Genomic DNA, 57,671 nt, shown 5'->3' on the forward strand with positions numbered 1-57,671 from the left:
CAGCGTTCCTTATTATTTCAATATTGCCCCTAACTATGATGCTACCCTGACCACACAAGTTTTTAGTAACCGTAATCCAATGTTAACAGGAGAGTTTCGTTATTTAACTGAGCATTATGGTCAAGGTGAACTAACAGCCTCTTACTTACCACATGATAAACAATATCATCATAAAGACCGCCAAGGGATATTTTTTCAGCATAACTGGGCATCTAGTGATATTGCTCATCTGACAGCTAATGCTGTATATAACTATGTTTCTGACTCAAAGTATCTTGATGACTTTGACGACTTAGGTACAACGAACAGTGACATTAACTTACCTCGTCGTGCAGAAGTTAATTATTACAATGATTACCTATCAGGACAGCTAAGAGTTGAAACTTTTCAAACCCTTGATGCTGTAGACTCTGATGGTAATCCTGTATTAGATAAAGATAAACCTTATTCGCGCTTACCTCAGTTAGCTATAGATTATCGTTTACCTTGGTTTAATAATCTAAATATTACTGGCACTCATAACTCTGCTTACTTTAAAAAATCTATTAATGATGGCTCTGAAAATGAAAAAAGTGGTGTCCGTGTCTATAATCAGCTTAGTGCCAGCTACCCACTACAACGTTCTTGGGGCTATATAACACCAAGTGTCAGCCTACAGCATCTATACACTGCCTATGATGAAACCAGCCGGCTAGATAACAACATTGCTAAAGATGATATTAGCCAGTCTGTATTTGTACCAAAATATAGTATCGATGCTGGCTTAACATTTTTCCAATCTGGCTCACCATTTCAGTGGTTTGATGACTCTTTAGGTGGCTACCAGCTACTTAGCCCACGCCTTAAATATGTCTACGCTCCCTACCGTGACCAAAACAACGTACCAAACTTTAATACTCGTATTGCCTCCATCAACTACTCACAGCTCTTTGCGGACAGCTGGTTTTTAGGTTACGATCGCCTAGCTGATAACCACTCTATTACACCAGGTATTAACTATCGTTACATCGACGCAATGGGCGTGACACGTTATGATGCTAGCATTGGACAGCAGATTTATCTAGATGATGCACGGGTTACCTTATCGGCTAATGCCCCTACATTTACGGGCTCAAACTCAGGAATTGTATGGAATAGTAGCGCCCAGCCCTACCAAAACTTCTGGTTTGACTTTAATGGCGCACTCAAACCTAACAATGACCTTAACTTTATCACCACCCAGATACGCTACCAACCAACACCACGCAGTCTATTTAATCTGGGCTATATTCAACGCCATAGCAACACCCTAACTAACCAATCTGCCTTATCTGCTATTACTGCCTCTACCGTCTTTCCAATCAATGATAAATGGCGATTACTGGCACAAGGGCAGTATGATAGTCGTAATCATAAAATGATTGACTCCTTTATTGGTGTCGACTATGAAGACTGCTGTTATGGATTTTCTATTTATGGGCGTAGCTATTATAATGACTTGAATGTTGATAAAGACCCAACACGTGCTATTATGGCTGAGTTTCGTATCAATGGATTCGGCAGTAACAGTGACAGTCGGATGACTCGCATACTGTCTAATAAGATACTGGGATTTGAGCCAGTTGATAAGTTTTGGAAAGAGTAAAGACTCTTTTAATAACTCCTAACTGTTTATAAAATGTTGCCTTAACAACAGATATTAATATTATATATCTTGAGCAACCAGCGATTATAGATTTAGATTTCTAACCACTTACATTGTACATAGGACGCAGATACTCATCATGATGACATTAACGAGCAAACTGACCCGTATCCCAAACCTTGCAACACATACAAAATATGCCTTATCACTGGCTATTAGTATCGGTATGCTAGGCTCATTCTCAGCGCATGCCGAAACCCAAGTAGACAACAACTCATCACTTCAAAATACGCAACCATCCGTTACTATAAACAATAGTAATGATGGTATTATTGCACTGGTCAACGACACCCCTATTTTAAAAAGCCAACTAACCTCAGCAGTACAACAAGCCCAACAGAATATCAGAGCATCTGGAGCTACACCACCTCCTCTAGCACAGCTACAAAATGAAGTCCTAAATGGACTTATCCTACGTGAGCTACAACTAGATATTATTCGACGTGCTGGTATACGTCCATCTGCTAATGCAGTCAATCAACGCTTACAAGCATTAGCACAATCACAAGGATTCAATAGCCTAGCAGAATTACAACAACGTCTCGATGCTCAACAACCTGGCCGTTACGCTCAAATACGTCAACAAATTATCGAAGAAGAATCACTGCGCGCGTTACAACAACGCCAAGTGATGAGTCGAGTTCATATCACTGACCAAGATATTGACGCTTATCTTGCCTCCCCAGAAGGCAAAAAGCTGGAACAAAGTGAATATCGTACCATTCATATCCGTATTCCTTATATTGATGATTACAGCCGAATTTCTGATCAACAGAAAGCCCAAGCACTACAAGTTGCTCAGCAAGTACGTACAGCGCTACAAAACACAGATGATGCACAGCAAGCCATTGAAGCTGTCAGTAATGACCCAAATATAAACTATCCTGTTCCACTACAAGGTGGCGATATGGGTTATCATCCAGCCGCAGGCTTACCTACTGAGCTGGCATCAACCATTGCAAACCTACCTATTGGCTCAGTCACTGAACCACAAATGACACCTCAAGGTATTGATATCATTAAACTAACAGATAAGCGTAATAGTGATGAGTTGGTTATTCCTCAGTGGCATGTCCGCCATATCCTTATCAAAACAGATGAACGCCAAAACGATGCTCTAGCACAGCAAAAAATCAATGATATCTATAACCAACTAAATCAAGGTAGTGACTTTGCCTCACTGGCTTCGACCTACTCAGATGATACTGGTTCTGCTGGACGTGGTGGAGATCTGGACTGGATATCTGCTGGAGATACTGTGCCAGCATTTGAAGAAGTCATGCAAAAAACACCTGTAGGAGAGATTTCAGCACCCTTCAAGTCACAGTTTGGCTGGCATATTCTACAAGTCACTGACTCGCGTAAAAAAGATGTTAGCGAGCAATATCGCCGCAACCTTGCTCGTGAAGCACTATTCCAACGCTTAGCCCCACAAGCACAAGAAGACTGGTTACAAGAACTAAAAGCAAATGCTTATATCAAAATTATTGGACAGTAAGTATCCACTTCTATTCAGTCTGTTCCTAATACATAATACCTAGATGCTCACTAAAAACAAACAGCCCAAGCTTATAGCTTGGGCTGTTTGTCTAAAAAGATACTGTTTTCATAGTGCTGACAATATGGTTATATAATCAAAGTAAATTTAGCCAATTTTTACATGAAAGCACAAAGTAGCTATATCCTGTATAAATACTAGCCTAACGGAGCAAAGGCTCAACCGAACCTAATAACTCAATACAGTCTTTGGATCTACAGGGCGACCATTACGACGTACCTGAAACTCTAATGCAACTTGATCGACACTACCTGAGTTACCCATCGTTGCGATACGTTGACCAGCCTGTACTTGCTCTCCTTCTTTAACCAATATTCGGTCATTGTGTGCATAGGCTGTCACATACTCACTATCATGCCTAATCATGACTAAGTTACCATACTCAAGTAAGCCATCACCTGTATATAGTACTGTTCCTGACTGACTAGCAACAACTGGATCGCCAATCTGCCCTGCAAACCACATACCCATAACACCTGTGTTACTATCATATTGATGAATCACAGCATTCGAAGTTGGATAACGGTAACCAGAGCTAGTAGTAGCTGATGTATTTGGTACTTGACGATTATGTGACTGCCCAGCTGTATGTCTGTTATTCACGACTGGACGTTGTCCCGAATTATCTTGCCACAGTTTAAGCCACTGACCAACATAAATCGTATATTGGCTATCTAAATGATTTAATTCTTTAATCTGTCCAATACTTAGCCCATAACGACCAGCAATTTGACTGACAGTATCACCTGCCCGTACATGATAATAATTTGGAACACCTCGCTCATTATTAACAATTGTTGGTGTTGGTTTCACATTTTGTGGTATTGGTGTCGCACATCCCGAAAATATGGCAACGGTTGCTAACACCAATGAATACACTCCTGCTTTATACCACGGTAGCATACTTGGACGCTTTAATTTGAATCGGTTGGTATACATAAACATATTACCTTAAATCTACATTATAAATTTACTAAAAATAATTTTAGAATCATAGAGCATCAAAAGTACCCATTAGACATATATTCATTTAAATATTACCACTGAATATTACACTGCAAATAATGTCTCATACTATTACCCTATTTCTTTGCATTCTCTCTCATAGTCACTTTACCGTGATGAACAAGGAAGTCAATATAATCCTGTTGATAATAACTGAAAAGATAACTTCCTGTTACACACAAACAAGTTTTATGCAAAATACCAGTAACGCACTAACTATAAGAAGCAATGACACCTTGATATATCGCACTACTGTTCTTCTTTTATGTTACGCACGCTTAATTTTAGGACACAATAACTCTACAAGTCTCCATAAAATTCATGTGACATTACTATACGTAATCATTATTATAGGTTCATCATTTATGGAAAAGTATGATGCGTAACCATGATTTTACAAAATAAATCTTTCCTGTCTCTTGGCCAATACCTTAGTATAGGCTTAACAGTCAGTATGATAACCATACTCTCACAGGCTGTACAAGCAGCAACACCAACTTTCGTTTCAGCAGACTTACTAGAAGTTAATTCTGCTACTCATAAAATTGCTGTATTACAAGTATTATCTGAAATTTGTCCACCAATGCTAAATACTCGTCAAAAACACGTGTTTTATCAAAGATATAATATAGAGTTACAAAAATTAATACCTAATATAGAAAACCCTCAAGCAGCATTACAGTATCTATCAACACAACAAGATTATAAAAATATACTTAGAAGTATTCGAATTTGGACCAAAGGTTATCCTTATCCAGCAGAAGAAAATAAAATATTATGTCAAGAGCTTGCCAGTGAAACTTTCTAAGTATCAAATCTTGGCCCTATTTAGAGCCATACTTTATTAGTTTTTTAATTATACTTCAATGATTGATGGTTATCATTAAATTTTCTTTTTGCTAGATAACAGTAGATTGAAATATTGGCATAAATATGCAATTAGCTATTTCCCAATATTAGGCATTTTGATAAGATGGCTCTTTTATAGATAATTTCCCTATCGTCAATATATTATTCATCTCAATGACAATAGTCATTGTCATATAAGTGGTTATGGAACAAACAATGAAACAAAATCTGGTATTAAAACTCGCAACTGCCACCAGTCTGGTACTGACTTCTTTGGCGACTCAAGCTGCCATAGAGCCACCACAAATGGATAATGCTGCTTATGTCTTAATGGACTATGACACTGGTGAGATATTGGCTCAAAAGAATGCAAATGTTCCACTACCACCTGCCTCATTAACAAAAATGATGACCAGCCATATTATTGAAAAAAAGCTCATTTCAGGTGAATTACAAGAAGAAGACCCTGTCTTAATGAGTGAAAGCGCATGGTGCCGTGGTAGCAGTAGCCAGTCTTGTATGTATGTTCCCGTCAACACAACCGCATCAGTTATTGATATGCTGAGAGGTATTATTATTCAATCAGGCAATGATGCCTCCAAAGCGATGGCAGAACATATCGCTGGTAGTGAGTCTGCTTTTGCCGACATGATGAATGAAGAAGCTGCAAACTTAGGAATGGAAAATACACACTTTGTTAACGCAACGGGTATGCCAGATGAAGGCCATGAAGCATCCGCTCTAGACTTAGCCAAGCTTGCCCGAGCCATTATTAAAGATGATGACAAGTACTATAATATATATTCTGAAAAAGAGTTTACCTATAACAATATCACTCAAGGCAACCGTAACGCTCTTTTGTTAACAGATCCAACAGTTGACGGCTTAAAGACTGGGCATACCAATGCTGCTGGCTACTGCCTTGTGGCTTCCAGCAAGCGCAATAACATGCGACTAATCTCTGTAATCATGGGTACAAAAAGCATGCAAGCACGTGCTGACCAGTCCCGCGAGCTACTTAACTGGGGATTTGGACATTTTGATACTGCTGTTTTAGCACCTGCAAATCAATTTGTCGCTAAAGTCCCTGTCTTATTTGGCGAGGCTGATGAAGTAACCGCCGCCACACAAGCACCTTTACAAGTATTAGTTGCCAAAAAACAGAAAAATAAAATTGAAACCATTACTCGTCTAGATGATGATATCGCAGCGCCTATCACCAAAGGTCAAAAAATTGGAGAAATGATGGCAGTTATCGAAGGCAAAACTGTCGCTACTGTACCTATCGTCGCCACTGAGAATATTGAGCAATCTGGACTATTAAAGCGAGCTTGGCAACATATTGTAAAGTGGGTTACCAGCTTATTCTAACGTATCATCCAAAACTTTATAGATATTTTCTTAAATCATAATATCAAAAGGCAACCTTTTCTGTTTAGAAAGGTTGCCTTTTTACTGAGAGCTATTGTGAATAATTTAGCCCACTTTGCACAAAAGTTAAAATATAACTATAAATTTTTATGAATGATCACTTTACAGAGTAAATATTCAACATGCCCTAATAATCAATATGAACTTCCTTCCTATTCAATATTGATTATAGCCATAACAAAATGACAAATAATAAGTCATATACTCTGCAATATATGACACTCTACTTATAGCCACCCCTTTATTGCACTTGCTAACTCATCGTCTGGAAGCTGAGCTGGCTGGCAAAAATCCACCCCAGCCGCCTGTAGCTCATTCATTTTAGTATCACTAATTTTATCATAATAATACACAATGAGTAGACGATGCTCTTTTTCTAACTTGCGAATTTTTATCGCCAAAAACTTAGCATCTTTAATACTAATATTTGATGAGATCCCTAGAGCATTGACAGGTGTACTAAATATATAATCTATTAACAACTGATAATCAATAAAGTCCTCAACCAAAGCACCATATCTACCCATAAGCTTTACAAAATTAGACTGCCTATTAGTATCAATATAAGCAATTTTGACACCTTCTAATAATCGACTTTCATAACCCTGCTTCCATTCTAATAGTGGCAATATCAAACTAAATGTACTACCTTCTCCATAGACACTTTTTACAGTCAGCTCACCTTTAATCAGCTTTGCTAATTTCTCAGCAACACCCAAGCCTACACCTACACCTTCAAACTCTCTACTCATCGAAGGGTCTACTTGGAAAAATGGTAAGAAAATATCTTTTAGGTTATGCTCTTCAATGCCTACCCCTGTATCAGTCACATCAACACGCCAACAGATTTTCTCATCCATCTGTTCTAAATAGGACTCAACTGTAACACTACCTTCTTTTGTAAACTTGATGGCATTATTAATCAGTACATCTAATATACTATAAACCTTTTGTAAATCACCTTTTAGCCCTTGATCTGAGTGATGTATATGCCCCATCAGCTCAATCCCTTTATCCTTTGCTGTTTTTTCATAAGTCTGTATTAAATTACTCAGTATCTGTAAAGGACGAATTTCCGATACATCAACCTTCATCTGTCCTTTTTCAATTTTATTGAGCTGAATAATCTGCCCTAAAATAAAGTCTAAATCTGTACTTCCCTTTTTAATAATATTGATGGCATCTTTTTGCTCATTACTGGCATAGTGATTGTCTAATAGTTGCAACCCCCCAAAAATTGCATTCAAAGAGGTCTTTAACTCATGAGTAATCATGCTTTGGAAGTTACTTTGCTGGAAAGCCAGCATTTCATTTGAAGGCTGGGTATGACTTTGTTTTTCTAACTCTTGGATCCGACTTTGGCTTTGCTGGTATAATCGATGCAACCAAAACATGGCCTTATGAATGCGATCAAGCTGAATAAACTGGCTTTCATCTTTGAGCAACCGATTTGCTGTCTCTATATTTTTTCCCAGCAACTCTGATGCCTCATCTGCTAACTGCTCAAGTCTATCTAATGGCTTTGATAACCGCCACCACATCGCAGCAAACCAAATAGCATAACAACCCAGTAAGCTTAATAATACGATAGAGTGCTGGATAAACCACTGCTTTCTCAATAGGCTTAAATCTAACGTAACATTAATATAGCCTAGTAATGAGCGATTCGATAGTGCAGACTGTGGCTTGGCATCAAGGCTAAAGTCTAAAGCTTTACTAATAACAGGCTGATGAAAACTGATAACATCCTTACCCGCCACTACTTGCCAATCTGAGTCATTTTGCTCATTAAAGTTTAAAGACTGTTCAATGGAGTAAAAAGAAATACTCTGTAGTGCATCATCTTGCTCTAATAAATACGTCACTTGCTGTGCCACAACAGGTGCACCATCAGGTATTGATGCACTTTCAGCCAGCATTTGTGAAAAGCTTTTAATTTCAATTTTCTTTTGATGGTAAGTATCAACCAAACCACCAAATATATATAGGCTAACTGCTGATATAAACAAAATAGTTGTTGGTATAATCGCAGTTTGCTGAATGAAATATTGAAAGTTCTTTTGTGAGTGACGGTTCATAAAATAAAGTATGACTCATAAGATAAAATACGATGACAAACAGTCATTTAGGAACTATTGAACATTAAATCCATTAAGCTATTTTTTGTACAGAAATAAATGTTCAACAAAGCCTAATCAAGAATATAGTGTTCCTATTAATACATAAGTGAGTTTTGGTAGTCAACCACCACTCTCTTACAAATATTTAACGCCCTTTATTACCCTTCTTTTTAAACTTCTGTACACGCTTACGCTGTCTTTGCTGTTGCATTTTTGCCTTTGTTGGCGTGGACTTTTTTCCTGCATAGGGGTTAGTATTTAACTTAAACTCAACCTTTAATGGCGTCCCCTCTAGCTTAAAAACATCCCGAAATTGGTTCTCAAGATAACGACGATAGCTATTTGGTAATGAGCCTGTTTGGTTACCATGAATCACAATCACTGGCGGGTTATGTCCCCCCAAATGCGCATAACGTAGCTTAATACGTCGTCCTGCGACCATTGGTGGTGGATTTGCAGTAATCGCATCTTCTAAGATTTGAGTTAGTCGACTGGTTGAAACTTTGAACATTGAAGACTGATACGCCCGTAGTATTGATGGATAAAGATTACCCACACCCGTGCCATGCAACGCAGAAATCAGGTGAACCTTAACATAAGGTACAAAGTTAAAACGACGCTCTATATCTGATTTTAGTATCTGCTTTTGCTCTTCAGACAAACCATCCCATTTATTGATAGCAATCACAATGGCTCGACCAGCATCTAGTGCATAACCTAGCATATGTAAATCTTGATCTACAATACCTTCTTTACCATCAACAACCAATATCACCACGTTGGCATCTTTAATGGCTTGCAGTGCCTTAATAACAGAGAATTTTTCAACCTTCTCATCAATACGACCACGACGTCGCACACCTGCTGTATCAATTAATACATAGTTTTTGCCATTACGCTCATACGGAATATAAATACTGTCTCGAGTTGTCCCTGGCATATCAAAGACCACAACCCGTTCTTCACCTAACAAACGATTGACCAATGTAGATTTGCCTACATTAGGACGACCAATAACTGCCAGCTTCAATCCGTCAGGTGCAGTATCTTCTACTTGTTCTGGCATCGTCTCAGTCAAATCATCTAATAGATTATTCAGTCCTCGACCATGACTGGCAGCCATCGGATATGGCTCACCCAATCCTAATGCAAAAAACTCTGCTGGTGCCGCATCATGCACACCATCAATTTTATTTGCAACCAAATAGACTGGCTTACCCAATATATGCAACTGTTTAGCGATGTCTGCATCTGCACCAACCATACCAGCACGTGCATCAACAACAAATACAATAATATCAGCTTCATGAATCGCGGTATGAGACTGAGTAGACATATAATCATCTATCTCACCTTTGCCATCATCAGACTCACCGATACCACCTGTATCAACCACGATAAATGATTTACCCTCATAGGTGGCATCACCATATTGACGGTCACGTGTCAAACCAGATAGATCTGCCACTAATGCTTGTCGACTTCGTGTCATCTGGTTAAATATCGTTGACTTACCAACATTTGGGCGTCCAATAAGGGCAACGACAGGTTTCATTGACATGGATTACTCTCACAAAAATAAATTTAAAATGGAATATTAGATAGATATCTAAAAAGAAGGTGACTATTTATTTGCTAAGACAAATAGTAGTAAATGGAAAAGCTAAAGTTTAATATATCAAATTTACAGAAAAACTTTTTTAATATTAATAATACTTTTACAGCTAGGGTTTATTGCGCAACAAATTTTGTTACATCAATAAACCCCATTATGATAAATAAATTATCTTTTAGTGACTCAAACGCCAGATATTTACTTGTCCAGACTGGCTTTGTGTCATTAAGTTATCTGCTTGAACTTGTAGTGTAGATAAAGCGCCTTTTGTACTAGTTCGACTAACAATTTTTCCTGTTTGTGGCGACAGTAAATGTACCACACCTTCTAAATCACCAACCGCGATATAGTTACCGATAAGCACTGGATTCGTCAACTGGCGATAACGAAGCTCTGAGTTCTCCCACATTGGCTCACCTGTCACACGATTAAAGGCCTTAACATCTCCTGATAAGGTAGTCGCAATGACACTATCATTAGTTGTTGCCAATGACTTTAAGCTACTAGCATCTTGCACAAACAGAATTCTTTCACTGCGTAAATCAACACCTACTAACTGACCACTATAGCTAATTGCGAATAACTGACCATTATCAACAACTGGATTACCATCAATATCAGTCATACGTTGCACTTCACTAGCACCTGATGGTACACCCACACGTCGTGACCATAATGGCTGACCTGTTTCAATATTAAGTGCATGCAAACGACCATCGGCTGTAGCAATTAAGACTGTGCTATCATCTAATAGCACAGGAGAAGCACTGCCTCGAACACTGATACTTGGCACCTGTGTGGCAAACTGCCATACTGGATTTCCAGATTGTAAAGATAGCCCTTGCAACAGACCATCGTTACCTGACACAATGACACGATTATTATGAATCAATGCAGGCGATAAGATTGTGCCTGTGGTTGGACGTTGCCAACGTACTTGCCCAGTTTTACCATCTAATGCAATAATTTTGGCATCACGAGTGCTAACAATAGCAATATCATGGCTAGCATCTACAGCCACACCACCTGTAATCTCACTACCTACATTCACTTGCCATAAGTTCTTACCTTGGGCATCATATGCAGAAACATTACCATCACGACTGGCAACTATCACCTGATTACCATTTAACCCTACTTGCAAAGATAAAGGATCTTTAGCATTACCTTTTGCCGATGTTGTGACGGCAAATACTGGCTCCAACAAGTTAACTTGTTGCTCTAATTGGACAAGCTTCGTTGGTTTATGCTCATCTGGCTTAATGGTTTTACTACAACCAACCATTGCCACACTACTAATCGCTAAGAAAGCAACTGCCACACCTTGTATAATGGGACGAACCGTCCTATTTGATATAATAGCAACACCAGTATTCGTGATAAATCTTGTCATAGGTTTGTACTCGTATTAGTTCATAAATATCGTTTCTGCGTCATCAATTCAGCAAGCCAGTTACGCCATATTCATTTCGTATCGCTTTTAAATATTAACGCGATTACTACTGTATCTCAGATGCTTCTTCTGTCTCCGCTTCACCAGTAGATTCAGACTGTACAGTAACTGTAGATGCATCTATTTCGACTGGCTGTTCTGGTGTTACTTCTTCCGTCACCAAGCTTCCTACGGTCGATGCTTGACTCGCAATTAACTCAGGTTTGTCTGGCACCTGCTCAGGTACAACCCCTAAGCTTTCGATTTTTAAACGTAAGATAGCACGTTCTTCTTCTCGTTTAATCAACAATGACCAAGCGTTCTCATAAGCCCGTATCGCATCTTCTTGTTTACCTTGAGTCAGATAGATATCACCCAATAACTCTTGTTTTGTTGCATCAAAAGCATTAGGAACTTCATGCGATGCCTCTGATAAGGCTTCATCTACTTTACCCGCCGCCAATAATGTTGCTGCATAACGCAACTGAGTCAGTGCTTTTAATCCTGCATCATCATTAGCAACCGACAATGCTTGTTTTAGTGATGTGCTAGCGCCATCATAGTCTTCAGCATCTGCTTGCTGACGTGCTTTTAATACCAAAGCTTGCCAAGCATATACAGAGTTGGGATGTGTAGCGACCAAGGCATCTATCTGTTCAGCCAGTGCTGCTTTATCTGCTTCCAAAGCTGTTGCTTCTAAATCAGGATTTTGCTTTGCCAAATTTACTTTGTCATTAAGCTCTTGTACAGCAGCATACTCATCTGCAGCAACTGTATCAACACTCACAGTTCTATTTTGCCAATATTGCCAGCCAAAATAGCCAGCTAAAGCCAATAAGATAACTGCGATAATATAGCCACCATATTTTTTCAAATCAGCCATCGACTGCGCTTCGTATTTATCACCAGTAGGGTTTGAACCGGTATTGCTGACCATAATATTACCTAATAAACTATTATCTAAAAATAAAAAACTATTCAAGCATACCATTAATCATGATATATCATCAAAATAAACAACCATATATCATACTTCATCTTCAAGTATGCTTATTTACACTACCTTCACTTTAGGCAACTATCGAAATCATAAGTTATGTTACTATAAACTATTTAACGCTAAAGTTATCCACTGAATATAACCATGAATCAGGCTGAGTTGTCTGCTCACCCGTCTGCATATGCTTAATGCTCACCTGCTGATTGGCTATCTCATCTTGCGCCAATATCACTGTCAAATCCGCACCTGATTTATCTGCTTTTTTCATTTGTGACTTTAAGCTGGTTGCACTACTCATTTTCACACGTAAGTCTGGGCGTTCTTTTCGCAGTGATTGTGCATATTTTAAACCCGAAGTATAAACGTCTGGATGCGCTACAATAAATACATCACAAGCTGAAGTCTGTGCAAAGGGTTCTATCGCTTGTATTAATAGCAATAAGCGTTCCAGTCCCATAGCAAAGCCAATGGCAGGTGCTGACTGTGCAGGTTTCTTTGTATCACCCTGCTTTAGAGTTTTTAGCTGACCGATTAAACCATCATAGCGACCACCAGCACATACCGTTGCTTGTGCGCCCAGCTTATCAGTTACCCATTCAAAAACTGTTTTATTATAGTAATCTAAACCACGCACCAGCTTTGGATTAATTTCATAGTCGATGCCTAGTACAGTTAAATACTGCTGTACTTTGGCAAAATGCTCTTGACTATCTGCACCTAAAAAGTCAGATAGCATGGGCGCATCTGCTAAGATAGCCTGTGTTTTGCTATCTTTACTATCTAAGATGCGTAAAGGGTTAGTGCTCAATCGACGCTGACTGTCTGCATCTAGGTCTGCTTTTTTATCGGTTAAGTAATCAACCAATGCCTGACGATATGCCGACCGCTCTTCTGGCTCGCCTAGACTATTAATTTGCAAAGTTAGCTCATGATCAATACCCAAGTCTTGCCACATCATATAAGTCATGGCAATCAGCTCAGCATCTGCATCAGGTAGTTCACTACCGAAGCTTTCAACCCCTAGCTGATGAAATTGACGATAGCGTCCTTTTTGGGGCTGTTCATAGCGAAACATAGGTCCCATATACCACAACTTTGGTGCATCACCACGTAGCAAATTATGCTCAATGACAGCTCTGACTGCGCCTGCTGTCCCCTCAGGACGCAAAGTAATAGGCGTTGGTGGGTCAGACTTATCGGTAAAGCTAAACATCTCTTTTTCAACAATATCCGTCGCATCACCAATAGCTCGAGCAAAAAGTTGAGTCTCCTCAACAATCGGCAAACGGATTTGCTCAAATCCAAATCTATCTAAAACATTGGCTAATGTATGCTCTAACTGTCGCCACTCACTACTTGGACGACTAACTTCTGTCGGTACTTGCAGGATGTCATTAAAACCTTTAATCGACTTAATCATAATCTACCAATCCAAAACTTCTCATATATTATTATTTGCAGAAAAACTTCATTTGCATTATATACTTAGATACACCTAGGCTTTCACCCGCAAAATCTCATTTTCTCGTTTTGCTTCACGTTCTTTTACTTTATCACGCACCATTTTTTCGATTTCATCTGCCAGTTGCTTGGTATCAATTAAGTGACTTTTATCACCGTTTCGATATACTAAAGAGTTTGGGCTAGCACCAACAACGCCAATATCAGCCTCTTTAGCTTCTCCCGGACCATTCACTTTACAACCAATAACTGAAACATCCATCGGCTCACGAATGTCTTCCAAACGTGCTTCTAAGTCATTCATTACCCGAATCACATCAAATTCCTGACGAGAGCAACTTGGACAGGCAATAAAGTTCACACCATTAGAGCGGATTCCTAAAGATTTTAGGATATCAAAGCCAATCTTAATCTCTTCTTCAGGCTCAGCAGCCAGTGAAATACGCATGGTATCTCCGATACCTTCGAGCAATAAGCCACCTAGCGCAATGGCAGACTTAACTGTACCAGTGCGATATACACCAGCTTCTGTGACACCCAAATGTAAGGGGTTTTCAATCTGTGCAGAAATCAGACGATACGCATCTAAGGTCAAAAATATATTACTGGCTTTAACTGAGACTTTATACTGGTCAAAGTTTAAGCGCTCTAAAATGTCAATATGGCGTAGAGCCGACTCTAACATCGCTTCACCTGTCGGCTCACCATACTTGCGTTGCAAATCTTTTTCTAACGAGCCTGCATTCACACCAATACGAATCGGGATGTTATGCTCTCTAGCACATGCCACCACTTCTCGTACTTTTTTATCATTACCAATATTACCGGGGTTAATCCGTAAACAGTCTGCGCCGACTTCTGCAACAGCAAGTGCAATTTTATAGTCAAAGTGGATATCTGCAATTAAAGGAACATTAACCTGCTTTTTAATCTCAGCAAAAGCCGCAACTGTATCCATCGTTGGTGTCGATACACGCATCAAGTCTGCCCCAGCATCAACACAGCGCTGAATCTGTGCGACAGTGGCCGCCACATCACAGGTGTTGGTATTGGTCATACTCTGTACACTAATGGGTGCATCACCACCCACTGCGACATCACCCACATAGATTTTCTTTGTAGGACGACGAGTTATGGGGGAAGGCATTGACATCACTTAATCCTTAATTAGCTCATTGAAGGGCAAATAGTATCTATCAGATATGATAGAGAAGATTTATGGAGAAAGTGAGAAATTTGCTTGGTTATTTTGTGCATATTGCGTTAATGCAACCTTTTCTTGATTTAAGTTTAAAGCCACATTGCTAACTTTACTAATCTGCACCTGAAATGGTGGTACACCTGAGATTTTATAACCACCTCGAGACTGATTACCACTCATTAAAGATTTACCAGTTGCATCTGTCACGCTAATATCTGTATTACCACGTACCCAAAAATCTAAGGTAGCCTGAGTAGCATTATTTGTGCTACCACTTTGGACTTCTTCTACAGGGGCTGTGGTTGTAACACCTACTGCACTACCAGCACCAGTGGCAGCTGTACCTGCTGGCAAAGAGGTGGCTGTATTATCCAAAGAAGCACCTTGTATCTGCTCTACACCAGATATGTCATCAACCACGACAACCTCTTCACCCTCTGCAGGCACTTCTTGTCTGGCATTGCTGATCGTACGTAATAAAAATACTGCTAAAACAACCAGTGCAATTGCACCCAATATTAACAGTGGATTTATCCGTAAGTTAAGACGACGAGAATCACGCTGCAGTGTCCCTAAAGGTTTTAATGGCGTGTTAATCTCACTGCGGCTTGCCTCTTTTAAATGCGTAGGATAAGCAGCATCAAATGCTTTAGCAATATCATGCGGATCTAATCCCAAATACTTGGCATAGTTAATAGCAAAGCCACGAGCAAATGTCGCTTGAGGCAGTTTACTAAAGTCCTCTGCCTCTAGTGCCTCTAAATGACGCTTTAAGATATGTAGTGTATCTGCTGCTTCATCAAGAGTCGCTTTTTTCTGCTCACGAGCACGTCTTAACGTTGCTCCAAATGCGTGTGGAGAGCCACTCTTTTCTAGGTTTGATACAGTGTCAGTTGATTGGGGGGTAGTTACTTCCATGATGCCTCTGGGTTACGAATCCAAGTTTTAAGCAATTTTGCTTCATCACTTAGGGGGTATGCTGATAAAAGTTGCTGTGATAGCTGTTGTCGTTGTGACAGATCATTACGTGCTGCCGCTAATTTAATGCCTTGTAACAATAAACGTGGGCTACTCGCCTCACCACCTGTTAACAAAACAGTTTCGTCATAAAATTGTTGTGCTTGTGGTATACGATTTTGAGCAATAAGCAAATCGACCAACTCAATATGTGCAATTAAGCTATTACGATTGCCATCCAATGCCCGCAAAAATGCAGTTGTCGCCAGTTGTGTATTACCCACTTTTAGAGCGGTCCGCCCTAAATTTTCTAAAGCACCAATTCGTCCTTCATAGCCTAATGCAGCACCTGCCACTTCAAAGTGTTCTATTGCGTCATTATATCTTCCCATCTGCGATAGATATACACCATAGTTATTACGTGCTTGCATAAACTGTGGGTCAAGCTCAATGGCTCGCTTAAAAAATCCATCTGCCTTGGCAAGATTAATTTCACTGCCTTCTTGTTGCAATAGGATGCCCATCATATCATAAGCAGGCGCATATCGGCTATTAGCGGAAAAGGCCTTCTCTAGCTGCCGCTGTGCTGAATCGAGCTCATTTTGACGAATAAACTGCGCCGCCATTGCTGTACGAACTTGTGCAACTTTATTAGGATCAGACGTATATCCTGTTGGTTCAGTTGTCGTTGCATATCGGCTAGTCGGTGTTACCCCATCAACCGAAGTAGATTGACAACCACTTAGTACCATTATTGCCACGCTAGCAATCAGCGTTGCCCGTATAGCGTAATGAAAACTGCGAATATTATTGCGGATAATATCACGAAACGAATATGTAGTGGAGTATGAGACAGTCATAGTAAGTTCTTAAATTAGCCATAAAATAGAAGGTGAAATTTTCACTATAAATCAACGTAAAAAAGCACTTATATCAGATACTTCGATATTCTATCTTCTGTTTAAGAAAGATTAAATACTTGAATATAAGTCAATCACATTTGTTAGTCTAACTTAAACTATTCGCAATATACCAGAATTAATTTGATATCAGCAAAAATGACATCTATCCGTTCTAACTAAACCGATTATCCAAATATATCTACTTTTAACTCATACTTTGTTCTTGCTCTTGAATACGTTGCTTCCATTTTGCAGAACGTCGAGTTCTATCAGCAACCTGACCCACCAACTGCCCACAAGCAGCATCAATATCATCACCACGAGTTTGGCGAATGGTACAAACAAATCCTGCTTTACTTAAAATATTGCTAAAAGCATGGATTCTATTATTACTTGAACGTCCATACGGTGCATGAGGGAATGGGTTAAATGGAATCAAGTTAATCTTGCTCGGTAAGTCATCTAACAGACGAACTAATTGCTGAGCATGTTCGTCGCTATCATTCACCCCTTCTAACATCACATATTCAATTGTCACATGCTTTTTGTGGCGTGGATTACTATCAAAGACATAAGCACGTGCTGCTGCCATTAACTCTGCTAATGGATATTTTTTATTAATTGGGACAAGCTCATTACGTAACTCATCATTTGGTGCATGTAAAGAGATGGCAAGTGCCACATCAATATCATCAGCCAAATCATACATTTTAGGGACAACACCAGAGGTTGATAATGTGACTCGACGCTTTGATAGACCATACGCATGGTCTGATAGCATCAGTTTCATTGCAGAAACAACGGGCTGATAGTTCAACAACGGCTCACCCATACCCATCATCACCACATTGGTAACGTGATTTTGCCAATCTTGACTCGCAACACCCTGCATATAAGAAGCATTAGCAACCCAAAGCTGACCAATTATCTCAGCAGGTGTCAAATCTCGCTCAAAACCCTGTTTGCCAGTACTGCAAAAACTACAGTCTAAAGCACAGCCAACTTGTGAAGATATACATAGTGTTTTTCGCCCATTGACCTTACTATCATCTGCTGGAATCAGTACTGTTTCTACCAACGAGCCACCCGCAACTTCAAACACCCACTTACGTGTGCCATCTTCGCTAAATTCTTTATGCTTCACCTTTGGCGGTGTGACACAGGCATGCTGATTTAACTTTTCACGCAGTGCCTTAGATAAGTTTGTCATTTGGGTAAAGTCAGTCACACCATGCTGATATATCCACTTCATAACCTGTGTGGCTCGAAAGGGTTTTTCACCCAATGTCTTAAAATACGCTCCCAGCTCCTCTTGGTTCATACCTAGAAGATTGGTACGCTCATTCACCGCTTCTTTTGACTCTACAACAGAGGCATGGCTCACAGTGTTCTGCGCATCTGGATTGACAGTCGTAATTTTACTCATGGGTCTTACCCTAACTTGACAACATGCAGACAAGTGCCATCAGCAATATATGCCCATGACACTTGGCTTAATAAATAATATCAGCTCATATAATTAATATGAATGCTTAACGAGTACGCTCTAATACTTCGTCTTCAGCAAAAAAATAAGCGATTTCACGTTTTGCTGACTCTGGAGAATCTGAGCCATGTACTGCATTTTCATCAATACTCTTTGCAAAGTCTTTACGAATAGTACCTTCAGCAGCTTCTGCAGGATTGGTTGCACCCATAATTTCACGGTGCTTTGCAATCGCATTTTCACCTTCTAATACAGAAACGACCACAGGACCTGAAGTCATAAAAGCTTTCAAGTCATTGTAAAAAGGACGCTCTTTATGCTCTGCATAAAAACCACCTGCTTTTTCATCGTCAAGATGCAACATTTTTGCACCCACAATTTTTAATCCAGCTTGCTCAAAACGAGTATAGATTTCACCGATATGATTACCAGCAACAGCATCTGGCTTAATAATAGATAATGTACGCTCAATCGCCATTAGTAAGACTCCTTAATTTTGTCCAGTTTATTTATAAAACACAGCAGATAATACCAAACTCTACTAAATGGACACTAAATAATACAGTTTCCACCTAAAAATAGTCCCATTATAATAGTTTTGATAAAACTGACGCCTATTATAATCAATCATAATATAAATGATAGAGTAAAGCGCAAATCTAACATCGAACTGTGATAAGTTTTAATAGAAGACATACAATTTGCATCATAGCTGATACCTAGTGGATACCTTAATCCAACCATTGTAGCCATTTAAGTGGATATAACCGTCACTGTCTTTTAATAAAAACCAAAGCCATAACAACTAATACTATAATAAGGCTACGTTTAAAGGTAATGTTTATAAAAATAACCTCATAGCAGTTTGTATTGTGTCAATGCTACAAATTTTGACTCTATAAAATACAATATCCTTTTACAGTAGACTGCCTTATACTTAAACTGTATACCGAATATACTGCTTCCATGACATATTTTATTGAGGTCTATTGTGTCTGTGATATCCAGCTCCAGCTCTTTTATCCAAAAGTTTTCCTACTCCACTACCCAAAAACATTATTGGGTAGCAGTGCTACTATCTTTTATCACTATATTCACCACTGGCTGCCAAGATTCCCAGTCAGAGCAGTTAATAGAGCAACTAACAACAGATAACGAAACAACAGCAAAATTTTGTAGTAGGCAAACCTCACCTTTTAAATACTCACTATGTCAAGTTGAGCAAACCCATATTTTATCTGGTGATGCCCTATCCTTACGCTTATTTTGGAAACCAGATGATGATAATAAAAACCAAACCCTTAGTCCCCTATATAAGTTTGAGTCATTGATTGCCAATCTACCACAAAAATCAACACTCGAATTTGCCGCAAATGCTGGCATGTATAATTCAGAGTTCGCTCCTATTGGCTATACTGTGATTAAAGGCGAAGAAATACGCTCATTAAACCTTAAAGAGGGAGGTGGAAACTTTCACCTATTACCTAATGGTGTACTATGGTGGGATAAGAATGGCAAGGTAAATATCACAGAAAGCCAGCAAATGAATGATTTGCTCAAGACAGATAAAGCCACACCTTGGTATGCGACACAGTCTGGACCTATGCTCGTCATTGATGGCAACATTCATCCTAAATTTAATCCTGATAGCACTTCTTTGAAGTTTCGTAATGGTGTTGGTGTCTGCGCAGATGGGCAGATTAAATTTGTTAATAGTGATGAACCAGTCAACTTTTATCAATTTGCTGCATTATTTAAAGGTGATTTGAGCTGTCATAATGCCTTATTTTTAGATGGTGGCGTGGCTTCAGCACTATATGCACCCGAAATTGGACAAAAGGATGAAAAAAATATGGGGGTTATGGTCGGTGTTGTAGAAACGGCAGAAGCACAAAAATAAATAAGAAGCTCTCTGTAAAAACAATGTGCTTCTATCTACTCCCCGTACAGTTATAATTTTTGCTACAATACACAGCGAATTATTCATTTTTTTAAACAAATTTAAGAGAGACAATACATGGGCTTTAATTGTGGCATCGTCGGCTTACCAAATGTCGGCAAATCTACCTTATTTAATGCACTTACAAAAGCTGGCATCGCTGCGGAAAACTTTCCTTTTTGTACCAAAGACCCAAATGTTGGTATTGTGCCTGTACCTGACCCACGCCTCAAAAAACTAGCAGACATTGTAAAACCTGAGCGTATCTTACCAACCACTATGGAATTTGTTGATATTGCTGGTCTGGTTGCGGGTGCATCACAAGGCGAAGGTATGGGCAACCAATTCTTGGCAAATATTCGTGAGACTGATGCCATTGCTCATGTAGTTCGCTGTTTTGATGACGATAATGTGATACACGTTGATGGTCGAGTCAGTCCAATTGATGACATCGAAACCATCAATACAGAATTGGCACTGTCTGATTTAGAAGCCGTAGAGCGTGCCATTACTAACCTGAACAAAAAAGCCAAAGGTGGTGATAAGGACGCCAAAGCAACACTTGCTGTCTTTGAAAAAGTACAACCATTATTAGCTGAAGGCAAACCAGCTCGTCTAGCTAATCTGGATGATGATGAGAAAAAACAAATCAAAAGCTACGGTCTAATCACTTTAAAACCCACCATGTATATTGCAAATGTTAGCGAAGATGGCTTTGAAGATAATGCTTATCTAGATGCAGTTCGTGACTATGCCAAAAATGAAGATGCCATCGTCTTAGCAGTATGTAACCAAATCGAAGCTGAAATTGCCCAACTGGATGAAGAGGACAAGCAGGACTTTTTAGAAGGCATGGGTATGACCGAGGCAGGGTTAGACCGAGTCATTCGTGCTGGCTACAACTTACTAGATATGCAGACATACTTTACTGCTGGGGTAAAAGAAGTCCGCGCATGGACAGTCAAAGTTGGTGCCACTGCCCCTGAAGCAGCCGGCGTCATTCATACTGACTTTGAGCGTGGCTTTATTCGTGCTGAAGTCATCGCTTATGAAGACTTTATTGAGTATGGTGGTGAAAAAGGAGCAGCTGCAGCTGGTAAGTCTCGCCTAGAAGGTAAAACTTATATTGTCCAAGACGGCGATGTGATGCACTTTAGATTTAATGTCTAAAATATATCATAACTATCATATGCACTGACTATCCAGTGTACTAAATAACTTAAAACAAAGTTATTTTCTTTTAAAATAAAGAGACCTATTTAAATTCACATAGAAATAGGTCTTTTTAAATACAATTATCTGTTATATTATAACATAATGTTTATTTTAATAAGGAATTACCATGTCTTTATCAACCACATCTAAAGTACGTTTATTACCTCAACTTTGTGCAACCTTACTTATTCCCTGCTTAATGCTTAGTGCATGCCAAAAAAACGAGGCAACACAAGCTTCTGAAGAGCCAGAGCAAAATCATGAAGCCCACGATCACGAAGGACATGACCACGATCACGAAGGGCATGACCATGACCACGAAGGGCATGACCATGATCACGAAGGACATGACCATGACCACGAAGGGCATGACCACGATCACGAAGGACACCATCATGGAGGACATGATCCTGCTAATATGACCAAATTCTCATGTGAGCCAGAACAAGAAATTTATGCACACTATCATAATGATGAGCAACCTAAAGTTGTCCATCTTCTTATTGATGGTGTTGAATATGAATTGACTGAAGCACCTTCAGATAAAAATACAGTATATAGCTCTGACATTGGTTTAACTGATGACCAAGGTATCACATGGACCGTCACCAGTGATAATAATGCGCAACTAGCCACCTTATCACTAGATGGAGCCAAAGTCGCAGATGGTGATGTCTTATTCCGTTGTGAAAAAGAATCTTAATATTTAAAGAGTTAACCATAAACTAGAACCTGTTGAACTGTCATCCCGTTAGGCTGTACCCCTTATAAATATTAGCCTAGCGGGATAAATATTCAAAATATCCTACTATTACGCCACTTTATTATTGTAACAAACTACTTGCTACAAACATTTTTGCTGTGCTACGTTATCCTATATCACATAATAAATATTTATCAATCAATAGGATACAAAACAACAATGACAAAAAAAAAGGGTCAAAAGCCACATAACACCGCCAGTAAGCAATGGACAAACTTATTATGTGACCGACGTTTAGGCAGTATTAAAAAACGTAAAAAACAGGAAAAATCACGAACACCTTTTCATAAAGATTATGATCGCCTTATCTTTTCTCACTCATTTCGGCAACTAAATCAAAAAACTCAAGTTCACCCTCTCACCAATCAAATGGGGATTCATACTCGCCTCACACACTCACTAGAAGTCTCCTGCATAGGACGCTCTTTAGGTATGATGGCTGCTGAAAAACTTCACGAACAGCTTTCTAATGGTTTACCACGCGGTGTCAGCGTGGCAGATGTTGGCGTGATTGTACAAGCCGCCTGTTTAGCACATGATATCGGCAACCCACCATTCGGACATGCTGGTGAGTATGCCATTCGAGACTGGTTCCACCATGAGGCACAGCAAACACTTTTAGAGCATATACCTCAGCATCAACGCTGGGATTTATTAGGATATGAAGGTAATGCTCAAGGATTTCGACTTCTCACTCGCAATGAACATCATCCTAATGAAGGTGGTATGCGCTTGACCTATGCAACACTAGGGGCATTTATGAAATACCCTTGGTTAGCCAAACATAGTAACCAAAATGACCAATTATCACATTCTACCAATGGTTTACACATTCAAAAATACGGATGCTTTTATAGTGAAGCAGAGCAGTTACAACAACTGGCAGAACGTCTACACTTGCCACCTTCTCCGACTCATGAAGGATATTCTCGGCATCCACTGGCATATTTACTAGAAGCTGCCGATGACATTTGTTATGCCTTAATCGACTTAGAAGATGGCATTCATCTTGGTATGCTCAGTTATAATGATGTTGAAGAGCTGATGCTGGCATTAATCGGTAAGCGTGGCGCACCACCTGAAGTCATAAATAATGCACCTATTACCCAAAAACTTGCGGCCTTACGTGGTCGTGCTATGATGCGGCTGGTTGATAAAGTCAGTGATGCCTTTGTAAGCAATGCTAAGGCATTATTAGCAGGCACACTACAGGGCAGCTTATTTGATCATTGCCAGTCCAATGTCAATAACAGCATTGCTGCTGCAAAAAGCTTGGCTCGTGAACAGATATTTACCCATCCAGATAAAGTGCGTATGGAGCTGATGGCAAATCGATGCTTACATACTCTACTATCTGCCTTTATGCCACTGGCACTATTACACCAAACAGGACAGACTCCTGACTTTGAACAACAACATCTGATGCGTTTATTATCAGCACATTTACATCACTATCATCGTGAGCTTGATGATGACGTTTATACCAATACATTAAATATATTAGATTTTATTACAGGCATGAACGACCACGAGGCATACCGCTTGGCTCAAGACTTAAATGGTAGCCGTGGTAATCTTTGGTAAGAGTAGTCAATACGAAATGATAGAATATATAAATTTCTCCTCGTTTTTTTACTCATAACTGAGTATCATAATGGTTCATTAACCATAATTTGATAGTCCAATGAATTCTAGAGAGCAAAAAAAACTTCAAACACGCTATGCCTTTTTTAATGCAGTATTAGACTTATGTATGACGGGTCAATCCTTTGGCTCTATTAGCCTACGCCAAGTTACCCGTGAGGTTGGTGTCGTACCGACTGCCTTTTATCGTCATTTTGATGATATGGAAATGCTGGGAAAGTCCTTGGTAGAAGATGAGCTTGGAACTGCCTTATCTGTTCTACGTGACCGCTTACAAATCGGACGTACTCGCAGTTTTGACCGCCAGATTGCTAAGAGTATTCAGTTATTTTTCCAATCGGTTGACGAACATCCTCGCTATTGGCAATTTATGGTCAGTGAGCGCTTTGGTGGTTCAGAAGCAGTGCGCACAGCGATAGATAACCAGATTAAATTATTTGCTAAAATTGTTGGTGCAGACCTGGGGTTACAACCCGCATTTGCTCATATTGACGATAATGACCGTCAGCTACTGGCTGCCGCTGGGCTAAATCTATTTCTATCATGGGTCATTGATTGGTTAGACTTAACCTATACTGCTGAGTTAGAAGATGAAATAGATGAGCCTGCCTTAGAAGCAAAAAAACAGCAACAGTTACATCGCTGTACCCGACAAGCCCAAATGCTATTCTATGGTGCTGAAAACTGGAAATCTTCTGAACAAACTATTTTAGAAGAATAAAATAAGAAGCATCAAACTAACCGAGTAAAACCAGAGCGTACCGGGACAATAACCAGCAGTTGGCTACTCAACTAAATAAGTCTTAATCGCATCATTTTGACTGTGTTGTTTCTATAAAATCTGGACGATATGTCCAGATTTTTCGTCCATAAGCACGAATCACAGGTTGCCCTTGAGCATCTGATTGTTGACTTGCTTCTGTATTACTGCTCCCTGTGGCATCCTCGCCCTCATCTGCCACCTTGCTAATAAAAGTTGTTGCATAGCGGTGCTTATCTTCTATTTCAGCATCAATCAATACATAAAAAGCACGACTTGTTACTGCTAATAGTGGCTTTAATGAGGCTTTCTTTTCATCATCAAGTGTAGAGAATGGTGGCGTTTGCATCACAGCATCTATACTTTCAAATGGCTGTTGTTTAACCTCTTTTACCAATGCTGAAAACTGAGCAGGGTCACTGCCTTCAACTAATGCACTCAAAACAATAGCATCTGCTGTATTCACATTAATAGGTAAAAAATAAGGCACTGTCGTAACATAGGGTTTTAATTTTGCGACTGCTTCGGGGGTAAAACCTTTAACAGCAACTAGCTCATCAATACTAACAAATGGTTGATTCGCAATACTGGCAACTGACACACCTTCTTGCCCAGATAGATAAGCCTCCCGTTCAGCACCACCTTCAGCATGTGTTTCATTATCAGGGTCTTGCCAATCTAAAACCGTATATGCCAATATTGGATCAAGCCCAAGATTACTCAATAATCTCTGAAAAACACTTACTGAAACTTCATCAACTGCACCATCATGATATAAATTATTAATATTAAAACGCTGGCTGGCATCTTGAATACTCAAATTTAGGGTATGTGTACCTAGCTTTATAGGCTTAATGGGTTGCGCCCAGACATCTTGTACACTATCACTGTTATTTAACGTAGCATCTGCTTGTATCAAACCTACTGCTATCTGCTCTGCCGCCTCAATATCTTGTAATACCTGATTCTGCTCTAGCAATAGCATCTGTTTACGCAATGCAATCTTTTGACTTGCCAACATCGAACCTGCAACAACGGTAATCACGACAACCAATAACAAAACTGTCAGCAACGCCATGCCTTGCTGTCTATAAAGGCTTGTTGGCTGAATAGATGACCTAGAAGTTGTCATAAAGGTCTACCATCTTAATTATCATTCGGGTTCGGGTTCGGGTTCGGGTTCGGGTTCGGGTTCGGGTTCGGTGCTGAGGATACAGGATTTGGTGGCGTATCTGTCAAAGAAAACTGCCAACTGATAGGTACTGATTGACTGCCCAACTGGTAAACATAGTCTATTGTGATGCCTTTTGGTAAAAGAGCTGGAGTCATTATCTTCTGTTGGGGTTCTTGTTGTAACCCTAAGCTTTCTGCAGGATTCGTTTTATCTGGAAAAATAGAAATAGGTTCAGGAGTCAATGCCTGAAAATGTCCCTCACTGATTTCTGCTAATAAAACACTTTCAACTGGAGTTTGATTTTCTAAATCACTAAGACTTCGAAAACGCTGACGAAGTAACCGATTATCTGCTATGCGATAAACAACACGCTCCAATAATGCTGAGTTTTGATAACGAGGATCAGGATCAGCAAAACGGATAAAACTCATACTATTGGCTGATAGTGTAAATCCATTTGCTTTAGTATCAGTTGACAAGCTCTCACTAGCACTTGTTCCATTATCAAGTTGGTATGGGACAACTTGTGCCATATCTTTTTGAATTTGCAAATAAGCATATTGCATTTCACTCAATGCCGTAGCCTGTAGCTGCGCCCTTTCTTTACTTCGATTTAAACCATCAAATACTTGCCAACCTACTACAGCTAATACTGCAAAAATACTCATCGCTACCATCAGCTCAAGTAGAGTAAATCCAGACTGGGAAAATGTATTATTATTTTTCACAAGTTCAGTCACTCACGGATGGGCAATGACTGATAATGTATGGATAAATCTGTTGCGTTATATATCATACGTATCAATCATCTTGGGGCTGTTTAATAACGGCAGTCACATCTGTCACTGTATTTTTCACTTGACCGTCAACGATTGGTGCAACCTGTACAAAAACTTGATTCACCTTCAAACTATCATCCACACCTTCTAGCGGTGTAGGCGTTATGATAACTTGCCACTCTCTACCTTGAGAGGAGACCTGTTGAGTCTGTTCAGATGTAAGCCATTTCTTTTGGATACGTAAATCTGCTACTGTATTCTGTGCAACAAAATTAGCCAAAGTTTGTGTTTTAAGATGGTCTACTGAGCGTAAATATGTACCACTTGCCTGACTCGCCGCAATTGCTACACCTGCTAAAATAGCCAGTGCCACCATCACCTCAATCAATGTAAACCCTTGTTGAGCAGGCACAAGCTTTACTTGCTCCCTATTCTGGTTTACAGCTTGATGAGATATAGCCATTAACTTTGACCCACCTGAATATGTCCATTTGGCATCACAGTAATTACTTCACCTACCAATCTACCATGATAACGTACCTCAATGGTCACAGGAGAAGCCTCTCCAGTACCATACCACAATGCACTGGGTACATCTGTACCCAAAAACCAAGGCTGTAATGGCTGTTGTGATGCCGCTTGTTCAGATAAAGGAGAGATTTTTAACACCACATCTGGAGGAAGCTCTGGCAAGCTGATACTCTTTTCGAGCTGCCATGTGGGTTTTTGTGACTCTCCCTCAGTATTCATGGCAGACAGCTCCATCATATTTTTAGGCTGATCACCATTTGATGCAACTGGATAACTTAAATGTTCGTATGGGTTCTCTAAGCTCAAAATCACTGGCTTAGTCTGTCCATCATGACCAGACTGCAATGCCAATCCCATCGGTTGCATCTGTTCTGCTGATACCAATCTGACATATTGTAGAGAATCTATCAAATGCTCATAGAACGCTCTATTTTTTCGTACCTCAGTACTACCAACAGAGAGTGTCATCATTCCAGCAAATACGGATAAAATCACCACCACAACCATAATCTCAACCAGTGTAAAGCCAGATTGTTTTTGCTGTTGGTGTAATGAGCTAATAGACGGACGTTGAGGTAGCTTATGATCCATCAATAACAAGACATACATATAAAAATGCCTTTGGTTTTATCCGTATTTAATGAAGTTAAACAAACTAATACGTAGACTGACGTTGATGTTGCTCATTTTCTAAATCAATTTGATTGACCAAATCAGTCACATCATCACTCTCTGTATCAGTATGTTGCTGATAAGGATACTGTTTTGGTAAGTCTAATATCTGTTTCACAAGGGCATAACGCAACGTATCACGCCGTCCTAAATAGCGTTGGTAAAAGCTAGAGTTTAATAACCCCGCACCACCTTGTCCCATTGCCCAAATGGTTGACAGATAATCTCTGGTATTTAAGCCACTGTTTTGGCTTTGGATATACTGGCTAGTAATATCTATTAAGCGCTTCATTCGCGCACGCCGTATATTATACAACTCACCAAACATGCGATTTAATCCAGTTGCAGAAGAAGCTAATCGCTCTTCAATCTGGTTTAATAGCAATGCCTTTTGTGGATTCAGTAACTGCTGGAGTATCATTCTTGATACACCAGCAGATGGAGCATCATCAATGTTATTAATCAAAAATAGCTGCTCTTCATAGCGAATAATAATTCGCAGATACAACTCATCTTTACTAGCAAAGTGCTTGTATAATGTTCCCTTTGCTAGGTCAAGCTGGTCAGCCAAGCTATCTAATGTAATATCTCCATTACCTGTCTCCAGTAGCAACTGCTCCGCCATCGCTAATATATTTTCTTCGCGTAGTTTAAATTGCTGCTGCCGACTCATGTATTCTCCTAACTTTACTGGTCACTCCGTTATGACTGGATAGTCATTAACTATCCCATAGCATACCGATTTTCATCATATTGTGCCAGTAGATTATCAAAATTTTTTGCGGTTAATTCACCAACGGCTTCTACACTTATACCAAATAAATCTGCCAAACAACTAGCAACATAAGGCACATAAGCGGGTTCATTCGGCTTTCCTCGCTTAGGTACAGGTGCAAGATATGGGCTATCAGTTTCTATTAACAGTCTATCACGCGGTACTTTTAATGCAGCATCACGCAGGCTTTGGGCGTTTTTAAAACTAACAATACCCGAAAATGAGATATAAAAGCCCAAATCCAATGCCTGTTTTGCCGTCTCCCAGTCTTCAGTGAAGCAATGAATAATACCATGCTCCGCTTTTTGTGTTTTAAGTATGTCTAATGTATCATGTTTTGCTTCGCGAGTATGGATTACTAGGGGTTTTTTTAAAATTTTACTGGCTTGAATGTGACGAACAAGGCTGGCTTGTTGCTCAGCTTTATTTTCATCACTCCAATAATAATCCAAACCTGTCTCACCAATTGCCCAAACTCGTGAGGGGCTTGCCATCTCAACCAAACGCTCAACAGTCGCTGATTGTAATACTGCCAAATCCTCACAAGGATGAACACCGACACTCATACCCAGTGTCAAATCCTCATCAGCATACTGCTGAACAATGTTAACAATTTCATCATGCTCAGCAAAGTCACACATAATTGCCATCGCTCGACTCACATTGGCTTCTTTCATGGCATCAATCACACCTTGTAAATGACCATTGTGTTTTTCAAGATTAAGACGATTAAGATGACAATGACTGTCTGTAAACATAAAATAATTCCAACTTATAAACAAATATAATATTATATTAACAATAATAAAACGTCACCAAAGGATAATACATTGAAAATATTTATCCGTAAAATCAAAAGGTTACTAATCAAATTACCAAAGAAACTCTATAAAAACCGCTTTGTGATAACCGATAAAGGTCTTCACAATCAGTTTATGATTCATACAGAGAACCATATTATTGGTAACTGTCATATTACAATCCGTCAAGGTGAGCATAACCAAGTCAATATTGGTGCACAAGGAAAATTTAACAATCTCTCAATCAGTATTAATGGCAGTCATAATACAATACAAATTGCAGATTGCGTCAAATTTTCTGGTCACCTATTAATTGTTGGTAGCCATCTACACATCAATATAGATACACTAACCACAGCGATTGACTGCTACATACTAGCACGTGACCGTAGTGTCAGTATTGGCTCAGAATGTATGATTTCTAGAGGCATCGAAATACGTGCAACCGATGTGCATAAAGTTTATGATGAAAAAACAGGGGCAAGAATTAACACAGCCACTTGTGATATTTGTATTGGCAAGCATGTATGGATTGCCGCCAATGCCACCATTTCAAAAAATGTTCAAATTGCCAATGGCTGTATCATTGCTGCTGGCTCTTTTGTTAATAAATCTATTACCACCCCTAACTGTATCATCGCAGGTCGCCCTGCTAAAATAGTCAAAACAGGTATACGCTGGGAGCGATAAAATCAAGCTTTTCTTTTCAAAATCAAAAACTACCCCAACGGTACAACTCTCATAACTTCTTCCATCGTTGTCACACCCTCAGCAATGCGTTTTGCACCTGCCAGCCGTAAAGGTTGTACACCTTCTTTATACGCCTGTTGCTTAATTTCATCTAACTTGGCATCACTGGCAACCAATTTTTTTAACTCATTAGATAAAGTCATGATTTCATACAATCCAACACGTCCCTGATAGCCTGTATTTCGACAATGCTCACAGCCCACTGCATGATACAACTTCTCTGGCAAACTGGCTCTCCAAGGGCTGACCAACTCTGCCCACTGTATCGCTAACTCACTATTCTCTGCCACTACTTGCTGACTTTTACAATGTGGGCAAAGTGTGCGTACCAAACGCTGAGCCACCACTCCCAAAATGGTCGCTGATGTCAAAAATGGCTGTACGCCCAAATCATGTAAGCGAGTCAAGGCACTGGGCGCATCATTGGTATGTAACGTGGATAATACCAAATGCCCTGTGAGTGAGGCTTGTACCGCCATATTTGCCGTTTCATTATCACGAATCTCACCAACCATAATAATATCGGGGTCTTGACGCATAAGTGAACGAATACCATCTGCAAAATGCAAATCCACGCCGACATTAATCTGCATCTGATTAAACGCAGGCTCAATCATCTCAATCGGGTCTTCAATGGTACAAACATTGACCTTCTCTGTGGCTAACTGCTTTAAGGTACTATATAGCGTTGTTGTCTTCCCTGAACCTGTCGGACCTGTTACCAAAATAATGCCATTAGGACTGGCTGTCATCGTCTGCCACATGTCTAACTGCTTACCTGACAACCCAAGTTGAGCAAATGAACGCACCAATACTTCAGGGTCAAATACCCGCATGACCAACTTTTCACCAAAGGCTGTTGGCAATGTTGATAAACGTAATTCCGTCTCTTGCCCTTTTGGTGTACGTGTTTTTAAGCGTCCATCTTGTGGTTTACGCTTTTCGGCGACATTCAATCGTCCTAAAATCTTAATACGTGCCGTCACCGCTCGCATAATGGTTGAAGGCATCTCATAGACGGTATGCAAAACCCCATCAATACGAAAACGTACCTTGCCTGTCTCACGGCGTGGCTCTAAATGAATATCACTGGCTCGTTGCTCAAACGCATATTGCAACAACCAATCAACCACTTTAACGATATGCTGGTCATTGGCATCAGGATTACTACTATCGCCCAGTTGCAATAGTGCTTCAACATTTTGAATATTAGCCGCATCCCGTTTATTGGCTAAGTTCGCCCCTGCAATGGCATGCGTTACTTGATAGAATTCTTGACGAAAACGATTTATCTGTGCAGGGCTGATATAAACTGTAGAAAATGTTTTTGGCTTAATGATATGAGCAATATTGCTGTGCCAATCTGTATAAAATGGCTGGTCAGTACCAATCACAACTTCTGTATCAGTAATGGCAATCGGTAAAATATATTGACTACGGGCATACTCAAACGCCATGATTTTAGTGATGCTTGGCACATCTACTTTTAACGGGTCAATACGAACCACGGGCATTCCTGCTTTATCTGCCAACCAATGATTGAGCCATGATAAATCTAGCTTTTGCTTATTAGCTTGCTGACTGGATAAATGAAACTCAGCGATTACCTGTAAGGGATGCTTATCTTTATCACGACGGCTGGTCATGACCAGATTGTATTCACGCTGGTCAATGATGCCATCTGATAACAACTCATCAAGACACCAACGCAAATCAACGGTCATAGAAAAATCAGGAACGGGCATATTTAGTCACTTAGTTTATTTATATATTTATAACGTCTGTTTATTCTAGTTCACTTCTTTGGCTTCTACCAGCCAAAGCACTCCATCTTCTTCCATTTTAAAGCCAATATCAATATTTTTATAACGCATCACAAACATCTGACCTACTTCATGTTGGAGATAGGCAGGACGTGGGTCTTGAGCAATGAGCTGACAAATAGTATCAACATCAGCTTTGCTTAGGCTATTTTGATTGGTAGTGGTAGAAGTCATGGCATCAAACTGCTGTTGCATGGTTGCTGTCATTTCTACCGCCTTTATCTTTGGAGCTTGCGGTGCAAATCCACTAACGGCATCCATTATCGCATCACTATAAGCAACATATGGCTTAATATCAACAATCGGCGTACCATCCACCATATCTGCACCTTGAATGTGCAATATCACCTTGCCTGCTCGATTTTCTACCTCCAATAAACGAACAACTGATAATCCAAGTTGTGCAGGACGATAGGTACTACGCGTGGCAAAAACCCCCAGTTTTTTATTACCACCCAATCGTGGTGGGCGCACTTGTGGTTTAAAACCAGTTTGAGGTTGATTATGATGCGTCTGCCAAGTTACCCAAAGATGACTAAAATCAGCAATACCAACAAACGCATCTGGCGTATCATAAGGTGCTACCATCTTAATATAACTGCTAATATCAACCAAATTCGGCTGACGAGGAATGCCAAATTTTTGTGATAATGGTGAATGATGATAACCAATAATGGGAACGGTTAATGAATGTTGCATAAGTTCATAACTGCCTAATTTTAAAATGCACAAATCAAGGTTTGTCAGTGTAAAGCTTTAGAATGATAAAGCATGCTAAAGTAACATATTACTGCAAAAACTATCCACAAAAAGTCATAAGGCTGTTATATATATGCTCCAACGCAAAATCATCCATCTGGATATGGATGCTTTTTATGCCAGTGTTGAGCAACGAGACCACCCCGAATATCGTGGTAAACCATTGGTCGTTGGTGGTAATCCAAACGGACGGGGGGTTGTTGCCGCTGCCAGTTACGAAATCCGCCAGTTTGGGGTGCGCTCTGCCATGTCCTGCTTTGAAGCAAAAAAACGCTGTCCCCATGCTATTTTTGTGCGTCCTCGATTTGAGGTATATCGTCAAGTTAGCCAACAAATCCGCCAAATCATGCACACACTCACCCCCTTAGTTGAGCCTTTATCACTTGATGAAGCCTATCTTGATGTCACAGGTATCGAGCTTTATCAAGGCTCAGCAACACTTATGGCAAACTGGCTACGTGGCGAAATCTTTCAGCAAACGGCATTAACTGCCTCTGCGGGCGTTTCTTTTAACAAAATGCTGGCAAAAATTGCCTCAGACATGAATAAGCCTAATGGCATTGCAGTTATCACACCAGCACAAGCAAGCGACTTTATCAACACCTTACCCATTGAGCGTTTTCATGGCATCGGTAAAGCCACCGCCTCACGCTTACATACTCTTGGTATTCATACAGGTGCTGACCTACGTGCAACTGAGCTGAGCCTTTTGACCCATGAGTTTGGTAAACGTGGTCACTTTTATCACGAAATCGCTCATGGTCGGGATAACCGCCCTGTCAAGGCTGAGCGCAAGCACAAATCCATTGGCTCAGAAACCACCTTTACAGATAATCTCTCTGATACGGAGCAACTACTCAGCCAAATCTATACACAAAATGCGGATGCTTTTATGCAACTCAATAAAAAAGGACAGTTGGCTCACACCATTACCCTAAAAATAAAATATGCTGACTTTACCCAAATTACCCGTAGCCATACCCTACATACGCCCTTTCCTAATGCCCAATCTGCCCACTATTGGTTACAAAAGCTATTGGCTGATGTCCCTCGTCATCTACCCATTCGCTTGGTCGGTGTTACATATTCCAATCTTATCAGTAGCTCTACACCTGCCATTCAACCAGACTTATTTGATTAAAAACCCAAATTTACAACTGGTCAATTTTCAAGACTACTTATCATCACTGATGAATACGAAGTTATCACTTAATGCAGTCATTTCTGCTAAACTAACGCCTTTTATTTTCACCACATTCTTATATCTAGTAAACGACCAAAATTATGACCTCTCAGCCTTATCTCAGTGTCAATGATTACGACTACAATTTACCCGACTCACTTATTGCCCGCTATCCTTTGGCTCAACGCTCTGCCTCTCGCCTACTGTCTGTCAATAATACACAGATACAAGATAAGCAGTTCACTGATTTGCCTGACTTATTAAATACAGGCGACTTGATTGTATTTAATGATACCAAAGTTATGAAAGCCCGACTCTTTGGACAAAAGGACACTGGTGGTAAAGTTGAAGTATTGGTGGAACGCTTAACCGACGACCCCACACTCACACAAGGAAGAGCACATGTGGCTTTATGCCATGTGCGCGCCAGTAAAGCTCCAAAACTTGCACAGATGCTACAGCTAGCAGATGGTAACATGCACTGTGAAATGATAGGACGATTTGAAAACCTATTTATCCTTGCCTTTGATGCACCCATCTTACCAAATCTTGAAAAGTATGGTGAGCTACCCATTCCACCATATTTTGAGCGTCATGCAGATGAAACAGATAATACTCGCTATCAAACAGTATTTCATGACCCCAGTAAACTTGCCAGCGTCGCTGCTCCGACTGCCAGTCTACACTTTGACGATAACGTACTACAACGCCTTGAGGACAAAGGTATCCAACGTGCTTTTGTAACTTTACACGTTGGTGCAGGGACATTTGCCCCTGTAAAAACCGACAACTTACTGGAGCATACGATGCACAGTGAATACGCTCATCTGCCTCAAGCCACTGCTGACTTAATCTTACAAACCAAACAAGCGGGCAGACAAGTCATTGCCGTCGGGACAACAGTCACTCGAGTCTTAGAAACAGCGTATCAAAAAACAGTGGATACGCATCGTCCTTTATCCACATGGTCAGGTGATACGGATATATTTATCTATCCAGGTTTTAAATTTGGTGTGGTTGACCGCCTAATCACTAACTTTCATTTGCCAAAATCCACCTTATTAATGTTGGTATCTGCATTTGCTGGTAAACAAAACATAGAAAATGCGTATCAACATGCCATCAACGAGCAGTATCGTTTCTTTAGCTATGGCGATGCAATGTTGTTAGATAAGGCAATCACTAGATAAGCAAATGTAAGATAGTCTGTTGTCTATTAACACCTAAATATTAAACCCAGTGATGATGTTATAATTAGTAACTGCTAGACTTAGAATCTATTAAGGTCTATTAAATTTAAATATAGTCATCATACATTTTTTGTTTTAAATAAGTGAACCATCATGCAATTTACTCTACATAAAACCGCCACTGGTAACACCCGAGCCAGACGAGGTACCGTTCATCTGGCACATGGTGACGTACAAACCCCTGCCTTTATGCCCGTTGGCACTTATGGTACGGTCAAAGGCATGTTACCACGTGATATTCATGCCATTGGTGCAGATATTATTTTGGGTAATACCTTTCATTTATGGCTACGTCCCACCACCGAAATCATTGATAAATTTGGCGGATTGCATGAGTTTATCCATTGGGATAAGCCCATTTTGACCGATTCAGGCGGTTTTCAGGTATTTAGCCTTGGGGCAATGCGTAAAATCAAAGAAGAAGGGGTACACTTTAAATCACCCATTGATGGGGCAAAAGTATTTTTATCGCCTGAAATTTCTATGCAAATTCAGTTTTCCTTAAACTCTGACATCGTTATGCAGTTTGATGAATGTACCCCCTACCCTACCAGTCATGATGAGGCAAAAAAATCCCTTGAATTATCGCTACGTTGGGGGCAACGCTGTAGAGATGAACATCAAAAGTTGGGCAATAAAAATGCTTTATTTGGCATCATTCAAGGCAGTATGTATGCCGATTTGCGTCAACAGTCGTTAGCAGGTTTGCTAGATATTGGCTTTGATGGCTATGCCATTGGTGGGCTGTCAGTTGGTGAGCCCAAAGAAGAGATGATTAAGGTGTTAAATTATCTGCCTGATGATATGCCAGCCGACAAACCTCGCTATCTAATGGGGGTTGGTAAGCCTGAGGACATCGTTGAGGCGGTACGGCGTGGTGTAGATATGTTTGATTGTGTCATGCCGACACGTAACGCCAGAAATGGACATTATTTTGTCACTGGTAATGCTGATAATAAAGGCATTGTGCGTATCCGTAACAGCCAATATCGTGATGATTTATCACCTCTTGACCCCGAATGTGATTGCTATACCTGCCAAAACTTTAGCCGAGCTTATCTGTATCATTTGAATAAATGTAAAGAAATGCTGGGGGCACAACTTGCCACCATTCATAACCTGCGTTATTACCAACGTTTAATGGCAGGTATTCGTCAAGCGATTGATGAGGATAATTTTGATGAATTTGTGGTGGACTTTTATAACAAACGAGGGCTTGATGTACCTGCGTTAGAATTAGAATAGTCGTTTAGCTGGTCATTAATTAGTAGTTCGTTGGCTATATATAGCTCACATATTAAAAAACCACCCATAAAATTTATGGGTGGTTTTTTAGTAGTTTTACTTATTCAATCGTTAAATTAACTGACTAAGCTTATAATACTATTGATAAAAACAATAATCACACCAATGGGAGCAACAAATCTAGATACGATCATCCACAAACTCCACATACCTTCTGATAAGTTCAGCTCCTCTTTGATACTCTTTTGATTTAATACCCAACCAACAAAAATAATCGCCATCAATCCTGTCAATGGCAACATGATTTTACCTGTCAAATTATCTAGGAAATCAAAAATATTATTACCAAAGATGAAAACTTTATCCCAAACATTAAAGGATAACAATGCAGCGATACCTAATGCCCAAATTGCTAAACTAGCAACAACGGCTGACATCGTACGATTCATTGGGGTACGCTCTTCTAAAAGCTCAACTGATGGTTCAAGCAGTGAAATAGATGAGGTCAATGCAGCAAAGGTAATTAATAGGAAGAATAATGTTCCAATTAACGTGCCACCTGTCATGCTACCAAAAGCAATCGGTAAACTAACAAATACCAATCCTGGTCCTGCATTAGGATCAAGCCCATTACTAAAGATAATAGGGAAAATTGCCAAACCTGCAACTAATGCAATCACTGTATCTAAAATTACTACAGTACGTGCTGTTTTAAATAAATTCACCTCTTTACCTAGGTATGAACCATATGCCACCATAATACCCATACCTAAAGATAAGGTGAAGAAGGCATGTCCCAATGCCTCTAAAAGTACTTTATCACCACCTTCACCTGTTAGTTTACTTAAATCAGGCGAGAACATATACTCCACAGCATCAATAAAACCACCGTTAATGATATTATAACCAACAATCACTACTAAAATCACACCCAATAATGGCATCAAAATTTTAGCAGCCTTTTCAATACCACTGGCAACACCAATTGCCACAATGATGGCAGTTAATACCATAAAGATAGTGTGCCACATGGTTAATACTTGTGGGTCAGCCAACATACCTGTAAAAATAGTTTCAATAGCACCACTGTCTTGCCCAACAAAACCACCAGTTACTGCTTTAAGCGTATAATTTAATGCCCAACCACCAATGACACTATAAAAGGATAAAATTAAGAATGCCCCTAAAATACCAGACGCACCAACGATACCCCAAGCTTTTGTCTTACCATCTTGTCTTGCTACATCTTCAAATGAATTAATTGGATTTTTTTGACCACGGCGACCAATTAGCCACTCTGCAACTAAGATAGGAAAACCAATCAAAGCAATACAAAATAAATAGGCAATGACAAATGCTGCCCCACCATTTTCTCCGACCATATAAGGGAATTTCCAAATATTGCCCAAGCCAACAGCTGAACCTACTGCGGCTAAAACAAAGCCGAAGCTAGAACTCCACTGAGCATGTCCTTGTTTTTTTGTCGTCATTTGACCATCCTTAATACTGTCACCAGATACCATCACAACTAAACACAAATCCAATCTTGTATCTATTTGCCTTTGTATCTACAACAATATTTGCATAATAAAAAAGTTAAGTAGGTTTGATTACATAGAGTAATCACTAAGTTTCATCTATGAAACATAAAATGTCAAGCATATATAAAGAAAAAACCATAACAAATAGTTATGGTTTTAAAGAATAATTTTGAATATTTCTAATTTTGTAGAAAGGAAATTAGCGTACAACGCCACGCTTACTTTGCGTTAAAGAAGCTATTAATAATGCAACCATTGGCTCTTGTGGTAAAAGCTCTTCTTCTAATTGCACGATGGCTTGCTTTGTGGTTAATCCTGAACGAAAAATGACTTTATAAGCCTGACGCAATATATTAATCGTCTGCTTTGACCAGCCTTTACGGCGCATGCCTTCTAAATTCAGACCGTGTGCATTGGCTGGATTACCTGATACCATAGTAAAGGCAGCCACATCTTTTAAAATTAAACTAGCACCACCAACTAAGCTATAATCATCAATTCGACAAAACTGATGGATACCAGAGTTACCACCAATCACAGTATAATCACCTATTTGTACATGCCCAGCAACTCCAACATTATTTGCCAGAATATTATGATTACCAATCAAACAATCATGAGCAATATGCGTATTTACCATAAATAAGTTATGACTACCAATCTTGGTTAGCCCTTTATCCTGAGCAGTACCTCGATGGAAGCTGCAAGCCTCACGGATGGTATTATAATCACCAATCTCTAGCCATGTCTCTTCTCCAGCATACTTTAGATCCTGACAATCCTCACCAATACTAGCAAATTGATAAATCTGATTATGCTGACCAATACGTGTATTCTTAGTGACTACAACATGACGATGTAACACTGTATGCGCCCCAATACTGACATCATCTCCAATGATACAATAAGGTCCAATAACTGCCGTATCATCGATAGTGGCACGATTTGATACAATAGCAGTGGGGTGGATTTGACTCATAAAACGTGCCTTTAACCAAATAAAACAATTAAACAATCAATATTTTATTAATAAAAAGCAACCAAATATAAGACAGCTCTTTATCAACAATACATCCCTAGAATATCCGTGCTAGACGGTTTGCATACTACGCTTATCTTGCCGTGCAATCATTACCTCAGCACTGGCCGCTAGCTCATCTTTGACATGCGCTGTACAAGCAAACTTATAAATACCACGCTTGTTCATGACGTTCTTTGCCCGAATAATGAGCTGATCACCTGGTACGACCTGACGTTTAAACCTGACTTTATCAACACCTGCAAACAGATACAAATAGCCATCCTCGGCCGTTAATCCCTCACTAATAAAACCTAAGATACCCGCCACTTGAGCCATTGCTTCAATCATCAATACACCAGGCATAATTGGTTCATCAGGAAAATGCCCTTGGAAAAACTCTTCATTTATTGATAAGTTTTTATAAGCAGTAATCCACTCATTGGGACGGCATGCCGTCACCCTATCTACTAGCATAAATGGGTAGCGATGTGGTAGATAACGCTTTATTGTGGCATATCTTAGTGGTAATGTTAGCTGTCTTTGAGCCAGTGCATCAATATCTTGCTCAGTCAATAAATCTGAGTCATCAAAACATGGATTAGATACTTGTGGCATATAAATTTCCTTATTACAATTATTATGATCCATCATTCAATGTATCACGGCTTATCTATAACTTTACTGTCTTATTTTTTACCCATCTGCCGAAAACGCACAGCAGCTCTACGCCATTCTGCTGATGGCATTGCTACTGTTCCAGAAGAATAAGAGCCAGACTGAGTAATGGATTTAGTAACTAATGTTGTACCTGTAATGGTCACATCATCAGTAATCGTAAGGTGACCTGAGATACCAACTGCCCCGCCAATGATACAACGCTTACCGATATGGCTACTACCTGCAATACCGGTTTTAGCCGCAATGGCGGTTCCTGCTCCAATAGTCACATTATGTGCAATCTGAACTAAGTTGTCGATAATCACATTATCTGCAATGACTGTATCATCAATAGCCCCACGGTCAATACAGGTTTGACTACCAATCCGTACATGATTACCAATAATCACTCTTCCAAGTTGGGCAATACGTGTCCAGCCTGCTTGGGCAGTATCGGCACTGGGAGCAAACCCAAAGCCTTCTGAGCCAATACTGGCATGGGCATGAATGCGAACATCATCACCAATCTGGCAATCATGCGCTATCACAACTTGTGAGCTAATGACACAATGCTTACCAATACAAACCCTGTCTTCGATAGCAACATGGGCAGCAAGAGAACAACCATCACCAATACAAACTTCCTCACCGACAATACTATAAGCACCAATAGATACACCTTCACCAATGATAGCAGAAGGTGCAATAATGGCAGTGGGATGTATCTGTGTTTTAACTGAAGTCTGTACTGCGAATAGTTGCGATACACTGGCATATGCTTGATAAGGGTTATTAACAACTAATGCCAAAGTACCTGTAGGTGCTAGGTGTTGTTGCTTTGGATGCAAAATTACTACACCTGCATTTGTTGTTTGCAAAGCATCTGCATATCGGGGGCTAGCTAAAAAGCTCAATTGCCCCGATTTTGCATCTACCAGATTTGCTACTGAATCTAGTGGCTTAGAAAGCTGTATCGCACTTAGCTTGTCTTGATTTAATACAGGCTGATTAGGCACAATTTGTTGGATAACTTGCTCAACTGTTATTTGTGTCATAAGCGATACTTACTCACTATCATCTAAATTTTAACTAAAAGGTACTACCAATCTGGAACTGTACTTTTTCAGTTCTATCACCTTTTTGGTCTTTAAATGGAACAGCATAGCTTAATGAGATAGGACCAATTGGCGTATACCAAGTGATACCTGCCCCAGCACTATAACGCAACTCTTTATCTTGAGTTAGCAGAGGCACACCGGTATCTTTACCATCATAAACAAATGTCTTGTCTTCTTTGTCTGTAGTATCAAAAACCTGTCCACCTTCAACAAATAAAACAGGACGCACTTGATCAGCCCAGTCACCTTTAAATGGCATGGGCAAAATTAGCTCTGTACCAAAAGTAGCTAAAGCATTACCGCCCACCTCTTCTGGTAGGTATGATGCCGGTACTTGTGTATCATAAAACGTTGTAGACTTAGGACCTAAGCTTGATGCTCTATAGCCACGTACTGAGCCATAACCCCCTGCATAAAAGTTTTCGTAAAAGGGTAAGTCATTACCATAGCCTAACTTGGTATAGCCACGAGCAATAAAGTTTTTATAGATAGGATAATAAATATTACCTCTATAAATTACTTTTTGATACTGTTGATCGCCAAAACCAATGGTCGCATTTACTGAATGGCTCATACCACGGGTCGGGAATACAGGACGATCTAATGTACTATAATCCCAACCTAATAGGATATTGTAAGTATTGTAGTCGTTTTTAAAGCTGGTACGTCCAATATCTTGATAAGCAGTAGCTTTACCACCATTTTCTAGTAAGTCATGAACATTTGAGACACCCATAAAGCGTCCACCACGTATTTCTGTATTATCATAGTTAAACCCAGCACTAAGACGCTTGGTCTCATCAATAGGATAACTATAGTTTAGTGTCGCTCCATATGAGTCAGTGACATAGTTACTAACGTTTTTATCATCATATTTAGTCTTTTTATAGTAAGCACTAATACCTTGTGAAACACCATTTTCGGTAAAGTAAGGATTGGTATAGCCAAGACTATAAGAATCATTAGTTTCAGAACGTGACAAGGCAGCATTGACTTTATTACCTGTCCCTAAGAAGTTACGCTGACTTAAATCGACTTGGAAGGTAAAACCACCACTTTGTGAGTAACCTGCTGCAATTGTTGAACTTCCTGATGGTTGCTCTACAACAATATAATCAACATCAATCTGATCAGGACTATTTGGTACTGGACGGACATCAACTGTCACAGACTTAAAGTAACCAGTACGCATTAACCGTACTCTTGATTGTGCAATTTTATCATTTGACGCCAATGCACCTTCAAGCTGACGCATCTCACGGCGTAACACTTCATCTTCAGTTTTGGTATTTCCAGAAAAGTTAATACGGCGTACATAAACAGGACGAGCAGGATCTATATAGTAATCAATATCTACTGTCTTAGTCTCTTCATTAATACGAGGTACTGGACGCACTTGAGCAAAGTAATAGCCATCATTACCATAACGGCTTTGTAATGCTGCTGTCGTTTCATCCAGACTACGCTGCGAATACTGCTCATCTGGCTTAAAGGTCACATCTTCTTGCAATGTTGCAACATCATAATTTGGTTTACCCAGAAAGTTTACTTGTCCAAATTTATACTGTTCACCTTCAGTAACGCTGACCTCAATAAAGACACTGTTTTTATCTTCACTGATATTCAAAACAGCATTATCTACATTAAACTTTACAAAGCCTGCATTCTGATATAGGGCTTTTAGGTTTTCAAGACTGGCAGCTAGCTTCTCTTTTGCATAGCGATCAGATTTAGATAATAGTCGTGTCCAAGACTGCTCTTTCACTGCAAAAACATCTTTAATATCTTCATCACTAAAATGATGATTACCAATGATGTTAATATCTACTACTTTAGCTGCTTTACCCTCAATAAAAGTAATTTCTAGCTTGACACGATTACCATCAAGCAAGGTTTGGTTCACTTCTATATCACTGTTGTAGTAGCCCTGAGAAATATATTGCTGCTGTAATTCATTCGCAATCGCTTGCAAAGTAGACTGTTTCAGAACATCTCCAACTGCTAGTCCAGATGCATTTAGTCCTTCTTGTAATCCCTCTTTTGGGATAAGCTTATTACCTTTAAAATCAACTTCGGCAATGATTGGACGCTCAACAACATGATAAGTTAAACGTCCTTGTGACTCTTGTGCTTGAATATCAGCAAAGTTTCCTGTCGCGTACAGTGCTTCAATGCTTTGTGCAAGTGCCGCATCTGTGACTGTATCACCTACTGTAATAGGCAATATAGGATAAAGACTATCTGCTGTCTGACGCTGTAGTCCAGAAAAACTGATATCAGTAACTACAAACTGTGCTGCATGAGCAGACACACTCATTAAAGTAGCAACTAAAGGGACACTCACGATTTGAGCGCTAATGAATAAAGGCTTACGCATAAACATTGTCCGTCAATAAAGTCTTACTAAAGTTAAGGTAAATAAATCATTTTGTCTAGTATTAAAACAATCGGCTAATGTCGTTTCCAATTGCTAATATCATAAAACCTGCCAAAAGAAGTAAACCAATATTAAACCCTGCCAACTGTACTTGCTCAGGTAATGGCTTGCCACGTATAAGCTCTGCAAAATAATATACAATATGCCCACCATCCAATACAGGGATGGGTAATAAATTTAATACAGCCAAGCTTAAACTGATAATAGCTGCTGTTGATAATACCATTTCCCAACTAATCTCAAAGCTATACTTAGCAACTTTGGCAATGGTTATAGGTCCAGATAGATTTTCAAGCCCTATCATTCCCGATACCATTTTTCCCATAGAGCTGAGTGTCATGGTGGTCAACTGTCCTGTCTTATCAAATGACTTACCCAGAGCCGCCATAGGCGTATAAGCAACCATAGTACGGTAGTCATCAGGAACAGAGATATCCACTGGTGCAACACCTGCCCCAATCTGTCCAATTACATTGCCCATATTATCTTTTTTTGCTTGTGGCATAATCTGCAGCTCAACTTCCTGACCATCACGCAAGACACTAAAGTCTAACAAGGTTTCAGGATTATCCCTAATAATACGAGTTGCACCAATCCAATCTTCAACAGTAACACCATCAATACTTAACAACTTATCGCCAACTTGTAACCCTTGACGAATAGCAGCACCATCATCTGATAGCTCACCAATTACTGGCTCAATCTTCGGTTGCCAAGGTAACGCACCAAAACTCGTCAAAGCATCCTTACCTTGAGCATCTTTTTGCATAAAGTCTGTTAGCAATAGCTGATAACTCTGATGCGTAACATCCGAACCATTTTGATGCTCTGTATGACTCTTAGCAACTGCACTATAAGGCTGAACATCGACCTGTAGCGTACCACTTTCACCCATCCGATCTGCCAAGCGATAGTTCACTTCTTCCCATGTTTGTACAGGATGACCATCAATAGCGACAATCTTATCACCAACTGGTAACTGGGCAACTGCTGCTGGTGTATCTGGCAACACCTCACCAATACGAGTATTTAACTGCTCTGATGGGGTTAAAAATAATACCCAAAATAGCGCAATAGCAATGATAAAATTCATTAAAGGCCCAGCAGCCACAATAGCAATTTTTTTTAGTGGATGTTGGTTATTAAATGCTAGATGCTTTTCAGCATCATCCACTTTACCCTCACGCTCATCGAGCATTTTAACATATCCACCCAATGGCAATGCTGAGATACGATAGTCAATACCTGTCTTTTTACTCTTCCAACTCCATAACTTTGGACCAAAACCAATAGAATATGTCAAAACTTTGACGCCACATAATCGAGCGACAATATAATGTCCCCATTCATGTAATGCAACTAATGGTCCTAAAACAACTATTGCTGCCAATAATGCCAATATAGCCGTACTCATTGCTGACATAAGCGAACCTCACTACTCGCATACCGACGAGCGACATCATCTATTGCCATAATATCTTCTAAACTTTCAACCACTTCTGGATGACCTGCTATCTTCTCTAACACACGCGCATTAATCAAGGCAATATCCGTTAACTTAACTTGCGCCTCTATAAACGCTTGTACTGCCACTTCATTACTTGCATTTAATGCAATGGTCGCCACGCTTCCAGATTGCATCGCCTCACGTGCCAGCTTGAGACATAAAAACTTCTCAAGGTCTGGCTCTAAAAACTCTAACCCAGCTAAATCATATAACGATAAGCTTTTAACCCCACTATGGATGCGCTCAGGATAGCTTAATGCATGCGCAATCGGGGTTCTCATATCAGGGCTACCAAGTTGTGCCAAAAAGCTACCATCAACATACTCTACCAAAGAGTGAATGATACTTTGTGGGTGAATCACTACATTAATACGATGCTCAGGTAAATTAAATAAATGACATGCCTCAATCAGCTCTAATCCCTTATTCATCATAGTAGCAGAATCAATTGATATTTTCTGCCCCATTGACCAATTTGGGTGCTTTACTGCTTGTGCCAAAGTTGCCTGTTGCATATCTGCATACTCTGTATGCAAAAAAGGACCACCTGATGCCGTTAACCACAAATGACGTACACCATGATGTTCATCATGTATCTGCTGGTTATCTTGCTGTATGCTAGCAGGCAAACATTGAAAAATAGCATTATGCTCAGAATCTAGTGGTAACAAGACAGCACCATTTTGGCGTACTGCTTGCATCATCAGGCTACCTGCCATGACTAAAGACTCTTTATTTGCCAATAAAATACGTTTACCTGCTTGAGCGGCTGCCAGAGTCGATGCCAAACCAGCCGCACCAACAATGGCTGCCACAACTGTATCTACCTGCGAGTCTGTCGCAATATCAACCAAGCCTGATTGACCACCAACGACAGCAATATCCAAATTGGCTTGTGATAAACGTTGAGAGAATGTATCTACCTGATCATCAGGAACTGCCACACGCTTGGGTACAAAACGTTGGCATAGTGAAAAAAGCTTGTCTAACCTACCATATCCAGACAGTGCATATACAGAAAAACGCTCAGGATGAGCTGCTAATAGGGCAAGAGTGCTATCACCGATAGAGCCTGTCGCCCCCAAAACTGCTACATACTGAGTCATAAACTGTCATACCTTACATAATACTAAAAGTCGTCAATACTTAAATGCTACTGGTCCTAAATAGCAGTCCCTCTCAATCTATTTATTACATCAAAGCAAGTAGCCCCTAGTTTATAGGATTAGAGATGTAGAGGATATCTAATATTAAAACCCAGTATTATTAACCATGCTATATTCTACTAATGCTAACTTAGCTTAGCTAAACGCTTGTGGTTCCTAATAATGAAACAGCCCTAATAGCTGTAAAAACCAACAACCCAATGCAAAAATTGGTGTCGCTGACAATAATGAATCAATACGGTCTAGCACTCCACCATGTCCTGGTAAAATAGTGCCTGAATCTTTCACACCAGCTCGGCGCTTAAGCATGGACTCAAACAAATCCCCCAGTACCGATGCTAAGATGGTTACTGCTGACAGTAACACAAATGTCACCAATACCAAACCTGACAAATGCAGTTTAAAGATACTAATCAAGATAACAACCATCAATCCTGTGACCAAGCCTCCAGCCAAGCCTTCCATGCTCTTATTTGGTGACACATTTGGTGCCATCTTGCGCCGACCTAACTTACGTCCTACAAAATAAGCACCACTATCAGCACACCAAACCAGCATAAAGACATACATCAACCACCACGGTGACTGTTGCCATAAATAAAACATCGCAGTAATAGAAGCTGTAAGGATGACAACACCCATGATTGATAAGCGTTGTCCATACCAATTGGTCTTATCTGGAAACTTTGTCACCCATGACAGAGCCATAAACCAAATCACCACTGATAAACACCACCAAACAACCCATGTCTTTGGAAACATCAAAGTAACCATGGTGACTGCTAATACCAATAAGACAAAACGAGCAGGTAATCGCCACCTTGGCATCAGTTTTGTCCATTCATGAGCAGCAATGGTCACACCCACTGCTAATAGTGGCACAAAAAGTATGGGAGTATTACTGGCAAATAATGCAACGCCAACGATAAAAATAAGAATAAGTGCCGTTTTAATACGTTGCCACATAAAATCAATACCCTACAAATGATGTTTGTTATGGTTTTATCAAATAATTAGCTTCAAGTGCTATATAATCAGTATTGTTCAATTTTTTAAATTATAAGCTAATCGGTAATTTGCCTTACAAATATAAAGACAATTTAAACTCTAGAAAATATTCAAAATTTATATTAGGGTCTGTTATTGAACACTCAGTCTGTTAGGCTAATATTTATAAGCGGTATAACCCTCTTTTACTTGTATGTAAAATTGGCTAAACTTGCCTTCTGATATTAATAAACAGGGTGTTCATAAACTGGTTAATATTCCACTTTTGATAAACAAACCACCTGTGTTTATTACCGTGATTAAGGCACTGCTTGTCAAAATCAGTATCCAACTTTTCCTACAAACTTCCTACAAAAATGATAATTCACCAGACCCTAAGAAGAAACTGACTGTAATTGTTCACTGGTCTTGCCAAAACGACGCTGACGCTGTGCAAACTGTATCATCATATCAGACAGCTCTTTTGGCTTAAACTCTGGCCACAATGTATCTGTAAAAAATAGCTCAGCATATGCTGACTGCCATAGTAAAAAATTTGAAATTCGATACTCTCCACCCGTTCGTATCAACATATCAACAGGTGGCACATCACCTAATTGCATACAAGCATTCATCTGCTTTGCATCAATCTCATCAGCACTTATCTCACCAGCTTGCACTCGTTTTGCCAACGTTTTGGCAGCGTTGGTAATATCCCACTGACCACCATAACTAATCGCAATCACCAAAGTCATGGCAGAAAAGTGAGCTGTTTTTGCCTCTGCATCCGCCATTAATGCTTGCAGCTCTGGTGATAGTTGACTACGGTCACCAATAAAACGTAAACGGATACAATACTTATGCATCCGTGGCATCTGCTCATGAATAGTGGCACTCAATAGACGCATCAGCAAAGCAACTTCTTGCTCAGGACGTTGCCAATTCTCACTAGAGAATGCAAACACTGTGACCACTTCCACACCTACCTTTAAACAATGCTCAACGATAGGATCAAGTGCTTCTTTGCCGATAATATGCCCCTGCCCTTTTTGCATACCACGTGCAGTAGCATAGCGGTTATTACCATCCATAATAATAGCAAGGTGTTTTGGCACTGATTGCTCTAAGTTGCTTACAGATGTATGATTCATAAAATATCAAATAACCTTTGTATGTCTAATAACGCCTTAATCCAACCACTTTTTACAAAGGTGAGAAATTTGCCAGAGTGATTAAGGCGTTTTATATGAGCGTCTTACTTTTGATTTCTATCTTACTTATACTTCCATTAACTCAGCTTCTTTATTCTCAAGCTTGCTGTCAATGGTGGCAATATACTTATCAGTTAACTTCTGGATTTCATCACCTGCTCTGCGCTCTTCATCTTCCGAGATTTCTTTGTCTTTTGCCAAGTCTTTGACATCACTGAGCATATCACGACGCACATTACGGATAGACACACGGCTATTTTCTGCTTCAGCTCGTGCCAGTTTTTGCATATCACGGCGAGTCTCTTCGGTTAATGCTGGCATTGGTACACGAATAACATCGGCAGTCATTGGGTTCAAACCTAAATCAGCCTCACGAATGGCTTTATCAACGGTTTGCACCATACTACGGTCAAATGGCTGTACCAATAGTGTACGTGAGTCTTCAACATTAACACTGGCTACTTGATTTAGTGGAGTATCTGCACCATAGTAATTCACCATTACACTAGAGAGCATACCTGGATGCGCACGTCCTGTACGTACTTTACTAAACGCATTTTCTAACGCTTCGATGGTTTTTTTCATACGAGCTTCGCCATCTTTTTTAATGTCATTAATCATACATATTCCTTAACTTACATGAATGGATAAAATAAAAATATAAAAAACAATGTTAACTAGGGTTTGCTAAACAGCCACCCTATTAAACCAATCTTTAAATAAACAATAATTTTACTAGGGTCTATTGAACATTCATCCATCTTCATAGGAAAAATTTAGCCAATTTTTGCATGAAAGTAAAAAATAGCCGTATCCCTTGTAGATATTAGCCTAACAGGGTAAAAGCTCAACAGACCCTAGAAGCTGACACTAATGATATACACGGGTACCTTCATTTTCACCCATGATGACATTTAATAGAGCATTAGGTTTGGTCATATCAAACACTTGTAATGGCACGTTATGCTCACGACATAACGCAATGGCAGTCAAATCCATCACACCAAGCTTTTGCTCTAATACTTCATCAAATGTCAACTCATCATACTTAATGGCATCTTCACATAAACTTGGGTCTTTGTCATAAACGCCATCAACTTTGGTGGCTTTTAGAATCAGACCTGCTTCAATTTCAATACCACGCAAGCAAGCTGCCGTATCAGTAGTAAAAAATGGGTTACCTGTACCTGCAACAAAAATACATACTTCACCATTTTTTAAATAACGAATGGCGTTACGACTGCTGTAACTTTCGGTCACTTCGCCAATGGGCAATGCAGACATCAAACGGGTTTTGATATTACGGCGCTCTAGGGCATCACGCATCGCCAGCCCATTCATCACGGTAGCAAGCATACCCATCTGATCACCAGTAACTCGTCCAACCAAGCCTTCTTTTTGCAACTGACTACCACGATACAGATTGCCACCACCAACTACAATACCCACTTGCACACCCAGTCCACATAAATGAGCAATTGATAAACTCATCTTATCCAAAACGGCAGTGTCAATACCCATGCCTTTGCCACCTGCCAGTGCTTCACCTGACAGTTTAAGTAATATACGAGAATAGCGGGGATTATTATCAGACATGGTTGCACCTTTTATATTAACAATATCATTAAAGCCAGTAAAAATTGTCATCAGCACTTGTGTATCAATACAAGACCGTATGCCTATTATATAAGTCAAATTGTACTAATTGTAACAAAAATTATGGATAACAGGTTCAGCAAAATGATTTTATCATCAAAAATCCATATTAAGGTCATCACAAGATAACCGAGTAAAGACTGTCACTATACCCTAAACAAAACTGGCAAAAAGGTCGTACTCACTTGCCTCATCAATGGTGACAGTGATAAATTCACCAATTTGTACCCTTTCATCAATATTATCCACATACACATGCCCGTCAATCTCTGGAGCATCAGCATAACTGCGACAAATGGCAATATTTTCCTCAGTATCAATCTCATCAACCAAAACTTTTAAGGTTTTGCCCACTTTTTCTTGTAGTTTTTCCGCAGAGATTTGCTGTTGCAATGCCATAAATCTATCATAGCGTTGTTGTTTGATGTCCTCTGGCACAGGGTTTGGTAACTCATTTGCCACCGCCCCTTCAACTTCAGAATAGGTAAAACAGCCAACCCTATCCAATCGAGCTTGTTTTAACCAGTCTAGCAAATACTCAAAGTCTTCTTCAGTTTCCCCCGGAAAGCCCACCACAAAAGTTGAACGAATAACAATGTCAGGGCAAATCTCACGCCACTTTTGAATACGCTCTAAGGTATTTTCACTATGTGCAGGGCGTTTCATTGCTTTTAGTACATGTGGGCTGGCATGCTGAAATGGGATATCCAGATAAGGCAACAATTTATGTTCACTCATCAGCTCGACCACTTTATCCACATGCGGATATGGATACACATAATGCAGTCGCACCCAAATACCCAGATTATTTAACGCTTGGCATAAATCATAAAACTTAGACTTTAACGGCATGCCATTCCAAAAGCTGGTTTTATACTTTAAATCCACACCGTAAGCAGAAGTATCTTGCGAAATAACCAACAACTCTTTGACCCTTGCTTTTTTTAATGCCAACGCCTCATTCATCACCGAATCAATAGGGCGTGATACCAAATCACCACGTAGGCTTGGAATGATACAAAAAGTGCAACGGTGATTACAGCCCTCTGAAATCTTAAGATAAGCATAATGGCTTGGTGTTAACTTAACCCCAGCATCATTAATCAGGTCAATTTTTGGGTCATATTGACGCTCATTACTGACATCAACAGGCATAGGCAGATGATGTGAAACTGCTTTTACCACCTCGTCATACGCATGAGCGCCTGTCACTGCCAGCACCGCAGGGTGCATGCTACGGATTTTTTCAGCATCTTTACCCAGACAACCTGTAACAATCACCTTACCATTTTGGCTAATCGCTTCTCCAATGGTATCCAACGACTCTTGTACGGCTGACTCAATAAATCCACAAGTATTGACCACCACCAAATCTGCACCATCATAGTCTTTGGCAACTTGATAACCATCACGAGTCAGCTCAGTAATGATACGCTCACTATCGACCAATGCTTTAGGGCAACCAAGTGATACAAAGCCCACTTTTGGCACATAACTGCGCTCATGGCTGACATGATTAACAGCCTGAGCACTTTGAGCAACACTACGATTTTCATTGTGGTTGGCTTTATGATGATAGGCAGGCTGGTTTGAATTCGATTGGGAATGATTGCTTGATATTGAGGGTGGTTGTGTAGATTGGGCAGATTGGGGATTATAAATAATGGGTTGCGCTGAATCTGATTGTTGCGACATAGGAAACCTTGCTGAATCAAAAGCTGGGGTAATAAAGAGATGACTTGCTATTATTGATGGAGAATAAACACTCCGCAGGTATTGTAAAGATTTTTGCAAGCAAACACCAGTTTTTCACCAACAACCTATGTTTTACCAAATAGCTACTTAAACTTTATAAACCACTTAAACCATTGCCACAAAAATATCAGTTGCAAATATCGTCGTTTGTTTATCCGTTTTAATATCATATTTTAATTGCCATTTTAATTGATTATCTTCTAATTCAAAGGTAGGAATTAATATCTCGGGCAACTTGATATTAACACTAGAAAAAGAAGTTGTTTGATGAGCAGGTAGCTGTCTATATACATCAATATACTGACTATCAACCTCATATTCTTTATGGTGTGTCTGACGACTTGAACCACTGCCACTATCCACTTCTTCGAGTAAAACAAGGCGAACATTAATATTTTCCAACATTATTTTTCCTTTTGGACGAATCTTTAATGTTACTTGTAAATGGTGATTGGGAATATGCCTTTCATCAACATCAATAAAAAGACTACCTAATAAAAATGCTCTATGCTCATAAAACGCACCCGAAAAACAAGTAATGGCGATTAATAAAAATATCAAAAAACCAAAAATAGAAGGCTCGCCATCCCATATCCAAACTATACTACCTATTAAGAAAACAGTCCCTGCCAATGATAAAGCAAAAACTTTATATTTTTCACTAATCTCTAGTGGACTGATTTCAAAAATTTTTTCCTGCAAATTTTCATGAGGTGATAATATATAATCTTCTTGCACAGCGATGTCTTTTGCCATTGCCAAATCACCTTCCACAAAGACATACCAGTCCATGTTCAGCAACTCACCATGATAGCTAAAAGGGCTGTCTTTGGCAGTAAATGAAAATGGATAGCGATATATACCAGCCTGCCATTGTCCACTATATATACATTTTTTTCAAATAGTTGCTGATTTTTATTTCCTTTCCCATGGGTCTGCCAACCATGTGCGACAATCAACGAACGGCAGTTACTCGGCTTTAATACCTCTACCACTACCTGCCCTGTTATTTTTTCATTGGGATGATACTGTCGCTGTTCATTATCAAATTTTATACTAATGTTAATATTATTAGAGAACATAAAATGCCTTGTTTTAGGATACTGTTATTGTTAATAACAAAACAAGATGACCGTTTTGTGACAGGATTAATTTATATTTATTTTTTTATAAGATGGCTGTTTTATAAAAACCTTAAATAAAAACAAGGTTATTAATGATTATTTTGTAAAACATTCATCAATACATTTGATAAGTCTTTATATTCTAATTTTTGTTTATCCATTTTTTGAAAAGTATTATATAAAACTTGTTCCATTGAGCGAATATTATCATCAAAAATATTTTGCAAAGTTTTTATATCGGCTAAAGTTAATTCAGGTATGGGTAGATTGGGGTTGCGTTGAGCGTGGTGAATACGCTTATTAAATAAGGTAAGTAATTGCTGAGCATCAGGTTGACTGACATGATAACTTGTGACTTTTTTGCCCAATAATCGCATCTCTTTGCTAAAGTCTCGATAGGTAGTCACTGCCAAACGTTGATAACGATGATAAACCGCCCAGCGTTTGTACCATGCTAAATTTTCCAAATTATCAATAAAATAGGCAGTATTTTTTTGATAAACCGTATTTTGATAAATAGATTGCTTTTGATAAAAAGTCACAGGCTGATTATCATGAATTTGAGTATAAGCAATGTCTGGATAATACTGAGCGAGTGCCAGTAAATGTGAGGTTTTACCCCGACCATGCTTACCAATAATTTGCAAGATATGATTGGGCTGTTCAAATAAAGCAATCAATGGCCGAATATCTACTACTGTTAATACTTGGTGGGTATAAAAATCAAGCTCACCAAATGGATTGTGGCTCAAATTCAGATGATGATATGCTAAGCTAACCATAGAATTGAATCATTTATCTTTTGCTTACTACTTACTATAGTCGATTCAGGTTAATCCTGCTACAAGCAAGCCAAATAAGGCTGACAAGGTAACCGCTCTTTATTGCATTGGCTATTATAGAATATAGAAAATTTAGGATGTGTATGACTGATATTTTATCTGTATCGACTCAGCAGAAGCTAACACCAGCACCAATATCAATCCATCCCATCATCCTACGCAATCTATTTACTGCTGTATTATGGGTTGATGAGAATTTACAGATTTGTTGGGTCAATACACAGGCTGAACAGCTATTAATGGTTAGTCTGCAAAAATTACAACAGCAGAATATTCTAGATATTCTTTGCCCTAAGCCAATAGATAGTGCAAGCGTTGATGACAGCTCACACCAACAACTGGCGCAACAGTTTGCCCATGCTCAGCAATATCAACAGTCCTTTATTGACCATAACCAAACCATATCCGCCATCATCAAGCCTATTTTGGTGGATTATAGCGTCACTCCTGTTGAGCAGGACCGGCAACATTATTTTTTGATAGAAATTTGGGAAAAAAATCGTCATCTGCGTATTGACCAAGAGCAACGGCAACAAGAACAACACGATATGGCTAGGCAAATGCTTCGTGCGGTGGCACATGAAGTTAAAAATCCACTGGCAGGTATTCGTGGGGCTACTCAGCTACTAAATAAATATCTGAGCAAACAGCAATCTACCCAAATCAGCCCAGCAGATAGCCAAAAAATGCTCACCTATGCTGATATTGTTATTTCTGAAACTGACCGCTTAACCCAACTGATTGAGCAACTACTTGGCTCAAATAAACTACCCAACTGGCAACTTATCAATATTCATGAGCCTTTAGAGCATGTATTGATGCTTACTCAGGCACAGCATCCACAAATACACATTCAACGAGATTATGACTTGTCATTACCCGAATTGATGGCGGATAAAGACCAGCTTATCCAAGTGTTTTTAAATCTGACCAATAATGCTTGTCAAGCCATGCTTGAAAACTTAGATAACTTAAATAACTTAGACAACTTACAGTATCAACCCACATTAAATATCAGCACTCGCATTGAATTTTTATATACTATTGGCACGGTCTGTCATAAAAAGGTTCTCAAAATCAGTTTACAAGACAATGGCTCAGGTATCGCACCTGAACTTATTGATAAGATATTTTTCCCACTGGTCACAGGTCGGGCAAATGGTACAGGGCTAGGCTTAGCATTGGTACAAGACATCATTCATCGTCATAATGGCACCATTGAAGTTGACTCAAAAGTAGGCGATACCACTTTTAATATTTATCTGCCATTACAGCAACCTGCCAACCAATCGCTTATATAGGCTAAAAAGCTAGGATAATAAGGATAAAACTCATAATGAATAACTCTGCCACCCTTTGGCTTATTGATGATGACCCAGCATTACGCTTAATACTAGAAGATACCTTTCATGATGCAGGGCTAAATGTCATTGTTTTTAGCAATGCCAAAGGGGCATGGGTAAAGCTTAATGACATTGAGCAAAACCCTCATTTAGCAGATACCCTACCCGATGTCATCTTAACCGACATTCGTATGCCTATGATGGATGGCTTATCCTTTAGCGATTGGGTACATCAGCACTTCCCCAAACTGCCCATCATTATTATGACCGCTCATTCTGATTTGCAATCAGCAGTCGACAGCTATCAAACTGGAGCTTTTGATTATCTACCAAAGCCTTTTGACCTTGACGATGCAGTGACCATTATTTTTAAAGCCATTCATAAAAATAAAGATAAGCAACCAACATCATCACCAAACAACACCAAAAAAGATTTCAATCACAAAAAAATAGAAAATCCAAACAGCATTAATAATAGCGATATTGGCAGAGGTACTGACAATAAAAACAACACTGCTAAACACAACAAGAAAAACAACCGTCAACCGCTAATAAACAAAGCAACGGCTGATAAACGTGAAGCACCAGCCTCACAAATTAATGATATCGGTATTATTGGGCAATCTGTCGCCATGCAAACCGTCTTTCGAGCCATTGGACGACTGTCAAACTCACCCATTACTGTCTTGATTACTGGTGAGTCGGGAACAGGAAAAGAGCTGGTTGCCAATGCCCTACACCAACATTCTCCCCGAAAAAATAAACCCTTTATCGCCCTAAATATGGCCGCCATTCCTCATGATTTAATCGAATCTGAACTGTTTGGGCATGAAAAAGGTGCTTTTACAGGGGCAACGACCCAACGACAAGGACGCTTTGAGCAAGCTAACGGTGGTACGCTATTTTTGGACGAAATCGGCGACATGCCTTTTAGCACCCAAACTCGGCTTTTGCGAGTCTTGGCAAACGGTGAATTTTTTCGGGTCGGAGGTCAAAAGCCCATTAAGGTCGATGTGCGTATCATCGCTGCCACTCATCAAAACTTGGAACAACTGGTCAAACAAGGCAAGTTTCGCGAGGACTTGTACTATCGCCTCAATGTCATTCGTCTGCCACTGCCCCCACTTCGGGAACGCCCCGATGACATACCTGCGTTAGTTGAGCATTTTTTGCAACAATCTGCCAAAGAGATGAACTGCGAGCAAAAACAGCTATCAGATGATGCCATGCAAGTAATGCAAGCCTTTGATTGGTCAGGTAATGTACGTCAGCTAGAAAATGCTTGTCGCTGGATTACCGTGATGGCGACAGGTGATGTGGTGATGATTGATGACTTGCCACCAGAGCTTATGCAGTTTATCAATAGCCATCCTCATACCTTAACGCCGACCTCTGACTTATCAAATCAAGATGCAGTATCTGTTCAGCACAAAGCTGTGCAATTAACAACCCATGAGCAACAAGAAAATAAGGTTGCTGATGACAATAGAATTAATAACTCCAAACTAACCACAATACAAATAGGTACAAAACAAACATGGCAACAAGCACTCCAGAATTGGGCGACTCATCGTTTACAATCTGGACAAACTGATATTTTACAAACAGCGACGCCAGAGTTTGAGCGTATTTTAATTCAAGTCGCTTTGGCACAAACTAAAGGGAGAAAGGGAGAAGCTGCTGAGTTGCTCGGTTGGGGACGTAACACGTTAACACGAAAAATACAGCAACTTAACATCAAAACGCTATAAACTAAAATATATATTCACCTTATGATATTATTAACTTCTCATTTTTAGAATAATTGGCAAATAACAATGAAAAGAGCAACTGCCCTAAAAAATCTAAATAGGATTATTTGTAAAATACACAGCATTAATGGCATATATGCTACACCATTATGTAATAATGAATTTGTCAAAATAAAAAAAGCATGGGTTTTTGGTAGCGTTGCAAAAGGAAGTGAAGCACCTAATGATCTTGATATTTTTATTGAAGTGGCCTCTCATAAGTTAAGCTCAAATAGAGATCGTAAAGGGCGACGTAAAATTTTTAGACATGCTAAACACCAGATCAGACTACATGGTGGTTTTAAAGCTGATAAGACTACAGGCCACAGTGTGCCTACTATTCTCAACTCTCATAATGAGTTGTGCAAATGGCTAAGAAAAGGGACTAAAAAAACGTCTATACACTTTGTTGGTGAAGATGAAGTCTTCGAAACCCTTGATTATAAGGTTCTGATATATCCGAGAAATGATTTTATAATTGAATAGAAGCATCTATACTATCAAAGCTATCAACTTGAAATGATTTAATAATACGCCTAAATAAATTTTAGACAATAAAAAAACCTGCTCCGATTCTTATCGTGCAGGTTATATATAGGGTTGAGACATCTTAATAAATGGTGGGGCTGGAGAGACTCGAACTCTCACACCTTGCGGCGCCAGAACCTAAATCTGGTGCGTCTACCAATTCCGCCACAGCCCCATTTGTTCCATACTGGTCTTGTGTGTCTCAGTGGTTGGCTATTATATAGA

50 protein-coding genes and 1 tRNA gene (1 of these 51 running past the window's edge) are annotated in these 57,671 nt (G+C 39.6%); 16 read left to right on the forward strand and 35 right to left on the reverse strand.

All coding sequences use genetic code 11. The features are described from left to right. Together lptD and FHK88_RS10605 are read left to right on the forward strand one after the other, a co-directional pair. A protein-coding gene (lptD, locus tag FHK88_RS10600; protein ID WP_227430717.1) for an LPS assembly protein LptD crosses the window boundary here: on the forward strand, window positions 1–1,624 show its 3' portion. It extends 1,493 nt beyond the left edge of the window; the window shows 1,624 of its 3,117 coding nt (coding positions 1,494–3,117); its start codon lies beyond the left edge, outside the window; it ends in the stop codon at window positions 1,622–1,624. A gap of 139 nt (window positions 1,625–1,763) precedes the next feature. Beyond that, window positions 1,764–3,182 carry a peptidylprolyl isomerase gene (locus tag FHK88_RS10605; protein ID WP_227430718.1) on the forward strand — a complete coding sequence of 473 codons (1,419 nt, stop codon included), beginning with the start codon at window positions 1,764–1,766 and terminating at the stop codon, window positions 3,180–3,182. 228 nt (window positions 3,183–3,410) lie between these two features. On the opposite strand, the gene FHK88_RS10610 is transcribed toward FHK88_RS10605, so the two are convergent. After that, on the reverse strand, window positions 3,411–4,181 hold the full coding sequence (locus tag FHK88_RS10610; RefSeq protein WP_227430719.1) for a M23 family metallopeptidase: 771 nt from the start codon (window positions 4,179–4,181) through the stop codon (window positions 3,411–3,413). Window positions 4,182–4,635: 454 nt separating this feature from the next. Between FHK88_RS10610 and FHK88_RS10615 the strand changes: the two genes are divergently transcribed. Together FHK88_RS10615 and FHK88_RS10620 are read left to right on the forward strand one after the other, a co-directional pair. Then, a complete protein-coding gene (locus FHK88_RS10615) occupies window positions 4,636–5,055 on the forward strand; it encodes an MCR_0457 family protein (protein WP_227430720.1) in 420 nt (139 codons plus the stop codon). A gap of 257 nt (window positions 5,056–5,312) precedes the next feature. After that, complete coding sequence (locus FHK88_RS10620) at window positions 5,313–6,467, forward strand: D-alanyl-D-alanine carboxypeptidase family protein (RefSeq protein ID WP_264480662.1); 1,155 nt, start codon at window positions 5,313–5,315, stop codon at window positions 6,465–6,467. Window positions 6,468–6,754: 287 nt separating this feature from the next. Here the strand turns inward: FHK88_RS10620 and FHK88_RS10625 are convergent, their stop codons facing one another. From FHK88_RS10625 to ndk, 10 genes are all read right to left on the reverse strand, one after another. Continuing rightward, complete coding sequence (locus FHK88_RS10625; protein WP_227430722.1) at window positions 6,755–8,605, reverse strand: sensor histidine kinase; 1,851 nt, start codon at window positions 8,603–8,605, stop codon at window positions 6,755–6,757. Window positions 8,606–8,792: 187 nt separating this feature from the next. Then, window positions 8,793–10,208 carry a ribosome biogenesis GTPase Der gene (gene der, locus FHK88_RS10630; protein WP_227430723.1) on the reverse strand — a complete coding sequence of 472 codons (1,416 nt, stop codon included), beginning with the start codon at window positions 10,206–10,208 and terminating at the stop codon, window positions 8,793–8,795. A 229-nt stretch (window positions 10,209–10,437) separates the two neighbouring features. Beyond that, the gene (gene bamB, locus FHK88_RS10635; protein WP_227430724.1) at window positions 10,438–11,655 is read right to left on the reverse strand and encodes an outer membrane protein assembly factor BamB; all 1,218 of its coding nucleotides are present in this window, start codon (window positions 11,653–11,655) and stop codon (window positions 10,438–10,440) included. A 106-nt stretch (window positions 11,656–11,761) separates the two neighbouring features. Further along, entirely contained in the window at window positions 11,762–12,631 is an 870-nt protein-coding gene (locus FHK88_RS10640) for a YfgM family protein (RefSeq protein ID WP_227430725.1), read from the reverse strand. Window positions 12,632–12,803: 172 nt separating this feature from the next. Continuing rightward, on the reverse strand, window positions 12,804–14,114 hold the full coding sequence (gene hisS, locus FHK88_RS10645; RefSeq protein ID WP_227430726.1) for a histidine--tRNA ligase: 1,311 nt from the start codon (window positions 14,112–14,114) through the stop codon (window positions 12,804–12,806). Between the two features lie 75 nt (window positions 14,115–14,189). Further along, entirely contained in the window at window positions 14,190–15,308 is a 1,119-nt protein-coding gene (ispG, locus tag FHK88_RS10650; RefSeq protein WP_227430727.1) for a flavodoxin-dependent (E)-4-hydroxy-3-methylbut-2-enyl-diphosphate synthase, read from the reverse strand. Window positions 15,309–15,371: 63 nt separating this feature from the next. Next, window positions 15,372–16,274, reverse strand: a complete 903-nt coding sequence (locus FHK88_RS10655; RefSeq protein ID WP_227430728.1) for a helix-turn-helix domain-containing protein — start codon at window positions 16,272–16,274, stop codon at window positions 15,372–15,374. Further along, entirely contained in the window at window positions 16,265–17,173 is a 909-nt protein-coding gene (gene pilW, locus FHK88_RS10660) for a type IV pilus biogenesis/stability protein PilW (RefSeq protein ID WP_227430729.1), read from the reverse strand. The genes FHK88_RS10655 and pilW overlap by 10 nt, the downstream gene beginning before the upstream one ends. A 247-nt stretch (window positions 17,174–17,420) precedes the next feature. Then, window positions 17,421–18,641 carry a 23S rRNA (adenine(2503)-C(2))-methyltransferase RlmN gene (rlmN, locus tag FHK88_RS10665; RefSeq protein WP_227430730.1) on the reverse strand — a complete coding sequence of 407 codons (1,221 nt, stop codon included), beginning with the start codon at window positions 18,639–18,641 and terminating at the stop codon, window positions 17,421–17,423. A gap of 106 nt (window positions 18,642–18,747) precedes the next feature. Next, window positions 18,748–19,179 (reverse strand): nucleoside-diphosphate kinase, encoded by a 432-nt coding sequence (gene ndk / locus FHK88_RS10670; protein ID WP_227430731.1) that lies wholly within the window; start codon window positions 19,177–19,179, stop codon window positions 18,748–18,750. Window positions 19,180–19,698: 519 nt separating this feature from the next. Between ndk and FHK88_RS10675 the strand changes: the two genes are divergently transcribed. From FHK88_RS10675 to FHK88_RS10695, 5 genes are all read left to right on the forward strand, one after another. After that, complete coding sequence (locus FHK88_RS10675; RefSeq protein ID WP_227430732.1) at window positions 19,699–20,601, forward strand: phosphodiester glycosidase family protein; 903 nt, start codon at window positions 19,699–19,701, stop codon at window positions 20,599–20,601. Window positions 20,602–20,718: 117 nt separating this feature from the next. Continuing rightward, window positions 20,719–21,810: a redox-regulated ATPase YchF gene (ychF, locus tag FHK88_RS10680; RefSeq protein ID WP_227430733.1), complete on the forward strand. Its 1,092-nt coding sequence runs from the start codon at window positions 20,719–20,721 to the stop codon at window positions 21,808–21,810. A gap of 172 nt (window positions 21,811–21,982) precedes the next feature. After that, complete coding sequence (locus FHK88_RS10685) at window positions 21,983–22,558, forward strand: MliC family protein (RefSeq protein WP_227430734.1); 576 nt, start codon at window positions 21,983–21,985, stop codon at window positions 22,556–22,558. Window positions 22,559–22,777: 219 nt separating this feature from the next. Further along, on the forward strand, window positions 22,778–24,202 hold the full coding sequence (locus FHK88_RS10690; protein ID WP_227430735.1) for a deoxyguanosinetriphosphate triphosphohydrolase: 1,425 nt from the start codon (window positions 22,778–22,780) through the stop codon (window positions 24,200–24,202). A 100-nt stretch (window positions 24,203–24,302) separates the two neighbouring features. Next, a complete protein-coding gene (locus FHK88_RS10695; RefSeq protein ID WP_227430736.1) occupies window positions 24,303–24,983 on the forward strand; it encodes a TetR family transcriptional regulator in 681 nt (226 codons plus the stop codon). A 91-nt stretch (window positions 24,984–25,074) separates the two neighbouring features. Here FHK88_RS10695 and gspK read toward each other — a convergent pair whose 3' ends face one another. The 6 genes from gspK to FHK88_RS10725 all read right to left on the reverse strand — a co-directional run bounded on the left by gspK (window position 25,075) and on the right by FHK88_RS10725 (window position 29,711). Next, window positions 25,075–26,154, reverse strand: a complete 1,080-nt coding sequence (gene gspK / locus FHK88_RS10700; RefSeq protein ID WP_227430737.1) for a type II secretion system minor pseudopilin GspK — start codon at window positions 26,152–26,154, stop codon at window positions 25,075–25,077. A 14-nt stretch (window positions 26,155–26,168) separates the two neighbouring features. Beyond that, a complete protein-coding gene (gene gspJ / locus FHK88_RS10705; protein WP_227430738.1) occupies window positions 26,169–26,924 on the reverse strand; it encodes a type II secretion system minor pseudopilin GspJ in 756 nt (251 codons plus the stop codon). Between the two features lie 73 nt (window positions 26,925–26,997). Further along, window positions 26,998–27,438 carry a type II secretion system minor pseudopilin GspI gene (gene gspI / locus FHK88_RS10710; RefSeq protein WP_227430739.1) on the reverse strand — a complete coding sequence of 147 codons (441 nt, stop codon included), beginning with the start codon at window positions 27,436–27,438 and terminating at the stop codon, window positions 26,998–27,000. Continuing rightward, on the reverse strand, window positions 27,438–28,115 hold the full coding sequence (locus FHK88_RS10715; RefSeq protein ID WP_227430740.1) for a type II secretion system protein: 678 nt from the start codon (window positions 28,113–28,115) through the stop codon (window positions 27,438–27,440). The genes gspI and FHK88_RS10715 overlap by 1 nt, the downstream gene beginning before the upstream one ends. Before the next feature lie 46 nt (window positions 28,116–28,161). Further along, the gene (locus tag FHK88_RS10720) at window positions 28,162–28,851 is read right to left on the reverse strand and encodes a TetR/AcrR family transcriptional regulator (RefSeq protein ID WP_227430741.1); all 690 of its coding nucleotides are present in this window, start codon (window positions 28,849–28,851) and stop codon (window positions 28,162–28,164) included. Between the two features lie 50 nt (window positions 28,852–28,901). Continuing rightward, complete coding sequence (locus FHK88_RS10725; protein ID WP_227430742.1) at window positions 28,902–29,711, reverse strand: TatD family hydrolase; 810 nt, start codon at window positions 29,709–29,711, stop codon at window positions 28,902–28,904. A 177-nt stretch (window positions 29,712–29,888) separates the two neighbouring features. On the opposite strand from FHK88_RS10725, the gene FHK88_RS10730 reads away from it, so the two are divergent. Beyond that, window positions 29,889–30,443: an acyltransferase gene (locus FHK88_RS10730; protein WP_227430743.1), complete on the forward strand. Its 555-nt coding sequence runs from the start codon at window positions 29,889–29,891 to the stop codon at window positions 30,441–30,443. 29 nt (window positions 30,444–30,472) lie between these two features. Here the strand turns inward: FHK88_RS10730 and FHK88_RS10735 are convergent, their stop codons facing one another. Both FHK88_RS10735 and tsaA read right to left on the reverse strand, forming a co-directional pair. Further along, window positions 30,473–32,248 carry a GspE/PulE family protein gene (locus FHK88_RS10735; protein ID WP_227430744.1) on the reverse strand — a complete coding sequence of 592 codons (1,776 nt, stop codon included), beginning with the start codon at window positions 32,246–32,248 and terminating at the stop codon, window positions 30,473–30,475. Between the two features lie 45 nt (window positions 32,249–32,293). Further along, the gene (tsaA, locus tag FHK88_RS10740) at window positions 32,294–33,025 is read right to left on the reverse strand and encodes a tRNA (N6-threonylcarbamoyladenosine(37)-N6)-methyltransferase TrmO (protein WP_227430745.1); all 732 of its coding nucleotides are present in this window, start codon (window positions 33,023–33,025) and stop codon (window positions 32,294–32,296) included. 133 nt (window positions 33,026–33,158) lie between these two features. On the opposite strand from tsaA, the gene dinB reads away from it, so the two are divergent. The 3 genes from dinB to tgt all read left to right on the forward strand — a co-directional run bounded on the left by dinB (window position 33,159) and on the right by tgt (window position 36,763). After that, window positions 33,159–34,226: a DNA polymerase IV gene (gene dinB / locus FHK88_RS10745; RefSeq protein ID WP_227430746.1), complete on the forward strand. Its 1,068-nt coding sequence runs from the start codon at window positions 33,159–33,161 to the stop codon at window positions 34,224–34,226. Between the two features lie 143 nt (window positions 34,227–34,369). Beyond that, window positions 34,370–35,458: a tRNA preQ1(34) S-adenosylmethionine ribosyltransferase-isomerase QueA gene (gene queA, locus FHK88_RS10750; protein ID WP_227430747.1), complete on the forward strand. Its 1,089-nt coding sequence runs from the start codon at window positions 34,370–34,372 to the stop codon at window positions 35,456–35,458. 153 nt (window positions 35,459–35,611) lie between these two features. After that, on the forward strand, window positions 35,612–36,763 hold the full coding sequence (tgt, locus tag FHK88_RS10755) for a tRNA guanosine(34) transglycosylase Tgt (protein ID WP_227430748.1): 1,152 nt from the start codon (window positions 35,612–35,614) through the stop codon (window positions 36,761–36,763). Window positions 36,764–36,879: 116 nt separating this feature from the next. Here the strand turns inward: tgt and FHK88_RS10760 are convergent, their stop codons facing one another. From FHK88_RS10760 to FHK88_RS10830, 15 genes are all read right to left on the reverse strand, one after another. Beyond that, on the reverse strand, window positions 36,880–38,253 hold the full coding sequence (locus FHK88_RS10760; RefSeq protein WP_227430749.1) for a sodium-dependent transporter: 1,374 nt from the start codon (window positions 38,251–38,253) through the stop codon (window positions 36,880–36,882). 250 nt (window positions 38,254–38,503) lie between these two features. Further along, complete coding sequence (gene lpxA, locus FHK88_RS10765) at window positions 38,504–39,283, reverse strand: acyl-ACP--UDP-N-acetylglucosamine O-acyltransferase (RefSeq protein WP_227430750.1); 780 nt, start codon at window positions 39,281–39,283, stop codon at window positions 38,504–38,506. A gap of 111 nt (window positions 39,284–39,394) precedes the next feature. After that, window positions 39,395–39,940, reverse strand: coding sequence for a 3-hydroxyacyl-ACP dehydratase FabZ (gene fabZ / locus FHK88_RS10770; RefSeq protein ID WP_227430751.1), 546 nt, complete (start codon window positions 39,938–39,940; stop codon window positions 39,395–39,397). Window positions 39,941–40,011: 71 nt separating this feature from the next. Then, window positions 40,012–41,037, reverse strand: a complete 1,026-nt coding sequence (gene lpxD / locus FHK88_RS10775) for a UDP-3-O-(3-hydroxymyristoyl)glucosamine N-acyltransferase (protein ID WP_227430752.1) — start codon at window positions 41,035–41,037, stop codon at window positions 40,012–40,014. A gap of 34 nt (window positions 41,038–41,071) precedes the next feature. Continuing rightward, window positions 41,072–43,477, reverse strand: a complete 2,406-nt coding sequence (bamA, locus tag FHK88_RS10780; protein WP_227430753.1) for an outer membrane protein assembly factor BamA — start codon at window positions 43,475–43,477, stop codon at window positions 41,072–41,074. A 61-nt stretch (window positions 43,478–43,538) separates the two neighbouring features. Then, window positions 43,539–44,951 carry an RIP metalloprotease RseP gene (gene rseP / locus FHK88_RS10785; protein WP_264480671.1) on the reverse strand — a complete coding sequence of 471 codons (1,413 nt, stop codon included), beginning with the start codon at window positions 44,949–44,951 and terminating at the stop codon, window positions 43,539–43,541. Then, window positions 44,948–46,150: a 1-deoxy-D-xylulose-5-phosphate reductoisomerase gene (ispC, locus tag FHK88_RS10790; protein ID WP_227430755.1), complete on the reverse strand. Its 1,203-nt coding sequence runs from the start codon at window positions 46,148–46,150 to the stop codon at window positions 44,948–44,950. The genes rseP and ispC overlap by 4 nt, the downstream gene beginning before the upstream one ends. Window positions 46,151–46,366: 216 nt before the next feature. Continuing rightward, on the reverse strand, window positions 46,367–47,176 hold the full coding sequence (locus FHK88_RS10795) for a phosphatidate cytidylyltransferase (RefSeq protein WP_227430756.1): 810 nt from the start codon (window positions 47,174–47,176) through the stop codon (window positions 46,367–46,369). Window positions 47,177–47,592: 416 nt separating this feature from the next. Next, the gene (gene uppS, locus FHK88_RS10800) at window positions 47,593–48,348 is read right to left on the reverse strand and encodes a polyprenyl diphosphate synthase (RefSeq protein ID WP_227430757.1); all 756 of its coding nucleotides are present in this window, start codon (window positions 48,346–48,348) and stop codon (window positions 47,593–47,595) included. Between the two features lie 126 nt (window positions 48,349–48,474). Continuing rightward, on the reverse strand, window positions 48,475–49,029 hold the full coding sequence (gene frr, locus FHK88_RS10805; RefSeq protein WP_227430758.1) for a ribosome recycling factor: 555 nt from the start codon (window positions 49,027–49,029) through the stop codon (window positions 48,475–48,477). A gap of 249 nt (window positions 49,030–49,278) precedes the next feature. After that, entirely contained in the window at window positions 49,279–50,004 is a 726-nt protein-coding gene (gene pyrH, locus FHK88_RS10810; RefSeq protein WP_227430759.1) for a UMP kinase, read from the reverse strand. 213 nt (window positions 50,005–50,217) lie between these two features. Continuing rightward, on the reverse strand, window positions 50,218–51,759 hold the full coding sequence (gene rimO, locus FHK88_RS10815; RefSeq protein WP_227430760.1) for a 30S ribosomal protein S12 methylthiotransferase RimO: 1,542 nt from the start codon (window positions 51,757–51,759) through the stop codon (window positions 50,218–50,220). Window positions 51,760–51,924: 165 nt separating this feature from the next. Beyond that, window positions 51,925–52,575: a hypothetical protein gene (locus tag FHK88_RS10820; protein WP_227430761.1), complete on the reverse strand. Its 651-nt coding sequence runs from the start codon at window positions 52,573–52,575 to the stop codon at window positions 51,925–51,927. A gap of 38 nt (window positions 52,576–52,613) precedes the next feature. Next, window positions 52,614–52,901 carry a hypothetical protein gene (locus FHK88_RS10825; protein WP_227430762.1) on the reverse strand — a complete coding sequence of 96 codons (288 nt, stop codon included), beginning with the start codon at window positions 52,899–52,901 and terminating at the stop codon, window positions 52,614–52,616. Between the two features lie 131 nt (window positions 52,902–53,032). Further along, window positions 53,033–53,725: a hypothetical protein gene (locus FHK88_RS10830; RefSeq protein WP_227430763.1), complete on the reverse strand. Its 693-nt coding sequence runs from the start codon at window positions 53,723–53,725 to the stop codon at window positions 53,033–53,035. Window positions 53,726–53,868: 143 nt separating this feature from the next. Here FHK88_RS10830 and FHK88_RS10835 point away from each other — a divergent pair, with 143 nt between their 5' ends. The 3 genes from FHK88_RS10835 (at window position 53,869) to FHK88_RS10845 (ending at window position 57,404) form a co-directional block, all read left to right on the forward strand. Then, on the forward strand, window positions 53,869–55,086 hold the full coding sequence (locus tag FHK88_RS10835) for a two-component system sensor histidine kinase NtrB (protein ID WP_227430764.1): 1,218 nt from the start codon (window positions 53,869–53,871) through the stop codon (window positions 55,084–55,086). Between the two features lie 35 nt (window positions 55,087–55,121). Then, entirely contained in the window at window positions 55,122–56,879 is a 1,758-nt protein-coding gene (locus FHK88_RS10840; RefSeq protein WP_227430765.1) for a sigma 54-interacting transcriptional regulator, read from the forward strand. A gap of 66 nt (window positions 56,880–56,945) precedes the next feature. Continuing rightward, a complete protein-coding gene (locus FHK88_RS10845) occupies window positions 56,946–57,404 on the forward strand; it encodes a nucleotidyltransferase domain-containing protein (protein ID WP_227430766.1) in 459 nt (152 codons plus the stop codon). A 132-nt stretch (window positions 57,405–57,536) separates the two neighbouring features. Here the strand turns inward: FHK88_RS10845 and FHK88_RS10850 are convergent. Next, a tRNA-Leu gene (locus FHK88_RS10850) sits at window positions 57,537–57,621 on the reverse strand. Between the last annotated feature and the right edge of the window lie 50 nt (window positions 57,622–57,671).

Source organism: Psychrobacter sp. I-STPA6b, from assembly GCF_020662265.1.
In the GTDB taxonomy this organism is placed as follows: domain Bacteria; phylum Pseudomonadota; class Gammaproteobacteria; order Pseudomonadales; family Moraxellaceae; genus Psychrobacter.

Bases quoted from the DNA above. Each gene is read 5' to 3' on its own strand.
- FHK88_RS10605 (WP_227430718.1), top strand. From the start codon at position 1,764: ATGATGACATTAACGAGCAAACTGACCCGTATCCCAAACCTTGCAACA.
- FHK88_RS10610 (WP_227430719.1), bottom strand. From the start codon at position 4,181: ATGTATACCAACCGATTCAAATTAAAGCGTCCAAGTATGCTACCGTGG.
- FHK88_RS10615 (WP_227430720.1), top strand. From the start codon at position 4,636: ATGATTTTACAAAATAAATCTTTCCTGTCTCTTGGCCAATACCTTAGT.
- FHK88_RS10620 (WP_264480662.1), top strand. From the start codon at position 5,313: ATGAAACAAAATCTGGTATTAAAACTCGCAACTGCCACCAGTCTGGTA.
- FHK88_RS10625 (WP_227430722.1), bottom strand. From the start codon at position 8,605: ATGAACCGTCACTCACAAAAGAACTTTCAATATTTCATTCAGCAAACT.
- der (WP_227430723.1), bottom strand. From the start codon at position 10,208: ATGTCAATGAAACCTGTCGTTGCCCTTATTGGACGCCCAAATGTTGGT.
- bamB (WP_227430724.1), bottom strand. From the start codon at position 11,655: ATGACAAGATTTATCACGAATACTGGTGTTGCTATTATATCAAATAGG.
- FHK88_RS10640 (WP_227430725.1), bottom strand. From the start codon at position 12,631: ATGGTCAGCAATACCGGTTCAAACCCTACTGGTGATAAATACGAAGCG.
- hisS (WP_227430726.1), bottom strand. From the start codon at position 14,114: ATGATTAAGTCGATTAAAGGTTTTAATGACATCCTGCAAGTACCGACA.
- ispG (WP_227430727.1), bottom strand. From the start codon at position 15,308: ATGTCAATGCCTTCCCCCATAACTCGTCGTCCTACAAAGAAAATCTAT.
- FHK88_RS10655 (WP_227430728.1), bottom strand. From the start codon at position 16,274: ATGGAAGTAACTACCCCCCAATCAACTGACACTGTATCAAACCTAGAA.
- pilW (WP_227430729.1), bottom strand. From the start codon at position 17,173: ATGACTGTCTCATACTCCACTACATATTCGTTTCGTGATATTATCCGC.
- rlmN (WP_227430730.1), bottom strand. From the start codon at position 18,641: ATGAGTAAAATTACGACTGTCAATCCAGATGCGCAGAACACTGTGAGC.
- ndk (WP_227430731.1), bottom strand. From the start codon at position 19,179: ATGGCGATTGAGCGTACATTATCTATTATTAAGCCAGATGCTGTTGCT.
- ychF (WP_227430733.1), top strand. From the start codon at position 20,719: ATGGGCTTTAATTGTGGCATCGTCGGCTTACCAAATGTCGGCAAATCT.
- FHK88_RS10685 (WP_227430734.1), top strand. From the start codon at position 21,983: ATGTCTTTATCAACCACATCTAAAGTACGTTTATTACCTCAACTTTGT.
- FHK88_RS10690 (WP_227430735.1), top strand. From the start codon at position 22,778: ATGACAAAAAAAAAGGGTCAAAAGCCACATAACACCGCCAGTAAGCAA.
- FHK88_RS10695 (WP_227430736.1), top strand. From the start codon at position 24,303: ATGAATTCTAGAGAGCAAAAAAAACTTCAAACACGCTATGCCTTTTTT.
- gspK (WP_227430737.1), bottom strand. From the start codon at position 26,154: ATGACAACTTCTAGGTCATCTATTCAGCCAACAAGCCTTTATAGACAG.
- gspI (WP_227430739.1), bottom strand. From the start codon at position 27,438: ATGGCTATATCTCATCAAGCTGTAAACCAGAATAGGGAGCAAGTAAAG.
- FHK88_RS10715 (WP_227430740.1), bottom strand. From the start codon at position 28,115: ATGTATGTCTTGTTATTGATGGATCATAAGCTACCTCAACGTCCGTCT.
- FHK88_RS10720 (WP_227430741.1), bottom strand. From the start codon at position 28,851: ATGAGTCGGCAGCAGCAATTTAAACTACGCGAAGAAAATATATTAGCG.
- FHK88_RS10725 (WP_227430742.1), bottom strand. From the start codon at position 29,711: ATGTTTACAGACAGTCATTGTCATCTTAATCGTCTTAATCTTGAAAAA.
- FHK88_RS10730 (WP_227430743.1), top strand. From the start codon at position 29,889: ATGATTCATACAGAGAACCATATTATTGGTAACTGTCATATTACAATC.
- FHK88_RS10735 (WP_227430744.1), bottom strand. From the start codon at position 32,248: ATGCCCGTTCCTGATTTTTCTATGACCGTTGATTTGCGTTGGTGTCTT.
- tsaA (WP_227430745.1), bottom strand. From the start codon at position 33,025: ATGCAACATTCATTAACCGTTCCCATTATTGGTTATCATCATTCACCA.
- dinB (WP_227430746.1), top strand. From the start codon at position 33,159: ATGCTCCAACGCAAAATCATCCATCTGGATATGGATGCTTTTTATGCC.
- queA (WP_227430747.1), top strand. From the start codon at position 34,370: ATGACCTCTCAGCCTTATCTCAGTGTCAATGATTACGACTACAATTTA.
- tgt (WP_227430748.1), top strand. From the start codon at position 35,612: ATGCAATTTACTCTACATAAAACCGCCACTGGTAACACCCGAGCCAGA.
- FHK88_RS10760 (WP_227430749.1), bottom strand. From the start codon at position 38,253: ATGACGACAAAAAAACAAGGACATGCTCAGTGGAGTTCTAGCTTCGGC.
- lpxA (WP_227430750.1), bottom strand. From the start codon at position 39,283: ATGAGTCAAATCCACCCCACTGCTATTGTATCAAATCGTGCCACTATC.
- fabZ (WP_227430751.1), bottom strand. From the start codon at position 39,940: ATGCCACAAGTATCTAATCCATGTTTTGATGACTCAGATTTATTGACT.
- lpxD (WP_227430752.1), bottom strand. From the start codon at position 41,037: ATGACACAAATAACAGTTGAGCAAGTTATCCAACAAATTGTGCCTAAT.
- bamA (WP_227430753.1), bottom strand. From the start codon at position 43,477: ATGCGTAAGCCTTTATTCATTAGCGCTCAAATCGTGAGTGTCCCTTTA.
- rseP (WP_264480671.1), bottom strand. From the start codon at position 44,951: ATGAGTACGGCTATATTGGCATTATTGGCAGCAATAGTTGTTTTAGGA.
- ispC (WP_227430755.1), bottom strand. From the start codon at position 46,150: ATGACTCAGTATGTAGCAGTTTTGGGGGCGACAGGCTCTATCGGTGAT.
- FHK88_RS10795 (WP_227430756.1), bottom strand. From the start codon at position 47,176: ATGTGGCAACGTATTAAAACGGCACTTATTCTTATTTTTATCGTTGGC.
- uppS (WP_227430757.1), bottom strand. From the start codon at position 48,348: ATGAATCATACATCTGTAAGCAACTTAGAGCAATCAGTGCCAAAACAC.
- frr (WP_227430758.1), bottom strand. From the start codon at position 49,029: ATGATTAATGACATTAAAAAAGATGGCGAAGCTCGTATGAAAAAAACC.
- pyrH (WP_227430759.1), bottom strand. From the start codon at position 50,004: ATGTCTGATAATAATCCCCGCTATTCTCGTATATTACTTAAACTGTCA.
- rimO (WP_227430760.1), bottom strand. From the start codon at position 51,759: ATGTCGCAACAATCAGATTCAGCGCAACCCATTATTTATAATCCCCAA.
- FHK88_RS10820 (WP_227430761.1), bottom strand. From the start codon at position 52,575: ATGGCAAAAGACATCGCTGTGCAAGAAGATTATATATTATCACCTCAT.
- FHK88_RS10825 (WP_227430762.1), bottom strand. From the start codon at position 52,901: ATGTTCTCTAATAATATTAACATTAGTATAAAATTTGATAATGAACAG.
- FHK88_RS10830 (WP_227430763.1), bottom strand. From the start codon at position 53,725: ATGGTTAGCTTAGCATATCATCATCTGAATTTGAGCCACAATCCATTT.
- FHK88_RS10835 (WP_227430764.1), top strand. From the start codon at position 53,869: ATGACTGATATTTTATCTGTATCGACTCAGCAGAAGCTAACACCAGCA.
- FHK88_RS10840 (WP_227430765.1), top strand. From the start codon at position 55,122: ATGAATAACTCTGCCACCCTTTGGCTTATTGATGATGACCCAGCATTA.
- FHK88_RS10845 (WP_227430766.1), top strand. From the start codon at position 56,946: ATGAAAAGAGCAACTGCCCTAAAAAATCTAAATAGGATTATTTGTAAA.